At 64.0% G+C, this 56,649-nt stretch carries 54 protein-coding genes and 1 tRNA gene (1 of these 55 only partly in view); 24 read left to right on the forward strand and 31 right to left on the reverse strand.

Annotation, left to right across the window (positions count from 1 at the left end; genetic code table 11):
* On the forward strand, positions 1–273 hold a 273-nt coding region (locus tag VK792_RS07405; protein WP_326296789.1), incomplete at its 5' end, for a hypothetical protein.
* 406 nt (positions 274–679) lie between these two features.
* Here the strand turns inward: VK792_RS07405 and VK792_RS07410 are convergent.
* Positions 680–754 (reverse strand) — tRNA-Val (locus VK792_RS07410).
* 245 nt (positions 755–999) lie between these two features.
* Between VK792_RS07410 and VK792_RS07415 the strand changes: the two genes are divergently transcribed.
* Positions 1,000–1,206: a hypothetical protein gene (locus VK792_RS07415; RefSeq protein WP_326296791.1), complete on the forward strand. Its 207-nt coding sequence runs from the start codon at positions 1,000–1,002 to the stop codon at positions 1,204–1,206.
* 97 nt (positions 1,207–1,303) lie between these two features.
* Here the strand turns inward: VK792_RS07415 and lon are convergent, their stop codons facing one another.
* A complete protein-coding gene (lon, locus tag VK792_RS07420; protein WP_326296792.1) occupies positions 1,304–3,706 on the reverse strand; it encodes an endopeptidase La in 2,403 nt (800 codons plus the stop codon).
* Positions 3,707–4,041: 335 nt separating this feature from the next.
* Here lon and VK792_RS07425 point away from each other — a divergent pair, with 335 nt between their 5' ends.
* Positions 4,042–4,662, forward strand: a complete 621-nt coding sequence (locus VK792_RS07425) for a YitT family protein (RefSeq protein ID WP_326296794.1) — start codon at positions 4,042–4,044, stop codon at positions 4,660–4,662.
* Between the two features lie 57 nt (positions 4,663–4,719).
* On the opposite strand, the gene VK792_RS07430 is transcribed toward VK792_RS07425, so the two are convergent.
* From VK792_RS07430 to hmgA, 7 genes are all read right to left on the reverse strand, one after another.
* On the reverse strand, positions 4,720–4,914 hold the full coding sequence (locus VK792_RS07430; protein ID WP_326296795.1) for a DUF2783 domain-containing protein: 195 nt from the start codon (positions 4,912–4,914) through the stop codon (positions 4,720–4,722).
* Complete coding sequence (locus VK792_RS07435) at positions 4,911–6,467, reverse strand: FAD-dependent oxidoreductase (RefSeq protein ID WP_326296797.1); 1,557 nt, start codon at positions 6,465–6,467, stop codon at positions 4,911–4,913. The genes VK792_RS07430 and VK792_RS07435 overlap by 4 nt, the downstream gene beginning before the upstream one ends.
* A 4-nt stretch (positions 6,468–6,471) precedes the next feature.
* Complete coding sequence (locus VK792_RS07440; RefSeq protein ID WP_326296799.1) at positions 6,472–6,741, reverse strand: hypothetical protein; 270 nt, start codon at positions 6,739–6,741, stop codon at positions 6,472–6,474.
* Positions 6,738–7,688 (reverse strand): MBL fold metallo-hydrolase, encoded by a 951-nt coding sequence (locus tag VK792_RS07445; protein ID WP_326296800.1) that lies wholly within the window; start codon positions 7,686–7,688, stop codon positions 6,738–6,740. The genes VK792_RS07440 and VK792_RS07445 overlap by 4 nt, the downstream gene beginning before the upstream one ends.
* A gap of 44 nt (positions 7,689–7,732) precedes the next feature.
* Complete coding sequence (locus VK792_RS07450) at positions 7,733–8,200, reverse strand: DUF2059 domain-containing protein (protein WP_326296801.1); 468 nt, start codon at positions 8,198–8,200, stop codon at positions 7,733–7,735.
* A gap of 4 nt (positions 8,201–8,204) precedes the next feature.
* Positions 8,205–9,479 carry a fumarylacetoacetase gene (gene fahA / locus VK792_RS07455; protein ID WP_326296803.1) on the reverse strand — a complete coding sequence of 425 codons (1,275 nt, stop codon included), beginning with the start codon at positions 9,477–9,479 and terminating at the stop codon, positions 8,205–8,207.
* A gap of 148 nt (positions 9,480–9,627) precedes the next feature.
* Positions 9,628–10,983: a homogentisate 1,2-dioxygenase gene (gene hmgA / locus VK792_RS07460; RefSeq protein WP_435404835.1), complete on the reverse strand. Its 1,356-nt coding sequence runs from the start codon at positions 10,981–10,983 to the stop codon at positions 9,628–9,630.
* 89 nt (positions 10,984–11,072) lie between these two features.
* Between hmgA and VK792_RS07465 the strand changes: the two genes are divergently transcribed.
* On the forward strand, positions 11,073–11,528 hold the full coding sequence (locus VK792_RS07465) for a MarR family winged helix-turn-helix transcriptional regulator (protein WP_326296805.1): 456 nt from the start codon (positions 11,073–11,075) through the stop codon (positions 11,526–11,528).
* Positions 11,529–11,531: 3 nt separating this feature from the next.
* Here VK792_RS07465 and VK792_RS07470 read toward each other — a convergent pair whose 3' ends face one another.
* On the reverse strand, positions 11,532–12,518 hold the full coding sequence (locus VK792_RS07470; RefSeq protein WP_326296806.1) for a DUF808 domain-containing protein: 987 nt from the start codon (positions 12,516–12,518) through the stop codon (positions 11,532–11,534).
* Positions 12,519–12,758: 240 nt separating this feature from the next.
* Here VK792_RS07470 and gap point away from each other — a divergent pair, with 240 nt between their 5' ends.
* The 4 genes from gap to VK792_RS07490 all read left to right on the forward strand — a co-directional run bounded on the left by gap (position 12,759) and on the right by VK792_RS07490 (position 15,338).
* Entirely contained in the window at positions 12,759–13,763 is a 1,005-nt protein-coding gene (gap, locus tag VK792_RS07475; RefSeq protein WP_326296808.1) for a type I glyceraldehyde-3-phosphate dehydrogenase, read from the forward strand.
* Between the two features lie 230 nt (positions 13,764–13,993).
* Positions 13,994–14,236: a PepSY domain-containing protein gene (locus VK792_RS07480; RefSeq protein WP_326296810.1), complete on the forward strand. Its 243-nt coding sequence runs from the start codon at positions 13,994–13,996 to the stop codon at positions 14,234–14,236.
* Positions 14,237–14,292: 56 nt separating this feature from the next.
* The gene (locus tag VK792_RS07485) at positions 14,293–14,832 is read left to right on the forward strand and encodes a cytochrome b/b6 domain-containing protein (protein ID WP_326296811.1); all 540 of its coding nucleotides are present in this window, start codon (positions 14,293–14,295) and stop codon (positions 14,830–14,832) included.
* Positions 14,829–15,338, forward strand: a complete 510-nt coding sequence (locus VK792_RS07490) for a helix-turn-helix transcriptional regulator (RefSeq protein WP_326296812.1) — start codon at positions 14,829–14,831, stop codon at positions 15,336–15,338. The genes VK792_RS07485 and VK792_RS07490 overlap by 4 nt, the downstream gene beginning before the upstream one ends.
* Here VK792_RS07490 and ccmB read toward each other — a convergent pair.
* The 7 genes from ccmB to yajC form a co-directional block, all read right to left on the reverse strand.
* On the reverse strand, positions 15,325–15,981 hold the full coding sequence (gene ccmB, locus VK792_RS07495; RefSeq protein WP_326296813.1) for a heme exporter protein CcmB: 657 nt from the start codon (positions 15,979–15,981) through the stop codon (positions 15,325–15,327). The two genes, VK792_RS07490 and ccmB, sit on opposite strands and share 14 nt — an antisense overlap.
* Positions 15,978–16,592 carry a heme ABC exporter ATP-binding protein CcmA gene (gene ccmA, locus VK792_RS07500; RefSeq protein WP_326296815.1) on the reverse strand — a complete coding sequence of 205 codons (615 nt, stop codon included), beginning with the start codon at positions 16,590–16,592 and terminating at the stop codon, positions 15,978–15,980. Before ccmA ends, ccmB begins: the two co-directional genes overlap by 4 nt.
* 169 nt (positions 16,593–16,761) lie before the next feature.
* On the reverse strand, positions 16,762–17,115 hold the full coding sequence (locus VK792_RS07505) for an Mth938-like domain-containing protein (protein ID WP_326296817.1): 354 nt from the start codon (positions 17,113–17,115) through the stop codon (positions 16,762–16,764).
* 97 nt (positions 17,116–17,212) lie between these two features.
* Positions 17,213–17,971, reverse strand: a complete 759-nt coding sequence (locus tag VK792_RS07510) for a sulfite exporter TauE/SafE family protein (RefSeq protein WP_326296818.1) — start codon at positions 17,969–17,971, stop codon at positions 17,213–17,215.
* Complete coding sequence (gene secF / locus VK792_RS07515) at positions 17,958–19,139, reverse strand: protein translocase subunit SecF (protein WP_326296819.1); 1,182 nt, start codon at positions 19,137–19,139, stop codon at positions 17,958–17,960. The genes VK792_RS07510 and secF overlap by 14 nt, the downstream gene beginning before the upstream one ends.
* Positions 19,140–19,143: 4 nt before the next feature.
* A complete protein-coding gene (gene secD / locus VK792_RS07520) occupies positions 19,144–20,805 on the reverse strand; it encodes a protein translocase subunit SecD (RefSeq protein WP_326296820.1) in 1,662 nt (553 codons plus the stop codon).
* 21 nt (positions 20,806–20,826) lie between these two features.
* Positions 20,827–21,117, reverse strand: a complete 291-nt coding sequence (gene yajC / locus VK792_RS07525) for a preprotein translocase subunit YajC (protein ID WP_326296821.1) — start codon at positions 21,115–21,117, stop codon at positions 20,827–20,829.
* 229 nt (positions 21,118–21,346) lie between these two features.
* Between yajC and VK792_RS07530 the strand changes: the two genes are divergently transcribed.
* Entirely contained in the window at positions 21,347–22,600 is a 1,254-nt protein-coding gene (locus VK792_RS07530) for a pentapeptide repeat-containing protein (RefSeq protein WP_326296822.1), read from the forward strand.
* A 65-nt stretch (positions 22,601–22,665) separates the two neighbouring features.
* Positions 22,666–22,902, forward strand: coding sequence for a hypothetical protein (locus VK792_RS07535; RefSeq protein WP_326296823.1), 237 nt, complete (start codon positions 22,666–22,668; stop codon positions 22,900–22,902).
* A gap of 69 nt (positions 22,903–22,971) precedes the next feature.
* On the opposite strand, the gene VK792_RS07540 is transcribed toward VK792_RS07535, so the two are convergent.
* Positions 22,972–23,385, reverse strand: a complete 414-nt coding sequence (locus VK792_RS07540) for a c-type cytochrome (protein ID WP_326296825.1) — start codon at positions 23,383–23,385, stop codon at positions 22,972–22,974.
* Between the two features lie 149 nt (positions 23,386–23,534).
* Here VK792_RS07540 and VK792_RS07545 point away from each other — a divergent pair, with 149 nt between their 5' ends.
* Positions 23,535–23,936 carry a PaaI family thioesterase gene (locus VK792_RS07545; RefSeq protein ID WP_326296827.1) on the forward strand — a complete coding sequence of 134 codons (402 nt, stop codon included), beginning with the start codon at positions 23,535–23,537 and terminating at the stop codon, positions 23,934–23,936.
* Between the two features lie 13 nt (positions 23,937–23,949).
* Positions 23,950–24,384 carry a DMT family transporter gene (locus tag VK792_RS07550; protein ID WP_326296829.1) on the forward strand — a complete coding sequence of 145 codons (435 nt, stop codon included), beginning with the start codon at positions 23,950–23,952 and terminating at the stop codon, positions 24,382–24,384.
* 2 nt (positions 24,385–24,386) lie between these two features.
* Here VK792_RS07550 and VK792_RS07555 read toward each other — a convergent pair whose 3' ends face one another.
* The 3 genes from VK792_RS07555 to VK792_RS07565 all read right to left on the reverse strand — a co-directional run bounded on the left by VK792_RS07555 (position 24,387) and on the right by VK792_RS07565 (position 26,914).
* Positions 24,387–24,827 (reverse strand): hypothetical protein, encoded by a 441-nt coding sequence (locus tag VK792_RS07555; protein ID WP_326296830.1) that lies wholly within the window; start codon positions 24,825–24,827, stop codon positions 24,387–24,389.
* Between the two features lie 133 nt (positions 24,828–24,960).
* Entirely contained in the window at positions 24,961–25,635 is a 675-nt protein-coding gene (locus tag VK792_RS07560; protein WP_326296832.1) for an ABC transporter ATP-binding protein, read from the reverse strand.
* On the reverse strand, positions 25,628–26,914 hold the full coding sequence (locus VK792_RS07565; protein ID WP_326296834.1) for a lipoprotein-releasing ABC transporter permease subunit: 1,287 nt from the start codon (positions 26,912–26,914) through the stop codon (positions 25,628–25,630). The genes VK792_RS07560 and VK792_RS07565 overlap by 8 nt, the downstream gene beginning before the upstream one ends.
* A 198-nt stretch (positions 26,915–27,112) precedes the next feature.
* Between VK792_RS07565 and VK792_RS07570 the strand changes: the two genes are divergently transcribed.
* Positions 27,113–27,583, forward strand: a complete 471-nt coding sequence (locus VK792_RS07570) for a YbaK/EbsC family protein (RefSeq protein WP_326296836.1) — start codon at positions 27,113–27,115, stop codon at positions 27,581–27,583.
* Between the two features lie 133 nt (positions 27,584–27,716).
* Here VK792_RS07570 and uvrA read toward each other — a convergent pair whose 3' ends face one another.
* Entirely contained in the window at positions 27,717–30,578 is a 2,862-nt protein-coding gene (uvrA, locus tag VK792_RS07575; protein WP_326296838.1) for an excinuclease ABC subunit UvrA, read from the reverse strand.
* Positions 30,579–30,782: 204 nt separating this feature from the next.
* Between uvrA and VK792_RS07580 the strand changes: the two genes are divergently transcribed.
* The gene (locus VK792_RS07580) at positions 30,783–31,184 is read left to right on the forward strand and encodes a rhodanese-like domain-containing protein (protein ID WP_326296839.1); all 402 of its coding nucleotides are present in this window, start codon (positions 30,783–30,785) and stop codon (positions 31,182–31,184) included.
* Positions 31,185–31,287: 103 nt separating this feature from the next.
* Positions 31,288–32,970 carry a vWA domain-containing protein gene (locus VK792_RS07585; RefSeq protein WP_326296841.1) on the forward strand — a complete coding sequence of 561 codons (1,683 nt, stop codon included), beginning with the start codon at positions 31,288–31,290 and terminating at the stop codon, positions 32,968–32,970.
* A gap of 54 nt (positions 32,971–33,024) precedes the next feature.
* Here the strand turns inward: VK792_RS07585 and VK792_RS07590 are convergent, their stop codons facing one another.
* From VK792_RS07590 to VK792_RS07610, 5 genes are all read right to left on the reverse strand, one after another.
* The gene (locus VK792_RS07590) at positions 33,025–34,113 is read right to left on the reverse strand and encodes an ABC transporter ATP-binding protein (protein WP_326296842.1); all 1,089 of its coding nucleotides are present in this window, start codon (positions 34,111–34,113) and stop codon (positions 33,025–33,027) included.
* A 38-nt stretch (positions 34,114–34,151) separates the two neighbouring features.
* Entirely contained in the window at positions 34,152–35,807 is a 1,656-nt protein-coding gene (locus VK792_RS07595; RefSeq protein ID WP_326296844.1) for an alpha-amylase family glycosyl hydrolase, read from the reverse strand.
* A gap of 45 nt (positions 35,808–35,852) precedes the next feature.
* The gene (locus VK792_RS07600) at positions 35,853–37,007 is read right to left on the reverse strand and encodes a carbohydrate ABC transporter permease (protein WP_326296846.1); all 1,155 of its coding nucleotides are present in this window, start codon (positions 37,005–37,007) and stop codon (positions 35,853–35,855) included.
* Between the two features lie 11 nt (positions 37,008–37,018).
* Positions 37,019–38,020 carry a carbohydrate ABC transporter permease gene (locus VK792_RS07605; RefSeq protein ID WP_326296848.1) on the reverse strand — a complete coding sequence of 334 codons (1,002 nt, stop codon included), beginning with the start codon at positions 38,018–38,020 and terminating at the stop codon, positions 37,019–37,021.
* A 101-nt stretch (positions 38,021–38,121) separates the two neighbouring features.
* Positions 38,122–39,390 carry an ABC transporter substrate-binding protein gene (locus tag VK792_RS07610; RefSeq protein ID WP_326296849.1) on the reverse strand — a complete coding sequence of 423 codons (1,269 nt, stop codon included), beginning with the start codon at positions 39,388–39,390 and terminating at the stop codon, positions 38,122–38,124.
* Positions 39,391–39,636: 246 nt separating this feature from the next.
* Here VK792_RS07610 and VK792_RS07615 point away from each other — a divergent pair, with 246 nt between their 5' ends.
* From VK792_RS07615 to VK792_RS07630, 4 genes are all read left to right on the forward strand, one after another.
* Positions 39,637–40,665, forward strand: coding sequence for a LacI family DNA-binding transcriptional regulator (locus VK792_RS07615; protein ID WP_326296850.1), 1,029 nt, complete (start codon positions 39,637–39,639; stop codon positions 40,663–40,665).
* A 4-nt stretch (positions 40,666–40,669) separates the two neighbouring features.
* Positions 40,670–41,986 (forward strand): GH1 family beta-glucosidase, encoded by a 1,317-nt coding sequence (locus VK792_RS07620; RefSeq protein ID WP_326296852.1) that lies wholly within the window; start codon positions 40,670–40,672, stop codon positions 41,984–41,986.
* A 24-nt stretch (positions 41,987–42,010) separates the two neighbouring features.
* Positions 42,011–42,979, forward strand: a complete 969-nt coding sequence (locus VK792_RS07625; protein ID WP_326296853.1) for a glucokinase — start codon at positions 42,011–42,013, stop codon at positions 42,977–42,979.
* A 166-nt stretch (positions 42,980–43,145) separates the two neighbouring features.
* The gene (locus VK792_RS07630) at positions 43,146–43,826 is read left to right on the forward strand and encodes a hypothetical protein (RefSeq protein WP_326296855.1); all 681 of its coding nucleotides are present in this window, start codon (positions 43,146–43,148) and stop codon (positions 43,824–43,826) included.
* Here the strand turns inward: VK792_RS07630 and aroB are convergent.
* Both aroB and VK792_RS07640 read right to left on the reverse strand, forming a co-directional pair.
* Positions 43,823–44,935 carry a 3-dehydroquinate synthase gene (aroB, locus tag VK792_RS07635; protein WP_326296857.1) on the reverse strand — a complete coding sequence of 371 codons (1,113 nt, stop codon included), beginning with the start codon at positions 44,933–44,935 and terminating at the stop codon, positions 43,823–43,825. The two genes, VK792_RS07630 and aroB, sit on opposite strands and share 4 nt — an antisense overlap.
* Positions 44,932–45,501, reverse strand: a complete 570-nt coding sequence (locus VK792_RS07640; RefSeq protein ID WP_326296858.1) for a shikimate kinase — start codon at positions 45,499–45,501, stop codon at positions 44,932–44,934. The genes aroB and VK792_RS07640 overlap by 4 nt, the downstream gene beginning before the upstream one ends.
* A gap of 235 nt (positions 45,502–45,736) precedes the next feature.
* Here VK792_RS07640 and VK792_RS07645 point away from each other — a divergent pair, with 235 nt between their 5' ends.
* Both VK792_RS07645 and VK792_RS07650 read left to right on the forward strand, forming a co-directional pair.
* Positions 45,737–47,269, forward strand: a complete 1,533-nt coding sequence (locus tag VK792_RS07645) for a hypothetical protein (protein ID WP_326296859.1) — start codon at positions 45,737–45,739, stop codon at positions 47,267–47,269.
* Positions 47,266–48,195 (forward strand): site-specific tyrosine recombinase XerD, encoded by a 930-nt coding sequence (locus VK792_RS07650; protein ID WP_326296860.1) that lies wholly within the window; start codon positions 47,266–47,268, stop codon positions 48,193–48,195. The genes VK792_RS07645 and VK792_RS07650 overlap by 4 nt, the downstream gene beginning before the upstream one ends.
* Positions 48,196–48,323: 128 nt before the next feature.
* Here the strand turns inward: VK792_RS07650 and VK792_RS07655 are convergent, their stop codons facing one another.
* A complete protein-coding gene (locus VK792_RS07655; protein ID WP_326296861.1) occupies positions 48,324–49,145 on the reverse strand; it encodes a metallophosphoesterase family protein in 822 nt (273 codons plus the stop codon).
* A gap of 68 nt (positions 49,146–49,213) precedes the next feature.
* On the opposite strand from VK792_RS07655, the gene VK792_RS07660 reads away from it, so the two are divergent.
* The 3 genes from VK792_RS07660 to VK792_RS07670 all read left to right on the forward strand — a co-directional run bounded on the left by VK792_RS07660 (position 49,214) and on the right by VK792_RS07670 (position 53,998).
* Entirely contained in the window at positions 49,214–50,533 is a 1,320-nt protein-coding gene (locus tag VK792_RS07660; protein ID WP_326296969.1) for an HlyC/CorC family transporter, read from the forward strand.
* Between the two features lie 466 nt (positions 50,534–50,999).
* On the forward strand, positions 51,000–53,405 hold the full coding sequence (locus tag VK792_RS07665) for a GcvT family protein (RefSeq protein ID WP_326296863.1): 2,406 nt from the start codon (positions 51,000–51,002) through the stop codon (positions 53,403–53,405).
* On the forward strand, positions 53,402–53,998 hold the full coding sequence (locus tag VK792_RS07670) for a nucleotidyltransferase family protein (protein ID WP_326296865.1): 597 nt from the start codon (positions 53,402–53,404) through the stop codon (positions 53,996–53,998). The genes VK792_RS07665 and VK792_RS07670 overlap by 4 nt, the downstream gene beginning before the upstream one ends.
* 363 nt (positions 53,999–54,361) lie before the next feature.
* Here the strand turns inward: VK792_RS07670 and VK792_RS07675 are convergent, their stop codons facing one another.
* Positions 54,362–56,649, reverse strand: partial view of a Hint domain-containing protein gene (locus tag VK792_RS07675; RefSeq protein WP_326296867.1) — the 3' portion only. The gene runs 619 nt beyond the window's last position; 2,288 of the gene's 2,907 nt are visible here — the last part of the coding sequence; its start codon lies off the right edge, out of view; its stop codon occupies positions 54,362–54,364.

The following is a 56,649-nucleotide window of genomic DNA, read 5'->3' on the forward strand; positions in this document are numbered from 1 at the left end:
CGTCCCGTCGTGCGCCTCAGCGCCGCCGGTGAAGGGGCTTTTACGGTTACCCAACAAAACCCGCAACCCCTTTTTTTCGTTTTTCTGTCACAAACCTGCGGAAATCCTGTGCATATCAAACAAATCAAAGGCTTAGATAATACTTTTTCTTTGAACGCCGCTCCGCTCGTGCCCAAAATCGCGCCGTCAAACCGCCCTCGCGCGACTCATTTTTCCGCATCGCAGCGTTTGCGAGCGCAGCATCGCCGATTTTTTCGAAATTTTGCTACCTGACTCACCGTTTTCTTTCCCAATCCGGGCCGGTGACTCGGCCAGACCGGCATCGAAACCCGCGAAAGACCGGGAATCACGCATCAACGTGCAAGGTTTGAACGGGACACAACGGCGCTTCCCCGCGATTCCTGCGATCGCACCCGACGCAATCAGGCGGCCAGCCTTCCGCACGCGGGGCGTCCCGTCATGGGGCACAGGAAGCGATGTCTGGCTCAGGAAGGCCGTTGCAGGCTGCACCCCTCCTCCAAGTCAGTGCCGTGCTGACCCTGCGCCGTGCACGCGCATGTCGCTTGCAAGGGATCGGCAGTAACCGCAGTGGGCGCCGGTATCAGGCTCACACGGGGCAACGAACATGGGCAACGACCACGGAGCGTGGTGTGGATCAGCCGTTCGCCAGGAAAGGGAATGGTGGGTGATAAGAGATTTGAACTCCTGACATCTTCGATGTGAACGAAGCGCTCTACCACTGAGCTAATCACCCATTGGCGTGGGGTTTACCGCCCCCGTTCGGCGGGATCAAGAGGCCTGTTTGCCCGGTACTTCATAAAATTCTTGCGAAACCGTCCCCGCAAAGGGCGAAATGCGTGACCAATCCGCATCACACCGGGTTTCGATGAACATCTGGGGTGCTTGAAAGCGCGAATCGCGTGTTGCAAAATACGCCCAGCACATCAAGGGGCCAAAGCGGGACCAAAACCTGCCCCCCAGACCAAAGAGGTAACACCCATGAGCATCCGTCATATCCTTGCAGCTGCCGCGATCACCACGCTTGCCGCCCCCGCCTTTGCCGGCGGCCTGGCAGACCCGATTGTCGAGCCGATCATCGACATGGAAACCGTGATCGACGACGCCAGCCAGAACCCCTCCATCGGCGCAACCGCGCTGGTGCTGCTGTCGACCCTGATCGTCGTGGGCGCAGCAGTGTCGAACTGAGCGCGCTGGCCGAAGGCTGAAACGCAAAACGCCGTGTCCTGCGACACGGCGTTTTCATTTCTAAGGGTGGCCGGGCGGGATGCCCCACCCTGCCCGGTCAGTGCGCCACCGCGCTTTCGCCACCGGTGCCCTTTGCCAGCGCCTTGGCGGCGGCCTCTTCGGCCTCTTCATCCCATTCGACGGGTTCGGGCGTGCCGATCAGGGCCAGCTTCAGCACTTCGGACACGTGACGCACCGGGATGATTTCCAGCCCTTCCTTCACGTTGTCCGGCAGTTCCGCCAGGTCCTTTTCGTTTTCCTGCGGGATCAGCACGGTCTTCACGCCGCCGCGCAGCGCTGCGAGCAGTTTCTCCTTCAGCCCGCCAATCGCCGTTGCATTGCCGCGCAGCGTGACCTCGCCCGTCATGGCGATGTCCTTGCGCACCGGGATCCCGGTCAGAACCGACACGATTGCCGTCACCATGGCAAGACCGGCCGATGGGCCATCCTTGGGCGTTGCGCCATCGGGCACGTGCACGTGGATGTCCCACTTGTCGAACTTCGGCGGCTTCACCCCGATCTGAGGTGCAATCGACCGGACATAGCTGCTGGCCGCGTCGATCGATTCCTTCATCACGTCGCCCAGCTTGCCGGTGGTCTTCATCCGGCCCTTGCCCGGCAGGCGCAGCGCTTCGATCTGCAGAAGGTCTCCGCCGACGCTGGTATAGGCCAGCCCGGTCACGACCCCCACCTGGTGCTCTTCCTCGGCAAGGCCATAGCGGTGCTTGCGCACCCCGAGGAACTGATCGAGGTTGTCCGCGTCGACCACGACCTTGTCGGTTTCACCCTTGACGATCTTGGTCACCGCCTTGCGGGCCAGCTTTGCCAATTCGCGCTCCAGGTTCCGCACCCCGGCCTCGCGGGTATAGTAGCGGATCACGTCGGTCAGCGCGCCATCGGTCACCTCGAACTCGCCCTTGCGCAGGCCGTGGTTCTTGATCTGCTTGGCGATCAGGTGGCGTTTGGCGATCTCTTCCTTTTCTTCCTCGGTGTAACCGGCAAGGGGAATGATCTCCATCCGGTCCAGAAGCGGGCCGGGCATGTTATAGCTGTTCGAGGTGGTCACGAACATGACGTTCGACAGGTCGTATTCGACCTCCATGTAGTGATCGACGAAAGTCCCGTTCTGTTCCGGGTCCAGCACTTCGAGCATGGCCGAGGCCGGGTCGCCACGGAAATCCTGCCCCATCTTGTCGATCTCATCGAGAAGGATCAGCGGGTTCGTCGTCTTCGCCTTCTTCAGCGACTGGATGATCTTGCCCGGCATCGAGCCGATGTAGGTCCGGCGGTGTCCACGGATTTCCGATTCATCGCGCACGCCGCCAAGGCTGATGCGGATGAATTCACGCCCGGTGGCCTTTGCCATCGACTTGCCAAGGCTGGTCTTGCCCACGCCCGGCGGGCCGACAAGGCACAGAATCGGGCCCTTCAGCTTTTGCGACCGTTGCTGCACCGCCAGGTATTCGACGATCCGCTCCTTGACCTTCTCAAGGCCATAGTGATCGGCGTCCAGAACCGTCTGCGCATTGCCAAGGTTCTTCTTCACCCGGCTTTTCACGCCCCACGGGATCGACAGCATCCAGTCAAGGTAGTTGCGCACCACCGTCGCCTCGGCGCTCATCGGGGACATGTTGCGCAGCTTCTTCAGCTCCGCATCCGCCTTTTCACGGGCCTCCTTGGACAGCTTGGTTGCGCCGATCCGCTCTTCCAGCTCGGCGATCTCGTTGCTTTCCTCGCCGTCGCCCAGTTCCTTCTGAATGGCCTTCATCTGCTCATTCAGATAGTATTCGCGCTGGGTGCGCTCCATCTGGGATTTGACGCGGGTCTTGATCTTCTTTTCGACCTGCAGAACGCTCATCTCGCCCTGCATCAGGCCATAGACCATCTCCAGCCGTTCGCTGACCGAGAGCGTTTCCAGCAGTTCCTGCTTTTGTTGCAGTTCCACACCCAGGTGGCCAGCAACCAGATCGGCCAGCTTTGCCGGTTCCGTGGTATCGCTGACGGCGCTCAGCGCCTCTTCGGGGATGTTCTTCTTGACCTTGGCATAGCGTTCGAATTCTTCGCCGACGGTGCCGATCAGCGCCTGGATGGTCGAAGCATCGCCGGGGAACTCGGTCAGGTATTCGGCACGCGCTTCGAAGAACGTGTCGTTCGGCAGGTATTCGGTGATGCGCACACGCGCCTGACCTTCGACCAGCACCTTGACGGTTCCGTCGGGCAATTTCAGAAGCTGAAGCACATTCGCCAGCACACCGGTTTCAAAAATGCCGTCCGAATCCGGGTCGTCATCGGCCGGGTCGATCTGGCTGGCCAGCAGAATCTGCTTGTCGTCGGCCATCACCTCTTCCAGCGCGCGTACAGATTTGTCGCGGCCGACAAACAGCGGCACGATCATGTGCGGGAACACAACGATGTCGCGCAGCGGCAGCACGGGGTAAGAGGAGTTCAGAGGCTCTTGCATGCTCGTATCCTTGTTATTGGCAAGACAGCTCTGGCCCCGCGCGGCGGCAACCCCGGCTGTCTCCGATGATAAGAGATAAAGGTGGGGCACACCCCCATGTTTTTCAACCGCCCGTCTCTCTCCGCCCGACAGCATGGCGCTGTGCGCGGGTGGGTGCAAGCAGGCTTTTTGACCGGCGCCGGTACCGGCAACGAACGGCCACCGGCCCGGGAATTGTCCCCAAAGGCAGACCCGAGCGCCCGCGGGGGATCAAATTTCGGGCAGACGCGTGGCCGCAGGGCCGCCATGCAAAGGCGATCGTTGACTTTCCCAAATTAGGGCACAATTGCTGACCTATGCAGATCCTTCAGACCCCGCCCCCCGATCGGCACAGCCCTGCCGAAGACCTTCACGCCATCGTCATCGGTGCTGTCCTTGTGGCGCTGGGGATTCAGTTCCTGCGCGCCTCGGACCTGATCACCGGTCAGGTCGCCGGTCTGGCGTTGATCGCCAGCAAGCCCACCGGGCTCAGCTTTGGTGCGGTCTTTTTCGTGATGAACCTGCCGTTTTATGTGCTGGCGCTCAGTACTCTGGGCCTGCGCTTCACGATCAAGAGCCTGTCCGCCGCCGGGTTGATGGCGGTGCTGGCCGATTCCATTCCGCTGGTCGTGCATCTGGATCCGGTACATCCGGCCATCGGTGCGACGGTCTTTGGCATTCTCGCCGGGATGGGACTGCTGTCGCTGTTCCGGCACGGGGCAACGTTGGGCGGGTTCGGGATCGTGGCGTTGTGGTTGCAGGACACGCGCGGCTGGCGTGCGGGCCAGATCCAACTGGCGGTCGACGCCGCGATCTTTACCATGGCTCTGCTCTATTTCTCGATCGAACAGGTAATCTGGTCACTGATGGGGGCGGTCATCCTGAACATGATCCTGACGATCAACCACCGCCGCGACCGGTATATCGCACGCTCCTGAACCGGCGGGCATCGCGGGCCCCGGAGCTGATCCGGGGCACGCAGGATCTACCGGGTCCTAAGCGCCGGCGGATTCGGCCAGGGCAATCGCCTCTTCCAGAACGGACAGATCGCCCACATGATTCATCAGCACCAGGATCAGCCGCGCGTTCAGCGCGGCGCTTTGGGTCTCTGACAACCCCTTGTGCGCCGCAATCAGCCGCGCATAGGCGGCGTCGTGATCGGCCATGTTCGGCGTGGTGATCAGGCTCATGCCTTGCCCTCCCAGATATCCTTGACCAACATCGCGATCTTTTCGGCAGCAGGTGCCAGCCAGCGCCCGGCGACAATCTGATCGGGCCGGATCAGGTAAACCGCCTGTTCAGCATCGCCCAGATAGCGCGCGCGCAGGTCCGGCGTCAGGTCGAGGGCCAGCACGTCGACCCCGTCGATCTGTGGCGCATCACACCCCAGGGCCAGCAGCACCATCCGCCCGCCCAGTTGCGACAGCAACCATCCGTTGCCTGCCGGCGCATCGGGCGCCACCGATCCGGGCCGGGCCCCTTTCGGCAACTGCGCGTCGTCCGGTGCCGCGTCCAGCGGATAGACGCAGGGCACCGACAACCGGCCCGAATTGACCATCGGCCGGGCAAATTCCGCCTTGCCCGCCAGCGCCAGAGTCGCATCGCGGAACCAGCGTTCCGCGCCGCTTTCCGGCGACATGAACCGGGTCGAGCGGCTGGAATTCAGAATATTCTCATCCGCGCCATAGGTCCGTTCTGCATCGTAGCGATCCAGGATCGCCGCAGGCGCGCGCCCGTCGATCACCGCGGCCAGACGCCAGCCCAAGGCATCCACGTCCTGCAATCCGCCGTTGCCGCCGCGCGCACCGAAGGGCGACACCACATGCGCGCTGTCACCCACGAAGATCACGCGGTCATGCACGAATTTTCCCAGCCGGCGGCACTGGAAGGTATAGATCGACGTCCAGTCCAGCGTGAAATCGCTGTGGCCGACCACCTTTTCGATCCGGGGAATGATCTTTTCCGGTTTCCGCTCTTCCTCGGGGTCGGCGTCCCAGCCCAGTTGCAGGTCGATACGATAGATGTTGTCGGGTTGTTTGTGCAGCAGCGCCGATTGGCCGGGGTGGAACGTGGGTTCAAACCAGAACTTGCGTTCCGACGGATAATCCGCCTGCATCTCGATATCGGCGATCAGGAACCGCTCTTCGAACAGCACGCCGTCGAAATCCAGCCCCATCATGGTGCGCACCGGGCTTTTCGCCCCGTCGCACGCCAGAAGGTAATCGCAATCCAGCGAATAGACGCCGTCGGGCGTTTCGATCATCAGGTGCACGGCGTCCGAGGTCTGGGTCACCCCCACCACGCGATTCTTGAACCGAAGGTCGATCAGCGGATTGTCCAGCGCCTTCTGCACCAGGTATTCTTCGACGTAATACTGTTGCAGGTTCACAAAGGCAGGCATCTTGTGGCCTTCCTCCGGCAGCAGATCGAAGTTGAACACCTCTTCATCGCGGTGATGGGTCCGGCCCACCTTCCAGGTCACGCCTTTTTCGACGCAGGCTTCCCCCACGCCGACACGGTCCAGCACTTCGAGCGCGCGTTTTGACCAGCAGATCGCCCGGCTGCCCACCGACACCACGTTGTTGTCATCGACGATGACCGACGGGATCTGGTAATTCGCCAGTTCCAGCGCCGCGGCGACGCCGATCGGGCCGGCCCCCACGATGATGACCGGGTGGCGCGGCTCGTGACCGCTCAGCCCCGGCGGGGCGACATACGCAAAAGGTTTGTAGTCGTAGGGCATTCCATTACCTCCCGATACCAAATGTCCAGAACAGCGCCGACAGCGCCAAGACCACCACCGTCAGCCCGGCCCAGGCCCGGCGCGAGCCGCGGGCCGATCCGTCCCGCCACCACTGTGCCAGCGCCCCGATCTGCGCGGAAGGCCCCGGAAAGGCCTGCCCACTGGCAGATACCGCGCGGCGGCGCAGATCACGTAGGATGACAATGCTTGCCACCGTCCACGCGATGAACGCCACCGTGCCCAGCACGAGCGCAGGAATGGCGAGGTGGATCATCCCTGCAACGCCGCCCACATGTCCTTGTCCCGTTGCGCGGTCCAAACGCGCGGCGTGTCGATGCCGCGCGCTTCGTCATAGGCGCGGGCCACGTTGAACGGCAGACAATGTTCGTAGATCGCGTAGTCGCTGAATTTCGGGTCGCATTCGGCCCTGCAGGCATCCCACGCCTCTTTCAGACTGCCGCCCCGCGCCACGACCTTGGCGATGGGCTTGTAGGTCGAGTTGACGAAATCGGCGGTCGCGGCGATGGCCTTGGCCACCATCTCTTCTCCGACCAGCGCATCGCCCCGGCCCGGCGCGATCGCCTTGGGCTCGAAGGCGGCGATGTTCATCAACGTGTCTTCCCAATCGCCGAAATGGCCATCACCGCAATAGCAGGCCGAATGGTATTCAACGATATCGCCGGTAAACATGACCTCGGCATCGGGCACCCAGATGACCGCGTCGCCCGCGGTGTGGGCACGGCCAAGATGCATGATCTCGACCTTGCGGTTGCCAAGATAGACCGTGATCGAGTCTGAAAACGTTGTGGTCGGCCAGGTCAGCCCGGGGATTTCCTCGTGCCCCTGAAACAGGCGCGGGAAGCGGTCGAATTCGCTGTCCCAGTCCTCTTGCCCGCGCTCTGCCACCATCGCCCGCGCAGTGTCGGACATGATGATTTCCCGCGCGCCATAGGCGCTGGCCCCCAGCACACGCACGGCGTGATAGTGGGTCAGCACAAGATGACTGATCGGTTTGTCGGTCACCGCGCGCACGTGTTCGATCACCTTGCGGGCCAGCCGCGGGGTGGCCTGCGCCTCCACGATCATGACACTGTCATCGCCGATGATCACGCCGGTGTTGGGATCGCCCTCGGCGGTAAAGGCATATAGCCCCTCGCCCACCTGCGTGAAGCTGGTCTTCTTCTCTTCCATATCGCCCGCAGACGCGAAAGCCTTGCTCATCGTTGAGTCCCTTTTTCTATTCACTTGCCGCACGGTTGTGCAGATTACTCGCCACTCATGATCTCCTGGATCCGTGGCATCATTCGTGCCTGCATCGCCTGCAGTTCCGGGCCCAGGTCGGCCATTGCCAGTTGCATGAACGGCGCCATCTTGGCCATCACCGACGCGCCTTCAGGCGATTGGTAGAATGCGATCAGCGCCTTCAGTTCCGGCGCGCTGAACATCTCGGCGCTGCGGCGTTGCATGATGTCTTCCAGTCGCGGCCTCAGCTCCATCATCTCGTTTGACAGCACCTGACCGACCGAGGCCAATTGCGCATCCGTGATCGGAAACCCCGCAGGAAGGCCGGATTTGAACTGCGCTGCCATGCTGCCGGGCGAAAACATCTCGCTCATCATCTGCCGCACCTCGGGCATCTGAGCATAGCTGCGCGCCAGGTCTTCGACCGATTGCGCCATCGCGGACGAGACCGGGGCGGCGGCGATACACATGGCAAGAACGAAGGCCCTCATGGGCTTATTCCCCGTCACGCTTGTACGGGTCGGCCAAGGCCGGCAGCACCGTGCCGGAACACGCCCCGAAGCCGACGCGGTAGCCATCGCCGAAAGCCGCCCCGCGCAAGGTCAGCGTATCGCCGTCCTCCAGGAAACTGCGGCGCTCGCCGGTGTCCAGCGTCACCGGCTCCTTTCCGCCCCAGCTCAGTTCCAGCAACGCGCCGCGGCTGTCCCGGCCCGGGCCGGAAATCGTGCCCGATCCCAACAGATCACCCGCGCGCATCGGGCAGCCACTGGTGGTGTGATGCGCAAGTTGCTGGGCCGAGGAATAATACATCTCGCGATAGTTCGTGCGCGCGATCACGGTTTCGGCCGCGCCCGCCGGCGCCAGCCCGACCTCCAGCGCGATATCGTACAACATTGGCCCCGGTTCCGTCAGATACGCCAGCAACGGCCGTTCCCGTTCGGGTGTGGCCACCCGGAACGGCTCCAACGCCGCCCGCGGCACGATCCACGGGCTGATCGAGGTCGCCGTGGCCTTGGCCTGGAACGGCCCCAGCGGCTGGTATTCCCAGGCCTGGATATCGCGCGCCGACCAGTCGTTCAGAAGCACGTAGCCAAAGATCATCTCGTCCGCCTCGGCCACCGTGACAGGCCCCTCGGACGGCACGCCGACCACCGCGCCCATCTCCAGTTCCAGGTCGAAGCGCGCGCAAGGGGCAAACCGGGGCAACGCGTCATTAGGCCCCTTCAACTGCCCCCAGGGGCGCCGCACCGGCGTGCCCGAAACGACAACCGACGACGCCCGGCCGTTATACCCGATCGGGATCGACAGCCAGTTCGGCGGCAACGCGTTTTCAGGCCCGCGAAACATCGTTCCGACATTGGTGGCGTGGTTCTTGCTGGCGTAGAAATCGGTATATTCACTGACCCGGAACGGCAGGTGCAGCGTCGCGCGGCTTTGCGGCAGGGTATAGGTGATCAACCGGTCCTGAATTTCTTCGGACACGTCCGCGCCCAGAAGCGCCTGCAGACGGGCACGATAGCTGGCCCAGGCCTCGGGTCCCAGTTCCATGAAATCGTTCCAGAACGGCGCATCCAGCACGTCCGCCTCCGGATCGGCCCGCAGGATGCCCGCCTCCTCCAGCCCGGTGACGTCAACGATGCGGTTCCCGATGGCCACGCCACAGCGCAAATCGGCGTCGCCCACGGAAAACACGCCATAAGGCAGATTGTTCAACGGGAAATCGGTCTCCGGGGCATTGGCGCTTTCAATCCAGCTTCGCATCAATGGCATGTATGCATTCCTCTTTTCTGCCGCAGTCCCAGATGACCCAGGCCGGGGCCTGCGATCGACTGCACATCATCTTGCTAGAAATATCCTGGGGGGTCCGGGGGGCAACGCCCCCTGGCGGATCGGATCGGCACAGCCGATCTGACATCGCTCACTTCGTACCCGGGGTCCCGTCGAACTTCTTCTCAAGGTCTTCCCAGCAATCGATATAGTCGTCCTGCAACGGCGCTTCTCGGGCGGCGAACTCCGTCAGGTGCTGCGGAAAGCGGGTTTCGAACATGAAGGACATGGTGTTGTCCAGCTTCTCAGCCCCCAGATCGGCATTCGACGCGCCTTCAAAGGCGATCCTGTCCGGCCCGTGCGGCAGCATCATGTTGTGCAGGCTCATGCCGCCGGGCACGAAGCCCTGTGGCTTGGCATCGTATTGGCCATAGATGTTGCCCATCAGCTCCGACATGATGTTCTTGTGATACCACGGCGGGCGGAAGGTGTTTTCCGCCACCATCCAGCGTTCGCGGAACAGGACGAAGTCGATATTGGCCGTGCCCGGCACACCCGAGGGCGCGGTCAGCACCGTAAAGATCGACGGGTCCGGGTGGTCGAACAGGATTGCGCCAACCGGACAATAGGTCCGCAAATCATACTTGTAGGGGGCGTAGTTGCCATGCCACGCGACCACGTCCAGCGGGCTTTGCCCGATCCTGGTTTCGTGGAACTGGCCGCACCACTTGATCGTCAGGGTCGAGGGCACCTCGCGGTCCTCGTAGGCCGCCACCGGCGCCTTGAAGTCGCGCGGGTTGGCCATGGCGTTGGCGCCGATCGGGCCGCGGCCGGGCAGTTCGAACTTCTGACCGTAGTTCTCGCAGACGAAGCCCCGGCAGGGCCCGTCGAGCACCTCGACCCGGTAGACCAGCCCGCGCGGCAGGATCGCGATTTCCTTCGGCTCCAGGTCGATGATCCCGAGTTCGGTGCAGAACCGCAGCCGCCCTTCCTGGGGAACGACCAGCAACTCGCTGTCGGCACTGAAGAAATAGCTGTCGACCATGGATTCGGTCACCAGGTAGATATGGCTGGCCATGCCGACCTGCGTGTTCACATCCCCCGCCGTGGTCATGGTGCGCATGCCCGTCAGCCAGGTCAGTGCCGCGCCTTCGGCGGCGATCGGGTCCCAGCGGTATTGGCCCAGCGAAATCACGTCCGGGTCCACGTTCGGGGCCGATTTCCAATACGGCAGCTCGATCTTGGTATAGCGCGCGGAATGCTTGACCGACGGGCGGATGCGATAGGTCCAGGTGCGCTCTGGCGGGTTGGCGGTGAACGCCGTGCCCGACAGTTGTTCGCCGTAAAGGCCATAGTTGCACTTCTGCGGGCTGTTCATGCCCTGCGGCAGCGCGCCCGGCAGCGCCTCGGTTTCGAAATCGTTTGCAAACCCCGGCATGTAGCCTTCGTGCGGCCCCGGCAACGAGGGCGCCTGGATCATGCGAGTCGGCCTCGCTTGGGTGTTCATCGCGGTTCTCTCCCCTTCTGGCGGTGCGGGACCGCCGTCGCGCGAGAGTATTCGTTGCATATGCAACGGTGTCAAGATATTCATTGAAGATGCAACAAATCAGCCGGGACCCGCCGATGGACCAGCGTGACTTCGACCTGACGAGCTTTCTGCCCTACCGCATGGCGGTGGCCTCTGACCGGCTGTCGGCGGGATTGGCGGCGCTTTACCGGCGTGATTTCGGCATCTCGGTGCCCGAATGGCGCGTGCTGGTCCACCTGCACCACGCCGGCGATGTGTCGGTCCGCGATATCGAGGCGCGGGTGAACATGGAGAAATCCAAGGTCAGCCGCGCGGCGTCGCGGCTGGAGTCGGCAGGCTACCTGCGCAAGCAGGCCCACAGCACCGACCGCCGCTTGCTGAGCCTGTCGCTGACCTCCGAGGGTCAGGCGCTGGTGGCCCGGATCCTGCCCCTGGCGCAGAGCTATGAACGCCGCGTCGCGGAACGGTTGGGGGCCCATCTTGACGGTTTGAACGCGGCGCTGGACCGGTTGCTGGACGACTGAACGTCAGTGACCGGCGGCTTTCTTGCCACCAAAGACAGCCCGCCAGGCCGGCGCGATCAGTTTGGTGCCGACGGGGATCAGGATGACCCCCAACGCCAGCCCCAAAACGCCGTCCATCGTGGCGGTGGCGATCCATTCGGCAGCGCCGTGATAACGTTCGGACACCATGCCCGCCACGGCCACGGCGTTGTCGTGGATGAAATGCTCGGGCCCGTGCCAGCCCAGTTCGCCAAGCCCGTGAACGATGATCGACCCGCCGACCCAGATCATTGCCGCTGTGCCCACCACGGTCAGGAGCCACATCAGTTTCGGCATGCCCTTGACGATCCCGCGCCCCAGCGACCGGGTCAGGCCAAGCCGTCCGACCTGTGCCAGCCACAGACCGATATCGTCCATCTTCACGATCAGCGCGACCGAGCCATAGACCACAAACGTGATCAACAGCCCCGCCGCCGCCAGTGTCGCCGCTTCCATCCAGAATCCGCCGCCTTCGGGAATGCCGGACAGGATGATCGTCATGATTTCCGCGGACAGGATGAAATCGGTTTTCACCGCGCCCTGCACCTTCTGTTCCTCAAGATGCACCGGGTCACCGATGTCGTGGCTGCCATCCGGCCCGGCGTCATGCGGCCCCTGACCGGAAAACGCGTGCACAACCTTTTCCGCGCCTTCGAAACACAGGTACGCCCCGCCCAGCATCAGCAGCGGATATATCGCCTGCGGCAGGAAGGCCGACAGCGCCAGGGCCACCGGCAGCAGGATCACCAACTTGTTGAAGATCGATCCGCGCGCGATGCGCCAGATGATCGGCAGTTCGCGCCTTGCTTCGAACCCGTGCACGTATTTCGGCGTCACCGCCGCATCGTCGATCACCGCGCCGGCGGCCTTGGCACTGGCCTGCACCGCCCCGGTGGCCACGTCATCTACCGAGGCCGCCGCCACTTTGGCGATGCCCGCCACGTCATCCAGCAATGCCAGCAAACCGCTCATGCGCGAAACTCCTTACTGCGTTTGCTCCAGCCTACCCGCACGCGTGCGCAGCGCAACCGTGCATCCGGGTGATTCCCGCATTCCTGCAAGGCTTCGCATGTTATCGCAAACCCGCAACGCGCGTTAGCGCAACCGCCCGAATTTATCGCTAACATATTGTCAAATATCCATATTTTCCTTTTTCGTGTCACAAACCGTGCCTATACCCCGCGCAGGCATACACACGCAGGAGATTACAGGATGACCGTCACCGTCGGGATCAACGGATTTGGCCGCATTGGCCGCTGCACGCTGTCGCATATCGCCGAAAGCGCACGCAACGACATCCAGGTGGTCAAGGTCAACGCGACCGGCCCGATCGAAACGGCGGCGCACCTGCTGCGCTATGACAGCGTGCACGGCCGCTTCCCCGGCAACATCAAGGTTGACGGCACCACGATGGATCTGGGCCGTGGCCCGATGCAGGTGATGTCGACCTACGACATGAAGGAACTGGACTGGTCGGGCTGCGACGTGGTTCTGGAATGCACCGGCAACTTCAACGACGGTGAGAAAGCCAAGGCGCATATCGAACGCGGCGCAAAGTCGGTCCTGATCTCGGCCCCGGCCAAGAACGTGCAGAAAACCATCGTCTACGGCGTCAACCACCGCGACCTGGTCAAGGGCGACACGATGATTTCCAACGGGTCGTGCACCACCAACTGCCTGGCCCCGCTGGCCAAGGTGCTGGACGAAGCCATCGGCATCGAGTCGGGCATCATGACCACGATCCACAGCTATACCGGCGACCAGCCGACGTTGGACCGCCGCCACAAGGACCTGTACCGCGCCCGCGCCGCGGCGATGTCGATGATCCCGACCTCGACCGGGGCCGCCAAGGCCCTGGGCGAAGTGCTTCCGGGCCTCAAGGGCAAGCTTGACGGCTCGGCCATCCGCGTGCCGACACCGAATGTCTCTGCCGTGGACCTGACCTTTGTCGCCAAGAAAGACGTGACCGTCGCCGACGTGAACGAGGTCGTCGCCGAAGCGGCAGCCGGTCACATGGGCGCCGTGCTGGGCTACGATCCGGAACCCAAGGTGTCGGTCGACTTCAACCACACCACCCAGTCGTCGATCTTCGCCCCCGACCAGACCAAGGTCATGGGCACCCGCCTGGTGCGCGTGCTGGCATGGTACGACAACGAATGGGGCTTCTCGTCACGGATGGCCGATGTCGCCGCCGCGATGGGCCGCCTGCTGCACTAAGCCCCGTTCAGACCCGATTTCCGAAAGGCCCGCCAGGTTGGCGGGCCTTTTCTTTTGGCACGGGGGGAAACACGGAAACCCGCCCTAAACCCCTGAAATACAGTCCTGAACCAAAGTTGCAGGCGGCCAGAAACCAACCTTTGACCGATTTCAAACCCCGAAATCCTGCCCCAGATCGTCCTTACCGAAACGCGGCACTCCCGCCGCCCACCTTTGAAAGGACGACCCACATGATCCGCATTCTGACCGTAGCGCTTGCCCTGACCGCCACCTCTGCCCTGGCGTCGGGCCACGGGATGGACAAGGCCCGCGAAGACCAGATCCGCACCACCCTGACCACCCAGGGCTACGAAGTCCGCAAGATCGACATGGAAGACGGCATGATCGAAGTCTACGCCCTGAAGGACGGCGCGCGGATCGAGCTGTACCTGGACAACGACCTGAAGATCGTGCGCACCAAGACCGCCGACTGATCCCCGCCGGGCCGGGAAACCCCCGGCCCCGCCTTCCTTCTGACAAGGATTTCCCCATGACCGAACATCGTATCTGGGATCCGTTTGTACGGGTCTTTCACTGGGCCCTGGTCGGGTTGTTCGCCGCCAATGCCCTGTATACCAACCCGGAAAAGACCCCGCACGAATACATTGGCTACACCATCGCCGCGCTGGTCGGGCTGCGGATGATCTGGGGGCTGATCGGAAGCCGCCACGCCCGGTTTTCCGATTTCCTGCCGTCCATGTCGGGTGTCCTGCAACAGATCACCGACATTGCCACCGGTCGGCACCGCATCCACCTGGGCCACACGCCGCTTGGCGCGCTGATGATCTATAACCTGATCGCGACCATCGCGGGCATCTGCCTGACCGGCTGGATGATGACCACCAACACCTTCTGGGGCGTTGACTGGGTCGAGAAAACGCACGAAGTTCTGGTCACATGGGCGGAAATCTCGGTCGTGCTGCATGTCGTGGCAGTGATCTGGGAAAGCCGCCGCACCGGCATCAACCTGCCCCGCGCCATGGTCACCGGGGTGAAACGCATTCCCGAAGGCCACAGTACCGACGCATGACAGCAAAGAACCAACCCTGGCTGATCATCCTTCTGATCGCCGCGCAGATCCTTTGCGCGGCGTATTTCCTGCTGGACGCGCTCAGCGACGGGCAGGAACTGGGGATGCCCGCCGTCACCTCGATCCATTTCCATTTCGAACTGGTGGCGACGTTGTCGCTGATCCTGGCCATCGTGATCGAAGGCCGTCTGCTGATGGCGCTGTTGCGGCGCAAGGCCCACCTCGAACGGCAAGTCAGCCTGGCCGCCGGCGCCTTCCAGGACATCATCGAGGATCATTTTCAGCGCTGGGGCCTGACCCCCAGCGAACAGGACGTGGCCAATTTCACCATCAAGGGGTTCTCGATCCCCGAAATCGCCGAGTTGCGCGGCAGCGCCGAGGGCACGGTGAAATCGCACCTGAACGGGATTTACCGCAAGGCGGGTGTCTCGGGCCGGGGGGCGCTCTTGTCGCTCCTGATCGAGGACCTGATCGTATCGCCCGATCCGGCCCCTAGCGCAGGTTGATCCGCAAGACGGCGGCCGACGCAAACGGCAACAGCGCGATTGCGCCGAAACTGATCCCGGCCAGCATCAGAAGCGGGGTCTGCACGGCCAGCCCGTCGACCCCGCGCCGCGCCACCTCGGCCCCGAAGATCAGGGTCGGCACGTAAAGCGGCAGCACCAGCAGCGACAACAGCAATCCGCCGCGCTTCAGCCCGACGGTCAGCGCCGCACCAAAGGTGCCGATCACCGACAGCGCCGGCGTCCCCAGCGCAAGCGAGATCAGAACCCATTGATACCCCGGCAGCGGCAGGTTCAGCAGCACCCCCAGCGCGGGGGCGGCCAGCACCAGCGGCAGGCCCGTCGTCAGCCAATGCGCCAGCGCCTTGATCGTCACGATGCCTTCCATCGGCAGCGGCGCGGTTGCCAGGAGGTCAAGCGAGCCGTCCTCCCAGTCCAGGGCAAAGATCCGGTCCAGCGACAGCAGACAGGCCAGCAGCGCCCCGATCCAAAGAACGCCCGACGCGACGCGCGCCAGCAGCGCACTGTCGGGTCCAATGCCAAACGGCACCATGACCGTCACGATCAGGAAAAACGCCAGCCCAAGGCCGAACCCGCCGCCCGCGCGCACCGCAAGGCGCAAGTCTCTCATCAGCAATGCAATCACAAAAAGGCCTCGTCCTGCAGCGTCGCCCGGGGCACGGCCTTGAAGGGGGTCACGTCCAGCACATCGGCATCGTCCAGCCCAAGATCAATATGGGTCGCCATCAGCGCCGACCCGCCCGCCGCCAGATGCGTCCGCACCGCCTCGGCAAACATCCGGACCGAGTCGACATCCAGCGACACGGTGGGTTCATCCAGCACCCAGATCGGGCGCCCGGTCACCATCAACCGCGCCAGCCCCAGCCGCCGCTTCTGCCCGGCGGACAGGTTGCCCGCCAGACGGTCGCGCAGCATCTCCAGGTTGAAGGCCGCAATCGCAGGGTCGATCTGGTCCCGGTCGAACACCCGCGCCCAGAAGCTCAGGTTCTCGGCAACGCTCAGCATCGATTTCAGCCCGTCGGAATGGCCGGCATAGGCAATCGCCTCGCCGCCGCCGGTGATGGTGCCCGCCAGCGCCGGCTGCAACCCAGCAACAGTGCGCAGCAAGGTTGTCTTGCCCACGCCATTGGGCCCGCGCAGCACCAGCGCCCGGCCCGGTGCCAGCGTGAAACCCACGCCTTCCAGAACCGGAACGCCACCACGGGCCACGGAAAGATCGGAAACCATCATCGTCATGAACATGGGCTTACCCCAAGGGTGCCCGACAAAAAAGCCGCAAAACGCCGCGACCCTGCGCGCCCTGCCCTGTCTTTGGTTTCACAAGTACCTTGGGGGCTTGGGGGTGAAACCCCCAAGGCGCGCGGCACGCGCGCCCGGTTCGGATCGGCCCGGCCGATCCGAAATCTCAGACCGGCAGAACCGCCAGCGCCACGCGGCGGCCTTCGGACAGCAAGACGTTATAGGTGCGGCACGCGGCGGGGGAATTCATCACCTCGACACCCAGACCCGCGCCTTCCAGAGTGGCGCGCAAGGCAGGAGGAATATGGGCGGTTTCGCCGCCGGTGCCGACGAACAGCACATCGACCGATCCGGCCAGCCCCAGCAACGTGTCGACATCATCATAGCCGCCCCATCCGCGGCTGCGACCGCCGCTGATACACATCGGCCCGGAGACGGCCTTGCCGCCGACACGGAAGAAACCGGGCCCGTAGCCATCCACGGGCAAGGCCTTGTCGAAACTCATTTCGTTCATTTGCATCGGCACGTCCTTCCGCCGCGGAAGATAAGATGTAAATCAGATGGTGCAAATGCGTCCCTTTGCGTCAGGCCCCTGGCCTGTTGCCGATAGGGCACAATCATCCCAGCACCCCCAGCCCGGACAAGGCCGATGCCGCGATCACCACCAGGGCAATCCAGCGATAAAGTCTGTCATGCCCCAGGCGAAACAGCCGCGCCCCAAGCGCGTTGCCCAGCACCGCCGGCATCGCCAGCCCCAGCCCTAGATACAGCGCGCCGGTTTCGAACCGGCCCATCGCCACAAGGTAGACCCAGATCAGCAGGTCATAGCCCAGCAGGAACAGCAGCGTGTTCGCGCGGATCACGGCGGCCGGCAGCGGCCGGGCGATGTAGAACAAGATCACCGGCGGCCCCGGCAACCCGGCCACCCCGCCCAGAAACCCCGACGCGGCCCCGATGCCGAACACAGCCGGTTTGCGCACCCGCCCGCGGTATTTCAGCCCCAGCGCCAGCACCACCAACATCGCGAGCGCCAGCGCGCTGGTCGCAATCCGGAACTGCGCGCCCGAGACATGGTCAAGCGCCCAAAGCCCGACCGGCAGCATCACCGCCAGCCCCGCCAGCATCCGCAACAGGTCGCCACGATGCGCCGCCTTCAGCGCCCCACGCACCAACGGCGCCGGGCCCAGTACATCCAGAACGGAAATCGCGGCAATTGCCCAGATCGGCGGCAGCACCTGCGCCGCCAGCGGCATGAAGATCAGCCCGGTGCCAAAGCCGGCAAACCCCCGCACCAGCGAAGCCAGAAACGCCACGCCCGCCAGCCAGATCAGCCCGTCGGGGCCGACCTGGGCCGACAGGGCGTCAGGCATCCACATCGGCGTATTGGTTGCCGGTCGGCTTTTGGGTCTTGGACCAGTCGCGCTTGACCCCCAGCCACAGCAGGATCGCCGAAGCCACGAAGATCGACGAATAGGTGCCCACGATCACGCCCCAGGTCATGGCAAAGACGAACCCCCGGATCACGTCGCCGCCCAGCACCAGCAGCGCGATCAGCGCCAGCAGCGTTGTACCGGATGTCATCAGGGTCCGGCTCATGGTCTCGTTGATCGACAGGTTCAGCACCTCGTCCAGCGGCATCTGCTTGTACTTGCGCAGGTTTTCTCGGACCCGGTCGAACACGACCACGGTATCGTTCAGCGAATAACCAACGATGGTCAGCAAGGCCGCGATGATCGCCAGGTCGAATTTCAGTTGCAGCTCCGAGAAGATGCCGATCGTCAGCAGCACGTCATGCACAAGGGCCAGAACTGCCCCCAGAGCGAACTGCCATTCGAACCGCAGCCAGATGTAGATCAGCACGGCACCGATGGCCGCAACCACGGAATAGATCGCGGTCATGATCAGCTCGCCCGACACTTTCGGGCCCACCGATTCCACCGACACGATCTTGAACCCGTCATAGGTGACCTGGATGGTTTCAAGGCTCAGCCCTTGTTTCAGGGCATCGACCAGCGCCAGGTTGGCATCGGCCGACAGCGGCTGGCTGAATTCCAGCACCACCGCATCCCCGACTTCTGTCACCTGCGGGGCAACGCCGGCCGCGGACAGGATCGGCTGAATCCGTGCATCCGACGCATCACGCCCGGCCAGCACCATCGTCACGCCCTGCCCGACCGTGGCACCCAGCGTTGCCTCGACCCGGGCAAGGTCTTCGTTCTCGATGCTTTCCTGCCCGTCCTGCGCCCCGATCCGGATCATCACCACGTTCTGATCGGCGCGGAAATTCGGATCGAACACTTCCGAAATCACGACATCGCCCAGCCCCAGCGGTTGCAACACCTCGCGATAGGTGCCCACGTCCACCGGTTGTGTGCTTTCGGTCCGGATCGTGGTGCCGCCGCGAAAGTCGATGCCATAGTTCAGGCCCTGTACCAGGAACGATACGAAAGCCAGCACCATCATCGCACCAGACAGCCCAAGCCACAGTTTCCAGCGCTTGAAATAGTCGAGGTTCAGGTTGTCTTTGACAAGTTTCAGCCGCATGGGATCAGACCTCGATCGTCTTGGGACGGCGGCGCTCGAACCAGATGACAATCAAGAGCCGGGTCAGGTAAATCGCTGTGAAAACCGAGGTGATGATGCCCAGCCCAAGGGTGATGGCAAAGCCACGCACCGGGCCGGACCCCATCACGAACAGGATCACGGCGGTGATGAAAGTGGTGATATTGGCATCGATGATCGCCGACAGCGCGCGTTCATAGCCAAGCTCGATCGCCCGGGCCGGGCCGCGGGCCGATTTCAGTTCCTCGCGGATGCGTTCGAACACCAGCACGTTGGCGTCGACCGCCATGCCGACGGTCAGCACGATGCCGGCTATGCCCGGCAGGGTCAGCGTGCCGCCGATGGCCGAAAGCACCCCGATCAGCAGCGCGATGTTCAAGATCAGCGCGATGTTGGCGAAGATGCCGAACAACCCGTAGCTGGCCACCATGAAGACCAGCACACCGACGAAGGCCACCATTGTCGCGATCTTGCCCGCGTCGATGCTGTCTTGCCCAAGTTCCGGGCCGATGGTGCGTTCTTCCAGGAAATCCAGCCCTGCAGGAAGCGCGCCCGCGCGCAGCAGCACGGCCAAGTTGGTCGATTCCTCGATGGTGAAGTTGCCGGTGATGATGCCTGATCCGCCGGCGATATGCGACTGGATCACCGGCGCGCTGATCACCTCGTTGTCCAGCACGATGGCAAACGGGCTGCCGATGTTTTCCGCAGTATAGTCGCCAAAGCGGCGCGCACCGGCGGGATTGAACCGGAAGGTCACCGCCGGGCGGCCGTTCTGGTCAAAGCTGGGCTGCGCGTCGATCAGGTCTTCGCCGGTCACAACCGGCACGCTTTCCAGGACATAGAAGGTGCCGGACTCATCCAGCGACGGCAGCACCTCTTCGCCCGCGCCGTGTTCGGCATTGGCGTTGGTGGTGCGGCTGACAACCGGCTGGAAGGTCAGTTGCGCGGTGGTGCCGATGATGTCCTTCAGTTCCTGCGCAGAGCCAAGCCCCGGCACCTGGATCAGGATCCGGTCGGCGCCCTGCTGCTGGATCGTCGGTTCACGCGTGCCGACCTCGTCGATGCGGCGGCGGATGATTTCCAGCGACTGCTGCACCGTGCGGTCGTCCAGCGCCTGTTTCTCGGCGTCTGACAGGGTCACGCTGAGGATCTCGCCTTGCCCGGACACGACAAGATCGGTGGTCCCGGCGGCGGTCAGCGACACCACAGGCTGCGCCAGTCCGCGCACCAGTTGCATGGCGCGATCCATGCCGTCGGGGTTGCCGATGCGCACCCGCAGGGTTTCGCCGTCAAAGGGTTGCAGGCGGATCGTGCCGACCGTTTCCCGTTCCGGCCGCAGCACGTCGCGGATATCGGGCCACAGCGCTTCGAGCCGCGAGGCATAGACCTCCTGCACCCGCACCTCTGCCAGCAGGTGGGCGCCGCCGCGCAGGTCGAGGCCGAGGTTCACCAGCGTTGCGGGCAAATAGGATGGCCACAGCGCGGCTTGCGCTTCGCGGTCGGGGGTACTGCCCGATTTCTTGATGGCGGCGACCGCATCATTGTGCTGCTCCACCCGGTTATAGAACACGTTCGGCAGGGCAAAGGTCAGCCCCGCCACCACAAGCGCCCAGATCAGGACGCGTTTCCAGGTGTCGATCTGCAGCATGGTGCGGCCTTTCGTGCGGGATCAGGCGTCGGCGGCCGGCTCGGTCTTGGACAGAACCTGAGAGATCGTGGACTGCACCACGCGGACCTTCACGCCCTCGGCAATCTCGACCTCTACCTCGTTGTTTTCACGGACTTTCACGACCTTCCCGATCATTCCGCCCTGGGTCACCACCTGGTCGCCGCGGCGCAGGGCCGAGACCATTTTCTGGTGCTCTTTCATCTTCTTCTGCTGGGGACGGATCAGCAGCAGGTACATGATCGCGAAGATCAGGATCAGCGGAATGAACTGGCCGAGGGCATTGGCGTCCATGGGGGGCTCCTTTGGGCGTGAGTGGGCCGGGACCGGCCTGCAAATTTGGGCGGAACCTATGCGCTGTGCCGGTCGGGTGCAAGGCGCGGCAGTGCTGAAAAGCGCGACAATTCGCGATGCACAACCGATGCACAACCCATGCACATCCCATGCGCATCGTCATGCACCGCTTGCCCTGACGCCAAGCCGCGCCTAGCATGGGGGGCAGAGAGGCTGAAAGGATCGTCCGATGGACGCCACCACGGTGCTGCACCTGACCCTGCCGGTATCGCCCGCGGTGGTGACCTTCGCCGCCAAGGCGGTGGGACTGCTGCTGGCACTGGCATTGGTGTTCGGGGCGATCAACGCCGTCGCCATGCCGGCCCCGAAGGCTGCACGCCGATCCTGGATCGAACGCCTGCGCGCGCAGGTGCGGCTGGACGATCTGCCGCTGTTTGTCTTTTTCCTGATCTTCGTGCTATGGGCCGGGATCGCGCTGGTGCTGCTGGCCGGGCTGTACGTTCTGGTGTGGGACGTGACCCTGGATACCGTGCCCGGACGTGACGATAGCGGCGCCCTGTGGGAGTTCCGCTTCAAGCTGGCGCAACTGGCGGCGCTGACCACGGTCATGGGCGCGGTGGTGGCGCTGCCGATCACGCTGAACCGTGTGCGCCTGACACGGGAGGCCAACGACACCGCCCGCGAGTCGCTGCTGAACGACAAGATCAACGTCGCGGCGGCCGATCTGCACGCGATGCGACAGGTGTCGGAAAAGGTCCGGCGCGCGGGCAAGGTCGAATGGATCACCCGGTGGCAAGACGACGTGATCCGCCGCACCGCCGCCATCGACCGGCTGGAACGGCTGGCCAACGAAGAACCCAAAGAGGCCCCGGCGGTTGCCCGGATGCTGAGCGTTTATGTCCGCGAACTGTCGCGGGAGTTTCCGGCGAAGGCGGTGCCGGAGGGGGCCGATGTTGACGCACCAAGAGCGTGGGCCGCGGCCCTCGAACCTGCGCGGTCCGACATGGAAAAGGCGGCGCAGACGCTGGGACGGTTGCGCGACATCCCGGATGTGGATGTGACCCGGATCGAAATCGACCTGCGCAGCGCCAACCTGCAAGGGTTTGACCTGCAGCATTTGAATTTCGAAAAAGCGCGGTTTGAAAAAGCGGAGTTGCAGGGGGCAAACCTCGGGGGCGCGGAGTTGCAGGGGGCAGACCTCGGGGGCGCGGAGTTCGATCCCGCAACAAACCTGAGGGCAGCCTTGCTGCGCGGCGCTGCCCTCAGGTTTGTTGACTTTACCGCCATACCACAAATCGAGGCGCATGTTCCGGACCTATTCGGCGATGCCTCTGTCACCCTGCCCGGCAGGGCCACGCCCGATCACCCCGACTGGCCCGCGCATTGGCCAAGAAAGGAACTCGGCTGGAAAGACTTCGATCCTCAATGGCGCGCCTGGCAGCGCTCCATCGGGATGACCCCGGACGGGTCCAAAATCGACTGACCCCTGCCCTCAAGACCCCCGGATTTTGTCAAACCCTTGCCCAAATGCCCAGGTAGACCGCGCCCATGATACAGGATTTTCTTTCCCTCCACGCCCAGCTGTCCGCCGTTCTGACCGAGGCCGGACTGGGGGCCTATACCAACTATCTGCTTGCGCTGGCTGCGGTGCTGGTGCTGGCGGTGCTGCGCGGGCTGTACGTCGCCGTCGCCTATCGCGATTTCACCGAGGCGGAGCGCGCCGAACTGATGCACGACCCGCATGATTTCCACCTGCTGGAGCATGGCAAGAAACGGCGCTGGTAAGCGCCCCCGCCCCGCGCGAGACCCGAAAGCCCCGGCCGATGCGCCGGGGCGTTGCGTTTCGGGGCAGCGTCAGCGCGTTTTCTGGATCGATTCCAGGTATTCGACCAGCGCGACCAGCTTCCACGGGGTCGGCGTCTGCACCCCGTCACCGCTGTCGAAGGGCACAAGCTCTCCTTCCAGCAGGGTGCCGAATTCGGGCATCCCGGGGCGGTCATCGTCCAGCCGGGTATAGCCATCGACGATCGACATGACCTTGGCGCGGGGGAAGGTGTTGCCGTGCCGGACCTGGATCAGCGTCAGGTTCTTCGGCGGCTTGGCCATGTTGCGGGCGTAAGGCCCGTCACCGGTGCCGCTGTCGCCGTGGCACGAGGCGCAATATTGCGCGTAAAGCGCGTGGCCGTCGCTGTGGTCCGGCATCGTGGTTTCCATGCAGGCCGCCACCAGCGTCAGCCCGGCGAGTGCCCCGATCCATATGCGCGTCATGATATGCTCCTTCCCTGCCGTTTGTCGGCCTGCCCGTTTGCGCCGCAGTCTGACACCGCGCGCGGGCCTGTGCAACGGGCGCCGCATTGGTGGTGGACAGGGCGGCGCAACGGGGCCACTCTCGGCCGGGAAAACGGGAGGGATCGGCGATGCGCGAGGCGGCAGAGGGCTGGCTGCGGGACTATTTCGCGGACTGGGTGCGGGCGCTGGACCTGACGATCGAGGAGATCGGGCCAGAGGGCGTGGTGATGTCGATGCCGATCAGCGATGCGATCCGGCGGTCGGGCGGAATCGCGTCGGGCCAGGCGCTGGCGGCGCTGGCGGACACCGCGATGGTCTTTGCCTGCGCCGGGCATTTCGGCGCGTTCGTGCCCGTGGCGACAACCACGCTGGACACCCGGTTCCTGCGGCCCGCAAGCGGCGCACGGCTGCGCTGCGAGGCCACGGTGATCCGCGCCGGCAAGGCGATTGTCTTTGCCGAGGCGCGGCTGCTGGATCTGCCTTCGGGCAAGGCGGTGGCGCAGGCCAGCGCCACGTTTTTCAAACCCTGAGAGGGAGGCAGGCATGCCGGTTTACGCGTTTACCATGTTGTTGGCAGGTCTGGGCATCCCGATCCTGGCCGCGCTGAATGCCGCCCTGGGCGTGCGCCTTGGGGCGCCGGTCGCGGCGGCATCGGTGCTGTTTCTTGTGGCGTTCACTGTGACGGTGGCGATCTTGCTGGTGACCGGACCACAAGCGCTGGCCAAGCTGCCGGCGACCCCGAAACACCTGTGGCTGGGCGGGCTGTTCGTGGCGTTCTACGTGCTGTCGGTGACCATCGTCGCGCCGAAATTCGGGGTCGGGAACGCGGTGTTCTTTGTTCTGATCGGGCAGTTGATCTCGGCCGCCGCCATTGACCACTACGGGTTGTTCGGGGCGCGGGTGTCGCCGCTGACGCTGGCCCGCGCGGCGGGGATCGCGATCATGGCCTTCGGGGTCTGGGTGACACAGCGCGCGTAAGCTCAGGCCGCTTCGCCGAAAGACACCCAGTCCTGCGGAAGGTCGTGGCGGGTCGAGTCCAGCAGCGCGGTCTTGCTGCGTGTGACCACCAGCAGCGCGTCAAAGTCGGTCGGGCCGAAGTCGGTGGCGTATTTCGCCAGATCGTACCATTCCCAGCCGGTCACCGCGTCGGGCGCGGGCAGCGGATAGGTTTTCAGGGTCAGGGTCGGACCGATGGGACGCCGCAGGCGCGGGGCGGCATCGGGGGCCTTGCCCGACAACCGGCAGCCGAGGGCGTGGCCCGCGGTGTCAACGGCACGACGCTGAATGCCGGGGGTGGTCCCGGTCGCCGGACGGGCTGCGGCCTGCGCGCGCGGGTCGTCCTTGGGATCGTCCCAGACATCCATGAACGCCACGGACAGCGGCACAAGCGCCATAAGAATTGCGATGACTTCGATCGGCATGGTCCAGCCCCTGACATCTCCGAATTCTGAAGGAATAGACGGGGATTCGGGTGGCTTTACGGCGCGATTGTGAAGCTTTGGGGGAAAGTTGCACGGGCTTCGCCCGTTCTGCGTGCGGGCAGAACCGGCCCGCTCAGGCGATCCGCCCCTGATCGAGCCGCACCTGGCGATCCATCCGGGCGGCAAGGTCAAGGTTGTGGGTCGCCACCAGAGCCGCCAGCCCGGTGTCCCGCGCCAGTCGCACCAGCGCGGCGAACACCTGATCGGATGTGCCCGGATCGAGGTTGCCGGTGGGTTCATCCGCCAACAGCAGCTTTGGCGCATTGGCCATCGCCCGGCAAAACGCGACGCGCTGCTGTTCGCCGCCCGACAGCGCCGAGGGGCGGTGCGTGGCGCGATCCGTCAGGCCGACGCTGTCCAGCAGGGATTGCGCGCGGGCGTCTGCCTGCGGCCTTGGGGTGCCGTTGGCCAGTTGCGGCAGGGCGATGTTTTCCAGCGCGGTGAATTCCGGCAGCAGGTGGTGGAACTGGTAGACAAAGCCCACGTCCTGCCGTCGCACCGTGGTGCGCCTGCGGTCGCTGGCACCCTGCATCGGCGTGCCGCCGATTTCGACCGCGCCAGCGTCGGGCGTGTCCAGCAGCCCGGCGATTTGCAGCAGAGTCGACTTGCCCGCACCGGACGGCGCGACAAGCGCCACGATTTCCCCCGCGCGCAATTCCAGATCGACCCCGCGCAGGACCGGCACGGCCCCTGCCCCCTTGCCATAGGTTTTCCGGATCCCCGACAGGTGCAGCACGGTGTCATTCATAGCGCAGCGCCTCGACCGGGTTCATCCGTGCGGCGCGGCGCGCGGGAAAGAGAGTGACGACAAAGGACAGCCCCAGCGACAAGAGCACCGCCGACAGAACATCCCCGGCCTGCAGCTTGGCCGGCAGGTAATAGATGCCGCGAATGGACGGATCCCAGACGCCACCGCCGGACACGAAATTCACCGCGGCAAAGATCTGGTCGATGTAGATGGCAAAAAGGCAGCCAAGGATCACGCCAAACGCCGTGCCGATCAGCCCGGTGACCGAACCGCAGATGAAGAACACCCGCAGCACCGATCCTTCGGACAGGCCCATGGTGCGCAGGATGCCGATATCGCGGCCCTTGTTCTTGACCAGCATGATCAGGCCCGAAACGATGTTCATCGTCGCGATCATCACCAGCACCGACAGGATCACGAACATCACGTTGTCTTCGACATCCAGCGCGCGCAGGAACCCGCCAGAGGCATCTTTCCATGTCCAGATCAGGGCGCGGTCGCCGGCTGCGGTCATGATCGGCCCGGCCAGCGCGTCGACGCGGTCGGGATCTGCGACCATCACCTCGATCTCGTCCGCGACGCCGTCGCGGTTGAAGAACAACTGCGCCTCGGCGAAGGGCATGTAGACGCGGGTGCGGTCGATGTCATAGCGCCCGGCGCTGAAGATATAGGTGACCTCGTAGGCCTTGATCCGGGGGCTGGTGCCAAAGGCGGTCTTGACCCCGTTGGGCGAGATGATCTTGACCTTGTCGCCAATACCCACGCCCAGTTCCCGCGCCACGCCAGAGCCGATGGCGATGCCGTCACCGAAGCGGGCCAGGTCGCCATAGGCGGTGTCGGGATCGACGATGCGGCGCAGGCCGCGCAGGTCGGTTTCGGTGATGCCAAAGACTTCGACCCCAGCGTTGTAATCGCCGGAATTGGCCATCACCTGCCCCTTGACCAGCGGTGCGGCGCGGGTGACGCCCGGCACCGCGGCGATGCGTTCGGCCATCGCGGTGTAATCGGCAATGGTGCGCGCGGGGCGGCCGCTGTCGTCGATCGCGGTGGTCTGGTACACGGTGACATGGGCGTTGGCCCCCAGGATCGTGTCGACGAATTCGGACCGGAAGCCGGCCCGCACCGACAAGGTGGCGATCAGCGCCATCACCGCAAGCGTGATGCCGATCAGGCTGATCCAGGTCATCACGCTGACGCCGCCCTCGGCCCGCTTGGCCCGCAGGTAGCGCCAGGCGATCATCCATTCGAAAGGCGCAAAAGGCGGTGGGGTCTGGGCCATGTTCGGGTCCGTGTCTGCTCGACCCGTTAAGTGGCGGTTTCAAGGCGGGGGGTCAAGCAGAGGCGGGACAAATCGGCGCGAAGGTGCTAGGCCAAGGCCAAGGCGACCGGCGCGAACCGACGATTTGCCGCCCCGCCCTGACCGCGCCCGCGATGCGCAGCAGGTGCCTGAATTGAAACGACACGCCGGAGACACGGCATGAGCAAGAGCCTGAAACGTGTGCGCGCAGCGCTGGACTCCGCCGGGATCGACACCGATATCCGCGAGGTCGGACAGGCGCGCACCGCAGCAGAAGCCGCAGCGGCGGTCGGCTGCGAGATCGACCAGATCGCCAAATCGATCATCTTTCGCGCACAAACCAGCGGTGAAGCGGTTTTGTTCCTGACTGCCGGCGGCAACAAGGTTTGCGCCGACAAGGCCAGCGCGCTGGCGGGGGAACCGCTGGGCAAGGCCGATGCCGACCTGATCCGGGCGCAAACGGGCTTTGCCATCGGCGGTGTCGCGCCGGTGGGGCATCTGACCCCGATCCGGGCCTGGGTCGATCCGCGCCTGCTGGAATTTTCCGAGATCTGGGCCGCCGCGGGCACCCCGCGCCACGTTTTCGCGATGGATGCGCATGTGTTGCCGGGGTTGACCGGCGCAGTGGTGGCAGCGTTCACCGAAGACTGAACCGCAACGAAGCGATGACAATCGCCCCGGGTGCGGCGGCAAGAGGTCACGACAGTTCAGGCCCCGCTTGCAGCGTTTGCCGGGCAGGACCATGCGCCACGCGGTTCTTGCAGAGGCCAGACAAGGCCACCGGTCATTCCGCTGCGACGGTCTTGCGCGGCTGCAACATCGGCTTCAGGTACCGGCCGGTGTGGCTGCGCTCGACCTCTGCCACCTGTTCCGGGATGCCGACAGCCACGATTTCCCCGCCGCCGTCGCCGCCTTCGGGGCCGATGTCGATGATCCAGTCGGCGGTCTTGATGACGTCGAGGTTGTGTTCGATCACCACGACCGTGTTGCCGCCGTCCACCAGTTCGTGCAGCACCTCGAGCAGTTTGCGCACGTCTTCGAAGTGCAGGCCCGTGGTCGGTTCATCCAGGATATACAGCGTCCGGCCGGTGGACCGTTTCGCCAGTTCCTTGGACAGTTTCACCCGCTGGGCTTCGCCGCCGGACAGGGTCGTCGCCTGCTGACCCACCTTGATATAGCTGAGACCGACGCGCATCAGCGCATCCATCTTGTCCCGGATCGACGGCACCGCCTTGAAGAACTCTTGCGCGTCTTCGACCGTCATATCAAGAACGTCGGCTATGCTCTTGCCCTTGAACTTGATTTCCAGCGTTTCTCGGTTGTAGCGCGCGCCCTTGCAGGTTTCACAGGTGACGTAGACATCGGGCAGGAAGTGCATCTCGATCTTGATGACACCGTCGCCCTGGCACGCCTCGCAGCGGCCACCCTTGACGTTGAAACTGAAACGACCGGGCTTGTAGCCGCGGGCCTTTGCCTCTGGCAGGCCGGCGAACCAGTCGCGGATCGGGGTGAACGCGCCGGTATAGGTGGCCGGGTTCGACCGAGGCGTGCGCCCGATGGGCCGCTGGTCGATGTCGATCACCTTGTCGAGATGTTCGAAGCCCTTGATCGTTTCGCAGGGCGCGGGGGTTTCGCGCGCGCCGTTCAGCCGCATCGCGGCGTTCTTGTAGAGTGTTTCGATTGTCAGGGTGGACTTACCCCCCCCGGACACACCGGTGACGCAGACGAATTTGCCAAGCGGGAATTCCGCCGTCATGTCCTTGAGGTTGTTGCCGGTGGCCTTGACCACGGTCAGCTTTTTCTTGTTGCCCTTGCGGCGGTCGGTGGGCACGGCGATTTCGCGGCTGCCGGACAGGTATTGCCCGGTCAGGCTGGCGGGGTCGCTGGCCACCGCTTCGGGCGTGCCATGGGCGACCACCTGACCGCCGTGCACCCCGGCCCCCGGACCGATGTCAAAGACATAGTCCGCCTCGCGGATCGCCTCTTCGTCATGTTCGACCACCAACACGGTGTTGCCCTGATCGCGCAGGTTCTTCAACGTGTCCAGCAGGCGGGTGTTGTCACGCTGGTGCAGGCCGATGCTGGGTTCGTCCAGAACGTAGAGAACGCCGGTCAGGCCGGACCCGATCTGGCTGGCCAGCCGGATCCGCTGGCTTTCGCCGCCCGACAGCGTGCCGGCATTGCGCGACAGCGTCAGGTATTCCAGCCCGACGTTGTTCAGGAACCCCAACCGTTCGCGGATTTCCTTGAGGATGGCGCGGGCGATTTCGTTCTTCTGACCGGTCAGGCTGTCCGGTACGGTGCCGATCCAGGCATAGGCTTCCTTGATCGACATCTGCACCACCTGCCCGATGTGCAGGCCCGCGATCTTGACCGCCAGCGCCTCATCCCGAAGGCGATAGCCGCCACATGCGCCGCAACTGCGGTTGTTCTGGAAGCGTTCGAATTCCTCGCGGATCCAGGCGCTGTCGGTTTCGCGATAGCGGCGCTCCATGTTGGGAATCACGCCTTCGAAGGTGCGCGTCACCTGGTAGATACGGCCCCCCTCGTCATAGCGGAACGGGATTTCCTCGTCACCCGAGCCATACAGGAACACTTGCTGCACATGCGGCGGCAGGTCCTTCCAGCGGGCGTTCTTGTCAAACTCGTAATGCTTGGCGATGGCGTCGATGGTTTGCAGGAAATAGGGGGACTTGCCCTTGCGCCAGGGCGCCAGCGCACCATCGCTGATCTTGAGTGTGACGTCGGGAACAACCAGCCGTTCGTCAAAGAACAGTTCGACCCCCAGACCGTCACACTCCGGGCAGGCACCGAAGGGGGCGTTGAACGAAAACAGCCGCGGTTCGATTTCCGGGATGGTGAAGCCGCTGACCGGGCAGGCAAAATTTTCGCTGAAGGTGATGCGCTCTGGCTCACCCTCGCGCGGGGCGGTTTCCAGAATGGCGATGCCGTTGGCCAGGTCCAGCGCGGTGCGAAAACTGTCGGCCAGCCGGGTTTCCATGCCTTCGCGCACCACGATCCGGTCGACCACCACGTCGATATCGTGGCGGAATTTCTTGTCCAGGGTCGGCGGTTCGTCCAGTTCATAGAACTGCCCGTCGACCTTGACGCGCTGGAAGCCCTGCTTGCGCAGTTCCAGGAATTCCTTGCGGTATTCGCCCTTCCGGTCACGGATGATCGGGGCCAGCAGGTATCCGCGCGTCCCGTCCTCCATTCCCATGACCCGGTCGACCATGTCCTGCACCTGCTGCGCCTCGATCGGCAGGCCGGTGGCAGGGCTGTAGGGGGTCCCGACCCGGGCAAACAGAAGGCGCATGTAGTCATAGATCTCGGTCACCGTGCCAACGGTGGAACGCGGGTTCTTCGACGTGGTTTTCTGTTCGATGGAAATCGCCGGGCTCAGGCCCGCGATGTGATCGACGTCGGGCTTTTCCATCATGTTGAGGAACTGCCGGGCATAGGCCGACAGCGATTCAACATAGCGGCGCTGCCCTTCGGCATAGATGGTGTCGAAGGCCAGCGACGACTTGCCCGACCCCGACAGGCCGGTGATCACCACCAGTTGGTCGCGCGGAATGTCGACGTCGATGTTCTTGAGGTTGTGTTCACGCGCGCCGCGCACCTCGATTTGCTTGAGATCTGGCATCAGACACCCCGGACTGCATCAGGTGTTAACACATAGTGGAAGGCGCGGCGCTGGCCAACAGGAATTTGAGAACAAGGCAGGAACAAACGGCAGTCTGCGGCCAAAGCCCGCCGAAGGATGCTGCACTGCTTGCGTGTTTTTTCAGCCCTTGAGAGCGGATTTTTCCGCGGTGCAGCAGAAATCTCTTTACATTCCAATTTACGAATGTATATTAAGCTGACCGCGATACGAGAGAGGCGTGATCCAATGTTTGCCATGTTCAACCGCAATACCGCCCCCCAGATGAGCCCCGCAGAGGCCGTTCAGAAATCCGCCGCTGGCGAAATCGTTCTGGTCGACATCCGCGACGGCATGGAACTGCAATACGGCGGCAAGGCCAAGGGCGCGATCCATGTGCCGATGGCGGCACTGGCAATGAAGGCCGATCCGCGCAGCCCCGAATGCCTTGAGGTGTTCAAGTCGGGCAAGCCGATCGCGGTCTATTGCGCCAGCGGCGCCCGCTCCAGCATGGCCAAGCGGATGCTGGCCAACATGGGCTATGACGATGTGCACAACATCGGCGGGCTGGGCCACTGGCAGATGGCCGGCGGCGAAATCGAACGCTGACCCTGCCCGGGTCGGGTTTTCCCGACCTTGCCGCCAAACACGCTGGTCAAGCGCAGAAGCCTGTGGAATCCTTGCGGTCATTGGTGACTGCAAGGATTTTTTCATGCTCAGATCGACGCTTTTCGCCACCGCCTGTGCCACCGCGCTTCTGCCGCTGCCGGCCGATGCGCAATCGGCGGGGAACAGCATTCTGGTTCTCGATGGGTCGGGTTCCATGTGGGGGCAGATCGACGGCAACGCCAAGATCACCATCGCGCAAGAGGTGGTGACCGGCCTGCTGGATACGCTGCCCGCGGACCAGGCGCTGGGGCTGGTGGCCTATGGCCACCGTACCAAGGGCGATTGCAGCGACATCGAAACGCTGATCGCACCCGCCACCGGGAACCGCGCGCAGATCGCCGCCGCCGTTCAGGGGATCACCCCAAAGGGCAAGACGCCGATGACCGACGCGGTGATCGCCGCCGCCCGCGCTCTGCGCAGCAGCGAGGAAAAGGCCACGGTGATTCTGGTCTCGGACGGGATCGAGACCTGCAACCCCGACCCCTGCGCCGCCGCCACCGCACTGGAACAGGCCGGGGTTGATTTCACCGCCCATGCGATCGGCTTCGACGTGGACGACCCGGCCGCGCAGGCGCAACTGGCCTGCCTCGCGCAGAACACCGGCGGCAAATACCTGAGCGCGCGCAACGCCGACGAACTGGGCGCGGCGCTGACCGAGGTGACGGCGGCCCCGCCCCCCGCCACGCTGCAGTTCCGCGCAGTGGAAACCTATGGCGCTGTCACGCGCCCCGCGCAGGTGGTCTGGACGGTGACCGGCCCGGACGGCGCAACCTTGATCGAGGGGCTGGCCAACGACGGCGGCAGCGTCACGCTGGCACCGGGCCGCTATACCGTCAACGCGCTGCGCCTGTCCGACGAGGGGCTGCAAACGCGCGAGGTGCAGATCACCGGCACCGATACGCAGGTCGAGATCTCCTTTGCCGCCGCCCTGCCCCCGGCGACGCTGTCCGCCCCCGCCGAAGGCGCAAGCGGGGCCATGATCGCGGTGGACTGGACCGGGCCCGAGGGCGACGGCGACTATCTTGAGACCGCGCAACCCGGGGCCAAGCCGGGGGCATCCCTGACCTTCGTGCGGGTGGCCGATGGCAGCCCGGCATCGTTGCGCTTGCCGGCGCAGCCGGGCGATTACGAGATCCGCTATGTCGAGGCGCGCACCTTGCAGGTGCTGGCAACCCTGCCCGTCAGCGTGACCGAGATCGCCGAATTGCTGACCGCGCCGGCAACCGCGCCGATCGGGGCGACAATCGACGTGGGCTGGAACGGTGCGGGCTATGACGAAGATTACATCGACATCACCGTGCCATCGGCCGCGCCGCTGGACTACCTGACCTATGCCTACCCGCGCGATGCCAACCCGGTCACAATCCAGGTGCCGGTGACGCCCGGCGCCTACCTGATCCGCTATATCACCGCGCAGGATGGCAGCGTGGCCGCACAGGTGCCGCTGACGGTGACCGACGTGGCCGCGACGCTGAGCGCCCCGACAGAGGCCGCGGCGGGCAGCGGGATGCAGGTGACCTGGACCGGACCGGGCAACCCGGGCGATTACCTGACCATCGCCACGCCGGGGGACGGCGCGCTGGGCTATGTCACCTATGCCTATACCGAAGGCGGCAGCCCGGTGACGATCGCCGCGCCGGGCACACCGGGGGCCTATGTCCTGCGATACGTGGCCGACGGGCCGGGCAGCCGGGTTCTGGTGGAACAGCCGCTGACCGTGCGCTGACACGCAAACAGCCCCGGCGTTGCGCCGGGGCTGTGTTTCTAACGGACCACGGGCTTAACGGTACAAAAGCGACTGGCCGTTGGCGAACAGGTGCACCTTGGACGGATCTGCCGTCAGCGCCACCGCCTGGCCGCGCAATTCGGAATGGATGCCGGGCAACTTGGCGATGACCGGATCGGCACCCTGGTCCTTGGCGAAATACAGCAGCGTGACTTCGCCCAGGGCTTCGATGATATCGACGGTGCCGTGGAATATTGCGTCGCCATCGGTCCGCAGGAAATCCTCTGGCCGGATGCCGACATTGACCTTGCGGCCCATGTCCGCTTCGGTCGTGGGATAGTGCGACATCGCCAGGCCACCCCCCGCCATGCGGACCGTGGTCTGTTCTCCGGTGGCGACGATTTCGCCGGGCAGAAGGTTCATTGCCGGACTGCCGATGAACTGCGCCACGAATTCGCTGTTGGGCCGTTCATACAGGTCCAGCGGCGTGCCGACCTGGGCGATGCCCTTGTTGGCAAGAACGACGATGCGCGTGGCCAATGTCATCGCCTCGACCTGGTCGTGGGTGACATAGATCATCGTGCTGTCGGGCATCGATTCCTTGAGCTGCGCGATCTCGATCCGGGTGGCGACGCGCAGCGCCGCGTCCAGGTTCGACAGCGGTTCGTCGAACAGATACACCTTGGGGTCGCGCACGATGCTGCGCCCGATGGCGACGCGCTGGCGCTGACCGCCCGACAGCGCCTTGGGCAGACGGTCGAGATAGGGCTCCAACTGCAGGATCTTGGCCGCCTTGGCGACCGCCGCGTCGATCTCTGCCTGCGGTTTCTTGGCGATCTTCAGCGCGAAGGACATGTTTTCCCGCACCGTCATGTGCGGATAGAGCGCATAGGACTGGAACACCATGGCGATGCCACGCTGCGCGGGGGGCACGTCGTTGACCACCTGCCCGTCGATTTCCAGCGTGCCGCCGGTGATCTTTTCCAGCCCGGCGATCATCCGCAAAAGCGTGGACTTGCCGCAGCCGGACGGGCCGACAAACACGATCAGTTCACCTTGCTGGATGTCGAGGTTGATGTTCTTCAGCACATCGACGGTCCCGCCATAGGTCTTGGCGACATCTGTCAGCTTGAGATTGGCCATTGGGTCCCCTCCCCGTTATCGTTATCAGTCCTGACGGATCAGGCGTTCATTTTCAATGCCAGGCACGGCTGCCACGGCCCGAGGTGCAGTTTGCCATCGGCCTGCACGGCGGTGCTTCCCAGTTCCAGCCCGATCTGGGCCCAGTCGCCCGCAGGCATATCCAGCACCGCCGGTTCGGCGGAGAGGTTGAAGGCACAGAAGATCTGCGCATCGCCCAGAATGCGGGTGAAGTGCACCACCGTGCCGGTCGCCGTGACGCCGTCATGATCGCCCCGGATCAGCGCGGGATGCGCGTGGCGGAAGGCGATCGCCCGGCGATAATGGTGCAACAACGCGCCCGGATCGTGTTCCTGCGACGCGACAGAGCGGTTCAGGTGGTCATGGCTGACCGGCAGCCAAGGCTGGCCGGTGGTAAAGCCGCCGTTCTGGTTCGAAGGTTCCCAGACCATCGGCGTGCGACAGCCATCGCGGCCCTTGAATTCCGGCCAGAACTCGATGCCGTAGGGGTCTTGCAGATCCTCGAACGCCACATCCGCCTCTGGCAGGCCGAGTTCTTCGCCCTGGTAGATGCAGACCGAGCCCTTGAGGCACATGATCATCGTGGTGAACAGTCGCGCGGCGGCGGGCGTCAGGTTCCAGCGGGTGACATGGCGCACCACGTCGTGGTTGGAAAACGCCCAACAGGCCCAGCCTTCGCCGGCGACTTCATCGACCTTGGTCATGACATCGGCCACCATCTGCGCGGTCAGTTGCGACCCGGACAGAAATTCAAAGGCATAGCACATGTGCACCTTGTCCCCGCCCGAGGTGTATTCGCCCATGATCTCCAGCCCGCGCTGGGCATCGCCGACCTCGCCCACGCTGGTGGCGGCAGGGTATGAGTCCAGCACCTTGCGGAACCGGCGCAGGAATTCAAGGTTCTCGGGTTGGTTCTTGGAGTGGGTGTGCAACTGGTGGTTATACGGGTTCACCGCCGGCGCGATGGCGCTGTTGCGCTGGTCGGCGGGCAAGGCCGGATTGTCGCGCAGTTCCTTGTCGGCAAAGTAAAAGTTGATCGTGTCCAGCCGGAACCCGTCGACCCCGCGATCCAGCCAGAACCGCACCACATCCAGCAGCGCGTCTTGCACGTCGAGGTTCCAGAAATTCAGATCGGGCTGAGACGTCAGGAAGTTGTGCAGGTAATACTGGCAGCGCCGCGCATCCCACTGCCAGGCCGACCCGCCGAAGATCGACAGCCAGTTGTTGGGCGGGGTGCCATCGTCCTTGGGATCGGACCAGACGTACCAATCGGCCTTGGGGTTGTCGCGGTCCGACCGGCTTTCGATGAACCAGGGGTGCTGGTCGCTGGTGTGGCTGAGCACAAGGTCAATCAACACCTTGATGCCCAGCTGATGCGCGGTCTGCACCAGCACGTCGAAATCCGCCAGGCTTCCGAACATCGGATCGACGTCGCAATAGTCGCTGACGTCATAGCCGAAATCCTTCATCGGACTGGTGAAGAACGGGCTGATCCAGATTGCATCGACCCCAAGCGACGCGATATGCGGCATCCGCGCGGCGATGCCCAGAAGGTCGCCCACTCCGTCGCCATTGCTGTCCTGGTAGCTGCGCGGATAGATCTGATAGACCACCGCGCCGCGCCACCAATCCTTGTCCACCGCCTGCGCGCCCTGCGTTTTCGTTTCTGCGTTCATGTGACTTTTCCTACGTGGCCCCGGGACGCGCCCGGGACAGGGATTTTATTTGACCGAGCCAGCCAGCAGGCCGCGCACCAGGTATTTCTGCATGGCAAAGAACACCATCAGCGGCACCGCGATCGACACGAAGGCCGCCGTGGCCAGGATCTCCCAGTTGCCCCCCCGGGTGCCCAGCAGTTCGATGATCTGCTTGGTCATCACCGTGGTTTCGCCGGTTGCGTCGATCAGGAACACCAGCGCCACCAGCAGATCGTTCCATGTCCACAGGAACTGGAAGATCGCAAAGCTTGCCAGCGCCGGGAACGACAGCGGCAGGATGATCTTGGTGAAGATCTGGAATTCCGTCGCGCCGTCGACGCGGGCGTTTTCGATGATGTCGCGCGGCAGGCCGACCATGTAGTTGCGCAGCAGGTAAATCGCCAGGGGCAACCCGAACCCCGTATGCGCCAGCCAGACCCCAAGGTAGCCCTTGCCGATCCCCACCGCCAGGTGCAGTTTCAACAGCGGGATCAGCGCCAGTTGCAGCGGCACCACCAACAGACCCACCACGGCGGCGATCAACAGCGCGCGGCCCGGGAAATCCATCCACGCCAACGCATAGGCGGCAAAGGCCGCGACGAGGATCGGGATGATCGTCGCCGGAATCGTCACCGTCAGCGTGTTGAAGAATGCCTTGGCCATGCTGTCGGTGGCATCGCCGGAAAACAGCACGCGCTGATAGTTCGCCAGGGTGAATTCCGGCGGGATCTCGGCCTTGGCAAAGACGCGCTGGCCCCGGCTGCCGCTGAACGGTTCGGCGCTTTCCATGCGGTAATCGCCATTGGCCTGCACCGTGATCGTGCCGCCCCCGCGCAGTTCCGCCGTGTCGCCCGCGCCAAATGCCCCCACGTCGCGGGACGAAATCCCCCAGGCACTGATGTCGGCCGGGGGCACGTCATTGAGGGTGAACAGATTGCCCTCGATCACATAGACGCCGCCGGTTTCGGTCTGCGCCTCGGGATCGGCCGACCGCAGGGTCAGCGTCTGTTCGGTCGGGAACATGGATTTCCACCAACCGCTGCTGGAAATCTGGTCTGCCGTGCGGAACGACGACACGAACAGCCCCAGCGTCGGGAAGACCCACAGCGCCACCAGCACGGCAACCGACAGGTGCACGGCCCATTTGAGCGAGGATTTGGTTCCGGCGATATTGTCCATCTGTGTTCCCCTCAGCGCATTTCTTTGCGCGCGTTGTAGACGTTCCAGACCAGGATCGGCGTCACCAGCAGCATGATCACCATGGCCGCGGCAGAGCCCACGCCCCAGTCGTTGGCGCGGAACAGCTTGTCGTACATGTAATTGGCCAGAACCTGCGTTTCCCATTGCCCGTTGGTCATGGCAAAGACGATGTCGAAGATCTTGAGCACGACGATGGTGATCGTGGTCCAGACCACGACGATCGTGCCCATGATCTGCGGCACCTTGATCTTGAAGAAGATCTGGAACGGGTTGGCGCCGTCGACGATGGCCGCCTCGACCGTTTCCTCGGGGATGCCGCGCAGGGCGGCGGACAGGATCACCATGGCAAAGCCGGTCTGGATCCAGATCAGCACGACCATCAGGAAGAAGTTGTTCCAGAACGGAATGGTCAGCCATTGCTGCGGGTCGTTGCCCGTCATCCCGACATAGATCGCGTTCAGAACGCCGATCTGTTCGGTGCCAGGTGGGCGGGCGTCATAGACCAGCTTCCAGATCACGGCGGCGCCGACAAAAGAGATGGCCATCGGCATGAAGACCAGCGATTTCGCGATGTTGCCCCACCTGATCCGGTCGGTCAGCTGCGCGGCCAGCAGGCCAAACGCGGTCGAGGCCGCGGGCACGATGACCAGCCACAGCATGTTGTTCTTCATCGCTTCCCAGAACTTCGGTTCCGACACCATCTGGCTGTAGTTCGCAAGGCCGACGAATGCGCCGTCCTGGTCGCGGTCGGTCAGCGACAGGCGGATGGTTTCGACCACCGGGTAGGCCAGGTACAGCCCCAGCGCGAGCAGCGCGGGAAACAGGAACAGCCAGGGCCGGATCATGTTGGCCCGGTTGATGTTGCGCCCGGCATTCGGCCCGCGCGGCGGATACAGCACCTTGTCGAGGAACTGGTTCGAGAAATAGAAATACCCGACACAGGCGCCGACCCCGATAACGATGGTCAGCAGCCCCTGAAACGCTGGATGCATGATCCCCTCCCTGATCGGCCGCCGGTTTAGCCCCGCTGGCGGCAAGTGGGGTTCCCCACGCCCCGGACAAACCGGGGCGCAAGGCGTCTTTCAGGGTCAGCTTATTTCAGTGCGTCCCAGCTGTCCTGGATTTCCTTGGCGACCTCTGCAGCGGGCTTGCCACCGGCATAGTCGACCATCCCGGTCCAGAAGCTGCCCGCGCCCACGCCGCCCGGCATCAGGTCAGAGCCGTCGAAGCGGAAGGTCGTTGCGCCCAGCAGGATGTCGTTCATCTTGGCGGTCGGCGCGTCCGAGAACTTGGAGGTGTCGACACCCTTGTGCGGGGTCAGGAAACCGCCACGCGCCATCCAGATTTCGTTGGCCTCGGGCGTTTGCAGGTACTTGATCAGCGCATGCGCGCCGGGGCTGTCGTTGGTGATCGCCCAGACGGTGCCCGCGCCCAGAACCGGATTGCCCAGGTCCTTGCCCGCATAGGCCGGGAAGTAGAAGAAGTCCGCGTCTGCGCCAACTTCGGTCCCTTCCGGGAAGAAGGCGGGGATGAACGATGCCTGGCGGTGCATGTAGCACTGCGGCGGGGCCGAGAACAGGCCCTTGGGGCTGTCGCGGAAATCGGTCGAGGCGACCGCGCCCGCGCCACCGGCAACGTAGGCGTCGTTGCGGGCGAACCAGCCGAAGTCTTCGATCGCGGCGATGACGCGCGGATCATCGAACGGCATCGCGTTCGACACCCAGTCGTCATAGACTTCGGGCGGCTGGGTGCGCAGCATCAGGTCTTCGACCCAGTCGGTCGCGGGCCAGCCGGTCGCACCGCCCGATCCCAGACCGATACACCACGGGGTTTCGCCGTCGGCCGCGATCTGTTCGGTCAGCGCCTTCAGCTCTTCCATCGTGGTCGGGATGTCATAGCCCGCATCCTCGAAGTTTTCCGGCACGTACCAGACCAGCGATTTCACATCGACCTTGTAGAAAAAGCCGTACAGGTGGTCGGCGCCGTCCTTGCCGGCGTAGGTGCCCAGATCGATCCAGGACTGACCGGCGGCATAATTGTCGCGGATCCAGTCGGCGGTGCCATCTTCCAGCGGCGTCAGGAACCCCCGGCTGGCCATGTCAGAGGCCAGGCCCGGCTGCGGGAACACGGCGACGTTCGGCGCCGAGCCAGCTTCGGCGTCGACAACGATCTGCTGTTCAAAGCTGTCGGAACCGACATAACGCACATCAAGGCCGGATTTCGCGGCGAATGCCGACAGCACGGCCTCGACATTGGCCTGGTCCGGGCCAAGCCACGGGCCGAACACGGTCAGTTGTTCCGCATGAGCCAGTCCGGCGGTCAGCGCCGTCAGGGTCACGCCGAGCGTGAGCGATTTCTTCATGATTTTCCTCCCGGTTTGCGCCTTCCGGCGCGGACTCGTTATCCCTTGCCGCGGGAATCATCCCAAAGCGCTTTGGATTGCAGGACGTTCGCCCAAACAGCGCGGCCTGTCAACGCAGAGTGGACTGGATTTCTCAATAATTCAACGCTGCACCGCAGCTTAACATGGCAATCAAAAAGAGGCTTCCCCGAAGCCGTTTTTAACGCTACCACTTTTCCCGTCCATAGCGCTTTGGAAAATTGCCCCGTGAACCTCAAACAGCTTTCAGAACATCTGAACCTGTCTCAGACCACCGTCAGCCGCGCGCTGAACGGTTACCCCGAGGTGAACGAAGACACCCGCAAACGCGTGCTGAAAGCCGCACAAGAGCTGAATTACAGCCCCAACACGCGGGCCAAGGGGCTGGCCACCGGCCGATCGATGGCCATCGGGCACGTCATCCCGGTGACGTCGAAACATGAAATGGTGAACCCGGTGTTCGGGGATTTCATCGCCGGTGCCGGAGAAACCTATTCCGCCGAAGGCTATGACATGGTGCTGACGCTGGTCGATGACCGCGACGAGGAAAGCGTTTACCGCAAGATCCGTACCCGTGGCAGCGTCGATGGCGTGATCGTGCACGGCCCCAAGATGACGGACCCGCGCATTCCCTTGCTGCGCCAGCTTGGCCTGCCCTTTGTCGTACACGGGCGCGCCACCGACGAAGGCGGCGACTATGCCTGGCTGGATGTGAACAACAAAAGCGCCTTTCGCCGGGCCACGAATTACCTGCTGGACCTTGGCCATCGCCGCATCGCGCTGCTGAACGGGCTGGAAACGATGGATTTCGCCTTTCGCCGCCGACAGGGTTATGCCGAGGCGCTGGCCGCGCGTGGCGTGGCGGTGAACCCGGCCCTGCTCCGCAGCGAGGAAATGACGGAAGTGCTGGGCTATCGCAGCGCGCGCGACATGCTGGACCGGGACGACGCGCCGACGGCGTTCCTGGTGTCGTCGATGATCACCGCCATCGGTGTGCGCCGGGCCATCCATGACAAGGGTCTGGAAATGGGCCGCGACGTGTCGGTGATCACCCATGACGACGATCTCAGTTATCTGAAGAACGGTCCGGGAGAGGCGATCTTCACCGCCACCCGGTCCTCGGTTCGCGAGGCCGGCAGCTTGTCCGCCAGAATGCTGATCGACCTCATCCGACAACGCCCGACCGGACGCCACCAGTTGCTGGAGGCGGATTTGATCATCGGCGGGTCAACTGGCCCTGCCCCATCGACAAGGTAAAGACATGCGCCACAAGCGATCCGACTTTCCCGACGGCTTCCTGTTCGGAACCGCGACCTCGTCTTACCAGATCGAAGGACACAGTTTTGGCGGCGCGGGCCGCACCCATTGGGACGATTTCGCCGACACGCCGGGCAATGTGGTCCGGGCCGAAAACGGCGCGCTGGCCTGCGATCACTATCACCGGTACGAGGCCGATCTGGACCTTGTCGCCGGCGCGGGCTTTGACTGCTATCGCTTTTCCACCAGCTGGGCGCGGGTGATGCCCGACGGGCGCACGCCCAACCCCGAGGGGCTGGATTTCTATGACCGGCTGACCGACGCGATGCTGGAACGCGGGATCAAGCCCTGCGCCACGCTGTACCATTGGGAACTGCCGTCGCCTCTGGCGGATCTGGGCGGCTGGCGCAACCGCGATATCGCGGGCTGGTTCGGGGATTTCACCGAAACCATCATGGGGCGGATCGGCGACCGGATGTATTCCGTCGCGCCGATCAACGAACCTTGGTGTGTCGGCTGGCTGTCGCATTTCCTGGGGCATCACGCGCCCGGCCTGCGCGACATCCGCGCCACAGCGCGGGCGATGCATCATGTTCTGCTGGCCCATGGCACCGCGATCCAACGGATGCGCGGGCTGGGCATGACCAACCTTGGGGCGGTGTTCAACCTGGAATGGGCCGATCCCGCCGACGACAGCGATGAAGCCCGTGCTGCCGCTGACCTGTATGACGGCTATTATAACCGGTTCTTCCTGGGCGGCGTCTTTCAGGGGGCCTACCCCGAAGACGTGATGGCGGGGCTTGCGCCGCATATGCCCGAGGGCTGGCAAGATGATTTCACCACCATCTCGGAACCGGTCGACTGGTGCGGGCTGAACTATTACACCCGCAAGCTGATCGCCCCCGACACCGGCCCTTGGCCCAGCCACAAAGAGGTCGAAGGTCCGCTGCCCAAGACCTTGATGGGATGGGAAATCTTTCCCGATGGTCTGTATAATTTCCTGACCCGCACCGCGCGCGAATACACCGGCAGCCTGCCCTTGCTGGTCACGGAAAACGGGATGGCGAGCCCGGATGTGGTGACGAATGGCGCGGTTTCGGATCAACCGCGCATCGACTATCTGAACGCGCATCTTGATGCGGTGAAGCGCGCGATTGCTGATGGCGTGCCGTTGCAGGGCTATTTCATCTGGTCGCTCCTGGACAATTACGAATGGGCGCTGGGCTATGAGAAACGCTTTGGCCTGGTCCATGTCGATTTTGAAACGCTGGAACGCACGCCCAAAGCGTCGTATCACGCGCTGGCTCAAGCACTGAAGTGAAGCACAGGCACTGAAGGACGGACCATGGCCGCAATGACCGCAGTCGTCGCCGATATCGGCGGCACCAACACCCGCGTCGCCCTGACCCACGGCACCACCGTGCGGACCGACACGATCGCGCGGTTTCGCAATGCCGATCATGCCGACCTGAGTTCGGTGCTGAAAACCTATCTGTCGGACCGGTCTGAAACCGTCGATGCCGCCTGCGTCGCGATGGCCGGGCCGGTGCATGACGGGGTGGGCACGTTGACCAACCTGGACTGGACCATCGACCGCAGCGTGATCGCGGCGGCGACCGGTGCCGGCACGGTGGCGGTGCTGAACGACCTGCAGGCACAAGGCCATGCCATTGCCCACTTGCCAGACGACAAGCTGGACGTGGTGTTCGGCGGGCCAACGTCGGGCGATCACGCGGCGCGGCTGGTTCTGGGGGTCGGGACCGGGCTGAACGCGGCACTTGTCTATCGCACCGAACGCGGCACGCTGGTGCCGCCATCGGAATCCGGCCATATCTCTCTGCCTGTCCAGAACGAGGAAGAGCTGCGGCTGATGACGTTTCTTGGCCGCAAGCACGGCACCCCGGGGTTCGAAGAGGCCCTGTCGGGCCGCGGGGTTGAAAACCTGTACGCCTGGGCCTGTCACGAGGCCGGCACCCTGCCCCCGGGATTTTCCGCGCATCAGGTCATGCTGGCCGTGGCCGAGGGCAGCGACGAGGCCGCGCAGCGCGCGGCGCATGTCTTTGTGCGGCTGCTGGGGCGCCTTGCGGGCAATCTGGCGCTGATCCAGTTGCCTTATGGAGGCATTTATCTGTGCGGCGGCGTCGCCCGCGCCTTCGGCCCCTATTACGAGGCGATGGGCTTTGCGCAATCGTTTCTCGACAAGGGGCGGTTTGCCGACTTCATGCGGCAGTTCGCGGTGTACGTGGTCAATGACGACTATGCCGCGCTGACCGGGTCGGCCTGGCATTTGCAGGAGCTGATCGAAACCGCCTGACCCGCTGGGGTTGCCCCGACGCAGTCGCGCACATTCCTTCCTGACTCCTTAGATTCGCCAATATCGCGCGGCAGGTCTTTTGCGATCAACCCCTTGCCCAGCCATGGGCATCCACGAAGCCGGGGCGGCCCCCCGGGGCGTGGCACACTGTCGTGAAAGAGTCCGCATGTTCGCCAGAACGTTCCCCCTTTTCGCCCTTTCTGCAACGCTGTTGTCCGGCTGTGGCGGCATCACTGCCACGGTTGCCCAGAGCCCGCAACCTGCGAACAGCGCCCCCACAGTGGTTGCCGCCGCGGCCCTGTCGGCATCGGCGTTCGTCGTGCCCGCGGCGGATGGCAGCATTGGCAGCGACCTGATCCAGACCAGCGCCGATGCCGTGATCGACACCGATGGCGACGGCTACGGCTATCTCGCGGGCAAGGACGCCAGCGACAGCAGCCTGCATACGGTCGCCGGATTGGTGGGGGGGGACGCGCTGACCGCGCTGCCCGGCAGCGGAACCGCCAGCTACGACGGCTATTTCGAACTGTATCACCTGAACCGCCCGACCACCGGCAGCAGCCGCGCCGACCTGCGCAGCTTGACCGGGGCGATGACGATCACGCTGGACATGACAAATGACAGCTTTTCCGGCGCAAGTGCGGGCACGGTCAATGGCCGACCGGCCCTGATGCTGAGCGGTCAGATCACCGGCGACACCCTGACCGGAATCGCGAGCTACACCAACGGAACCGTGGCCATGACCGGCGACATGATCGGCCGCGCCGGGACCGAAAAGGTCATCGGCGCCTATCACGGCAACAATGGCAGCGACAGTTTCGCAGGTGGGTTCCTGGCCACGCCCTAACGGCTGGCCAGCGCATCCCAAAGCACCGAGAGCACCGCATCGCGCGGCACGTCCGAGGTGAAGAAGGCATCGCCGATTCCGCGCACCAGGATAAAGCGCAGTTTGCCGTCGATCACCTTCTTGTCCTGACCCATCAGATCCAAAAGCGACTCTGCCGCTGGCAGATCACCGGGAATGTCGGCCAGGTCGGTCTTCATGCCCATGGTTTTCAGATGCGCGCGAACGCGGCTGGGGTCTTCCTGCGAACACACGCCAAGGCGCGACGACAGCTCGAACGCCAGCGCGCATCCGATGGCCACGCCTTCGCCATGCAACAGACGGTCGGAATAGCCGGTGGCCTTTTCCAACGCATGACAGAAGGTGTGCCCAAGGTTCAAAAGCGCCCGGTCGCCCTGCTCGGTCTCGTCCCGCACGACGATTTCCGCCTTCATCTCGACCGAGCGGCGCACGGCATAGGCGCGCTTTTCAGCGTCGCCCGCGGCCATGGCCGGGCCATTCCGTTCCAGCCAGTCGAAGAACCCGGCATCCCCCAGCAGCCCGTATTTCACCACCTCGCCATTGCCGGCCAGGAAATCGCGGGGGGTCAGCGTGTCCAGCACGCCGATATCGGCCAGCACAAGGCTGGGCTGGTGAAAGGCGCCGATCAGGTTCTTGCCCTGCGGCGCGTTGATCCCGGTCTTGCCGCCGACCGAACTGTCGACCTGCGCCAGAAGCGACGTCGGCACCTGCACAAAGCGCACACCCCGGCGCAGCACGGCCGCGGCAAAGCCCACAAGATCCCCGATCACGCCGCCGCCAAGCGCCACAACCACGTCGCGGCGTTCGACCTTCTGTTCCAGCAGCCATTCGACGGTGCGGGTGAATTCGGGCCAAGCCTTGGTGGATTCGCCGGCCGGCAGGGTCAGGGCCACGCTTTCGATGCCCTCGGCACTCAGCGCGGCGCGGAACCGGTCCAGATGCAGCGCCGCGACGTTTTCATCGCTGACAATCGCCACGCGCTTGCGGTGCAGCAGCGGAGCGATCTGCGCACCGCCGGTGTCGATCAGGCCCGGCCCGATCCGAACATCATAGGCGCGCTCCCCCAACGGGACATGTACCGTCTGAATCATTCTTTTTTCTCCAGCACATCGGGCCGCTGCAACAGCGCCTCGATCACTTTCTTCGCCATCATGTCGACGCTATAGGTTTTGTCGGACCGGACGTTCAGATCGGCGCGGGCATAGAGCGGCACCCGTGTTTCGTACAGGCGTTTCAGCGTTCCGTACGGATCGGCGCCACGCAGCAAGGGGCGGGTGTCCTTGTGCTTGACACGGTTCCACAGCAAGTCAAGGTCGGCGTTCAGCCAGACCGACACCCCCCGCTCCGAGATCATCTCACGGTTCTCGGCGGACATGAAGGCGCCGCCGCCGGTCGACAGGATGCCGCGCTCCTCGTCCAGCAGACGGCCGATCACCTGGCTTTCCTTCTGGCGAAAGAACGGCTCTCCGTCGCGCTCGAAGATTTCGGCAATGGTCATGTTCGCGGCGCGCTCGATCTCGGCATCCGAATCGAGGAACGGCACCCCCAGCTGCGCCGCCAGCGCCTTGCCGACGGCGGTCTTGCCCGCCCCCATCATGCCCACCAGCACCACGGTCTTCTTCAGGATCAACGAATTTTTCAGGTCGCCTTCGGCCATCGTCCGCCATTTTCCAGATTTCCCGCGTGAATGACGTGATCTTGGTGAAATTGCCAGTTATAACTTCGAAAAAAAGATGGCAGGGATGATCGGCAGATGCGGCACGTAGTCAGATGGCTTCTATACCTTATAGTGCTCGCCTTGGTGGGGCTGGTGATCTATGCCTATGCCGGTCCGTACTTCGGCGCCGACTTCTCGCCGCCCCAGACCGAGATCAGAGAGCCCGTCACGCTGGATGTGGACTAAGCCGCTTGCCCTGTCGCTGATCCTGCTGGCGCCGCCCGTTCTGGCGCAGGCGCCGCTGTCGGCCATCGACTGGCTGGAAAACCATCATCCCGAAGCCGCGACGGCCACGCTGCGCCCGCTGCTGCTTGAGCCACCGGTCAGCGCCTCTGCCCTGCCGCCCCAGGTCGAGGTGACGGCGCTGGACGCGCCATCGGTGTCGTCCACCGGGCTTTTGCCGATGCAGGTCACCGGCTTGCCCGAAACGTTGTGGCAGGCCAGCCGGTCCGCCGACCTGATCACACAACTCGCCGCGCTGGATGTCACCGCGCATCCGGCGCTGAACGACCTGCTGATCACCCTGCTTCTGGCCGAGGCCGCGGCCCCCGCCGACGCGCGTCAGGACAGCGCGTTTCTTCAGGCCCGGGTGCGCAAGCTGTTGGACCTGGGCGCCGTCGATCCGGCGTCGGCGCTGCTGGGACGGGCCGGACCGATGGACCCGGCCCTGTTCCCGCTGTGGTTCGACATCGCGCTGTTGACCGACCAGACCACCGCTGCCTGCCGGCAGTTGCGCGCCCGCCCGCATCTTCTGCGCGACGTGGCATCGCGGGTGTTCTGTACCGCACGGCTGGGCGATTGGGCGACTGCCGTCACCGTCCTGCAAAGCTCCGAGGCGCTGGGCGATATTTCGGAAACCGACGCGACGCTTCTGGCGCATTTCCTTGATCCCGAACTGGCCGAAGCGGGCGGCCTGCCACCACCGCCACGCCTGCCGACGCCATTGGAATACCGCCTTTACGAGGCGATCGGTGAACGCCTTCCGTCGGGTCCGCTTCCGCGCGCTTTCGCGGTCACGGACCTGTCGGGCGACGCCGGCTGGAAGGCGCAGCTGGACGCCGCCGAGCGGCTGGCCCGGGTCGGCACGATTTCCCCCAACCGCCTTCTGGGCATCTATACCGACCGCAGGCGCGCCGCATCGGGTGGGATCTGGGACCGGGTCGAGGCTTTGCAGCACTTCGATACCGCGTTGACCGCGGGCGAGCCGGGCGCGGTTGCCGCCACGCTGCAACGGGTCTGGGCGCAAATGTCGTCGGCCGGGTTGCTGGTCCCGTTTTCGCAGATCTACGGACCCCGGCTGGTGGACATTCCGCTGACGGGCAATGCCGCATTGCTGGCGGCCCGGGCAGCACTGCTGTCACCCGACTATGAGCTTGCGGCGGCGAAACTGCCCCGTGACCTGCCCGACCGCAGCCTGCTGGCCGCCATCGCCACCGGCCAGCCGCCCGAGATCCCGCCGACCGGCGCAATGCGCGCTGCGGTGATCGCGGCGTTTCGCGACCCCGGCCTGCCTGACACCTATGCCCCGCTGATGCAGGGCGACCGGCTGGGCGAAACCATCCTCAAGGCCCTGTCTGAAACCGCCGAAGGGGCACAGGGCAACCCGGCCATCCTGACCCGCGGTCTGCGCGCGCTGCGCGCTGTCGGGCTCGAGGACACCGCCCGTCGCACCGCCCTGCACCTGCTGCTGACCGGGGGGCTGCAATGAGCGCGCGCTGGCTGCCCGCTTTCCTCGATGCGCTCGCCGCGGAACGCGGCGCGGCACAGAACACGCTGCAGTCCTACGCCCGCGATCTTCAGGACTTTGCCGGCTGGCTGGCCGCGCGGAATGGCGATTTCGCCAGCGCCAGCCGCGACGATGTCGAAGCCTATCTTGTGCATTGCGATGCCCAGGGCCTGGCCAAGGCAACCCGCGCCAGGCGCCTGTCCTCGATCAAGCAGCTCTACCGCTTCACCTTCGAGGAAGGCCTGCGCGGTGACAATCCGGCGGTGCAGGTCACCGGACCGGGCCGCGAAAAACGCCTGCCGAAAACCCTGTCTGTGGACGAGGTCGACCGCCTGCTGGACGCCGCCGAAACCCATGGTCGCACCCCGGCCGACCGGCTGCGCAACACCTGCCTGATGCAGTTGCTCTACGCCACGGGCATGCGGGTGTCGGAACTCGTCGGCCTGCCGGTCTCGTCGGCGCGCGGCGACCCGCGGATGCTGCTGATCCGTGGCAAGGGCGGCAAGGAACGCATGGTGCCGCTGTCCCCCCCCGCCCGCGCGGCCCTGGCGCTCTGGCTCACCCAACGCGACGAAACCGAGGACACCGCCCGCAGCGCGGGGGCCGCCGCCTCGCCCTTCCTGTTCCCGTCGCGCAGCAAGGATGGCCACCTGACCCGACATGCGTTCTACATGCTGATCAAGGACATCGCCGTGGCCGGCGGCGTGTCGCCGGCCAAGGTAACACCGCACACCCTGCGCCACGCCTTTGCCACCCACCTGCTGGAACGCGGCGCCGACCTGCGCGCGATCCAGACCTTCCTCGGCCATGCCGACGTCTCCACCACCGAGATCTATACCCATGTGCTGGAAGACCGCCTGCGCGAACTGGTTCTGGATCACCACCCGCTGGCCAAGGACGCCTCGTAACCCCTTCTTCTGGCTAAAAATATCCCGGGGGTGAATTGGCCAACGGCCAAGAGGGGGCAGCGCCCCCTCAGCCTTCCCCCCTGGCCTCCGAAGCCCGCCAGACGGCCGCCAGGCCAAGACCGGTCCCCTCACGCACCTGTGGCCGTCCCGCGCCGCATCCCGACCGGCAACGCCTCTTCCGACGGCCACCAGCCGCTCAGCAAGGCCCGGTCATAGCCTTGCACCAATCCCGCCGCCCGCATCGCCAGCGCCGCCGCCTCGGCGTCATAGTCCAGCCGCGCGACCGCCACCGCCCCGTCCGCAGCCACCGTGCAGTACCGCGTCGCCCGCGCGCCGTCGTGCGGCGGCATGCCGATCACGCCGGCATTGACCCAGTCGACTCCACGCACCCGGCGCTGGAACGCAATGCCACTGTGCCCGACAAAGACCCGGTCGACCGGGCCGGCCACGGCTTGCACCGCGGCGATTTCTTCGGCGAAATCCGCGTCATCGGACACCGGCCAGAGGAACCGCGCCACATCCGTCACGCCCCCATGAAACATTGCGCAGCGCCGCCCGGCGTGCTCGAACACGGCCAGGTCGGGACAGGTGCCCATCCACGCCCGGACCTCAGGCTCACAGGCAGCCAACGCCGCGGCGTACCAGTTCGCCGACAGGCGGTCGCAGACCGTGCCCTCGCCGAAGCCGCAGCCACAGGTATCGGCGCCCTCCGCCAACTGGATCTCGCAATTCCCAGCCACCACAGGCACCGCCCAATCGCGTATTTCCGCGACAGTCGCGGCGGCATCGGCGCAATAGGCCACGACATCCCCGGTGCACAGACACTGCGACGGGGGCAACCCAAGTTGCAGGGCCACGTCGCGCAGCGCCTGCAACGCCTGCAGGTTGGCATATTGCCCACCAAACACGATCAGCGGCCCATCCAGCCGCCCCAGATCGGCAATCTTCATCGCCTGCCCCTTGAACGGGACGCCTCGCGCCCCCATAACCCGTTCCAGCATAAGGATGAATGACAACGATGGAAGCCTCTGCCACCCTCTACGACAGCGCGTTCTGGATCACCACGGGGGCGATCCTGCTGCTTTTGGTGCTTTCGGGGTTCTTTTCGGGGTCCGAAACCGCGCTGACGGCGGCGTCGCGCGGCAAACTCCGGGCGCAGGCGGACAAGGGCAACCGCGGTGCACAGCGCGCGCTGTCGATCACCGAAGACAACGAGCGTCTGATCGGCTCTGTCCTGCTGGGCAACAACCTTGTGAATATCCTCGCCACATCGCTGGCCACTGCGCTTTTCACACGGCTTTTCGGCGAAAGCGGCGTGGCGCTGGCCACGTTGGTGATGACCCTGCTGGTCCTGATCTTCGCCGAGGTGCTGCCAAAGACCTATGCCATCACCAATGCCGAAACCGCCGCGTCGCTGGTGGCAGGCGTGATCCGCGTGGTGATTCTGGTGTTTTCGCCGATGGTGAACGCGGTCCGCATGCTGGTGCGGGGCGTCTTGCGCATTTTTGGCGTGCGCGCCGATCCCGACAGCCGGATCCTTGCCGTGCGCGAAGAGATCGCCGGCGCCCTGAACCTGGGTCATTCCGAAGGCGTGGTCGAAAAGGAAGACCGCGACCGGATCCTGGGCGCGCTGGACCTTGGCGACCGCACGGTCGAGGAAATCATGCTGCACCGTTCCAAGATCGAGATGATCAACGCGGCGACGCCGCCGCAGGAAATCCTGGCCCAATGTCTTGAATCGAATCACACCCGGTTGCCGATCTACAAGGACGAACCTGAAAACATCATTGGCGTGATCCACGCCAAGGACCTGCTGCGCGCGATGTACAAGCTGATGCAGGACGCGGGGACCAGCGACATGTCGGCGCTGGAGACGTTCCAGATCGTCGAGGTCGCGATGAAACCCTATTTCATCCCCGATACCACGTCGCTGGATGACCAGATGCGCCAGTTCCTGCGCCGCCGCACGCATTTTGCACTGGTGGTCGACGAATATGGCGCGTTGCAAGGCCTGATCACGCTGGAAGATATCCTGGAAGAAATCGTGGGCGAAATCACCGACGAATTCGACCCCGATGCCGAGCATCCGATCCGCAAGGCAGAGGACGGCCACTATCTGATCGATGGCGCCATGACAATCCGAGACCTGAACCGCGCCACCGACTGGAACCTGCCCGACGAAGAGGCCAACACCGTCGCAGGCTTGGTCATTCACGAGGCGCAAATGATTCCCTCGGTCGGCCAGGTCTTCAGCTTTCACGGTTTCCGGTTCGAGGTCACAGGCCGGGAAAACAACCGCCTCACCAAGCTGAAGATCCGGCCGCTGGACGCCGCCTGACCAAATCATATCATTGCGCACGATGACCGGTTTCGGATTGCCGCTGGCAATCCGATCGGTGCGAGGGGTTTCACCCCTCGCGCTCCCCAGGATACTTTCGGCCAGAAGAAGATCAGTGACGCGCACTTGGTCAAGCCCATGTAAGACAGCCATGCAAGCCAATCTCCGTACCTTGAAGAGCGGCCGTCCGCACCGGTCACGTCCCGAAGGACATGACCTTCGGGACGCTTCTCCTGGCGCGGTCATCGGCGTCCCCGCCTGTTCCGCCCTATCGGGATAAACCCGGAACGGTAAACAGACCCTTAATCTTCTTCTGGCCGAAAATATCCCGGGGAGTTTGAGGGGCTGGCCCCTCAAATTGTCGAGGCCTGGGAATTGCCTTTTCGCGGCAGCTTTTGTCGGTTTTCGCCTTGCCGCCGTGCCAATGCCCGCACAGGATCAGGGCAAGACTGCTAGGGAGCCTATCATGAAAACCACCACCCGAGTCGCCGTGATCGGAGGCGGCGTTGTCGGCTGTTCGGTTCTGTATCACCTGACCAAGCTGGGCTGGTCCGACGTGATGCTGATCGAACGGTCGGAACTGACGTCCGGATCGACCTGGCACGCGGCAGGCGGATTTCACACGCTGAACGGCGACACCAACATGGCGGCGCTGCAGGGCTACACCATCCGGCTGTATCGAGAACTGGAGGAGATCACCGGCATGTCCTGTGGTCTGCACCATGTTGGCGGCATCACACTGGCCGACAACCGTGACCGGTTCGATATGCTGCTGGCAGAACGCGCCAAGCACCGCTACATGGGCCTGGAAACCGAAATCGTCGGACCAGACGACATCGCCAAACTGGCCCCGATCGTCAATCTCGACGGGATCATCGGTGCGCTTTACGATCCGCTAGATGGCCACTTGGACCCATCGGGCACCACCCACGCCTATGCGCGCGCGGCCCGGATGGGCGGGGCAACGATCGAAACCCATTGTATGGTGCAGGAGACCAACCAGCGCCCGGATGGCACTTGGGACGTGGTGACCGACAAGGGCACGGTGCACGCCGAACACGTGGTCAATGCCGGCGGGCTGTGGGCGCGTGAGGTCGGCGCGATGGCAGGCGTCTACCTGCCGCTTCACCCGATGGAGCACCAGTATCTCGTCACTGACGAGACGCCGGAGATCTATGAGCGCGACACCGAACATCCGCATGTCATGGACCCGGCCGGCGAAAGCTATCTGCGGCAAGAAGGCCGGGGGCTGTGCATCGGGTTCTATGAACAACCGTGTCGGCCCTGGGCGGTCACCGGCACACCATGGACTTTCGGCCACGAACTGCTGCCCGATGACTTTGAAAAGATCGAACAAAGTATTGAGTTCACATACAAACGCTTTCCGGTGCTCGAACGTGCCGGGGTAAAATCCGTGATCCACGGGCCATTCACCTTTGCCCCCGACGGCAACCCGCTGGTGGGGCCCATTCCCGGGTTGCGCAACTATTGGTCGGCCTGCGGGGTCATGGCCGGATTCAGCCAGGGCGGCGGTGTCGGGTTGATGCTGGCGCAATGGATGATCGAGGGCGAATGCGAACGTGACGTGTCGGCGCTGGACGTGGCGCGCTTTGGGGACTGGATCAGCCCGGGCTACACCCTGCCCAAGGTGATCGAGAATTATCAAAAGCGGTTTTCCGTCAGCTACCCGAACGAAGAGTTGCCCGCTGCCCGACCCAACCGTACGACTCCGATGTATGACATTTTCGACGGTATCGGCGCGGTCTGGGGTGCGCAATACGGGCTGGAGGTGGCGAACTATTTCGCACAAGGCGATGAACCGCGGTATGAAACCCCCAGTTTCCGCCGATCGAACGCCTGGGACGCCACCGCACGAGAGGTGAAGTCTGTTCGAGAAGACGTTGGAATCAATGAGGTTCACAACTTTGGAAAATATCGCGTGACGGGCCCCCGAGCGCGCGATTGGCTGGACCGGATCATGGCCGGGCGCCTGCCGAAACCGGGGCGGCTGTCGCTGACCCCGATGCTGTCGCCCGCGGGCCGGCTGATCGGCGATTTCACCGTGTCCTGCCTTGACGCGGAAACCTTCCAGTTGACCGCCAGCTACGGGTCGCAGGCCTATCATATGAGGTGGTTCCTGCAACATCAGGAAGATGGCGTAACCATAGAAAATATCAGCGATAAACTGAATGGATTCCAGATTGCAGGGCCATTGTCGGCCGAGGTTCTGCAAGCCTGTACGCTGGCCCCCGTGGACCTGAAGTTCCTAGACGTTCGGCACATGACCATCGGGATGACAGACTGCCTTGTGCAACGGGTCAGCTATACCGGCGATCTGGGTTACGAGATCTACTGCGATCCCATGGCGCAACGGCAACTGTGGGCGACGCTCTGGGCTGCGGGGCAACCGCACGGGATGAAGCCCTTCGGGATGCGCGCGATGATGAGCCTGCGGCTCGATCGGTTCTTTGGCTCTTGGATGCGGGAGTTTTCGCCAGACTACACGGCCGCCGAGACCGGGCTTGACAGGTTTATCTCTTTCTCGAAACCAGTTGATTTCATTGGTCGTTCCGCCGCAGAGACAGAGCGCGACACGCCGCCTGCACGGCAATTGGCGGTGTTCGAGGTTGATGCGGACGATGCCGATGTGAATGCCTATGAGCCGGTCTGGATCGACGGACGAGTGCAGGGGTTTTGCACTTCGGGCGGCTATTCGCACCACGCGGGCAAATCCATCGCCATGGCGCTGATCCCACGCGAAAAGGTGGCAGAGGGGCTTGAGGCGCAGATCGAAATCCTGGGGCAGATGCGGTCGGCCCGGTTGATCACCCAGCCCTTGTTCGACCCGGACGGCGCCCGGCTGCGGGAATGAACACGGCCACCATCCTGATCCCCGCTGCGGGAAATTCCAGCCGAATGCGGGGGGCGGATAAACTGCTGCAAACGGTCGACGGGATACCGTTGTTGCGGCGGCAGGTGGTACGGGCGCTGTCGGTCGCGCCGGTGGTGGTGACGGTGCCCGCCGGGCGCCATCCGCGCTACGCGGCGCTTGATGGCTTGGCCCTGACCCTGCTGCCGGTGCCTGACGCGGCGGAGGGCATGGCCGCCTCGTTGCGCCGCGGCATCCAAAGCCTGCCGCCTCAGGCCACGGGCGCAATGATCGTTCCAGGCGACATGCCGGACCTGTCAGAGCAGGATTTATCTCGGATTATCAATGCTCACTACGACAAACCTGATGCGATCATCCAGGCGACGGCAGCGGATGGGACACCCGGCCATCCGGTGCTGTTCCCACGCGCCTTGTTTTCACATTTCGGGCGGCTTTCCGGCGATGAAGGCGCGCGCGCGATCCTGCGCGACAACCGCGATCTGGTGCAACGGGTGGCCCTGCCCGGAAAGCACGCGCTGACCGACCTCGACACGCCGGAAGACTGGGACAACTGGCGCGCACGGTCCGAAAATTGACGAAAAGCGGCAGCACCGATTGCCACCATGAGTTTCCGTCAACAATCCATGCAAAGCGGCTGATTTTCCACGACAAAGGAAACGTCTCTGTGAACCGCGGAAACACGCGCTTCCCCGAAATGGTCCAAGGCTTGCCCCATTTCCGCCCCATACCAACGGTAGTTTCATAAGTGTCGGAAGGGAAGCCCACCAACGGACCCAGGACACAACGAAACGACAAAAGGATCGCAGACACGCAAGACCCGAAACACCGCATATCGCCAAGGCCCGCGATACACGAAAATGGGACAGGTTTCCCCATCCCATTTCCGGTATTGCCGCTTCAGCCCCCTGCAGCGGCAGGCTGCATTCAGGGTAGAGCGCTTACTTGATGACAAGCATGGCTTCATGCTTGCGCAGGGCGCGACGGGCAGAAGAATACGCCGTCAGGCCTTCTTCTTCGGCCAGCTCAGGGAAGAGTTCGAAAAGCTCGGTCCGCTGCGCGTTGCCAATGCCCTTGAGGCTGTGATCGCCCGGCTGGAAGCTTTCGGTCCAGGCACCGTTCGAGAGCACGACTTCGTGACGGTCGAACATGATGTGGATATAGGAAACGCCGAGGCTGTCCACTTCGTCCACGCCCGGCAAGCCGGTCAGGTGTTTGGCCGCGACAAGGACTTCCCGCTCTTCGAAGTACAGCGCGGTCTTGTCGTTGCTCACCAGAACACGGTGGTTCGGCGATACCAGCAGGTCATGCTCTGGCAGGCCGTTGCCCAGGGCCCCCTTGCGGATCAGGATCGGACGCAGATGGGCATTGCGGTCCAGGTCCGAGGCGGCCAGGTCTTTGCGACCAACCCACTTGATTTCCTGAATGCCGTTGTCACGGGTGATGACACGGTCACCGGGCTGCAGGTCTTCCACCAGGCATTCGCCCTGCGGCGTTGCGATCCGGGTGCCCGGGGTAAAGCACGGGATCACGTTTTCGATTTCCTCGAAGGTCATCGTCGACAGCGGGGTCGAGTCGTCGGTCCGGTCCGGGCCGTAGAATTCGACATAGCCGTCTTCACGGTCATCCGAGGTATAGATCACCTGAAGGCTGCCACCGGTCGGCGCCGACCCGGTCAGGTCCAGCGTATCCCAATCAAGCGGCACACCATCGGAGCCAAGGCCGCCCGGGCCATCGCCGCCGTCGACCACGTCACCGCCGGTTGCCCCGACGATCACGTCACGGCCATCTTCGGCATCGATCGTGTCGGCCCCCTGACCGCCATAGATCGTGTCATCGCCCGCACCGCCAAGGATCGAGTCCTCGTCGATACCGCCGTCGATCACGTCGTCGCCCTGGCCACCATCCAGGGTGTCGTCGTCATCGCCGCCGATCAGCGTGTCGTTGCCGTTGCCGCCAAAGATGAAGTCACGGTCGTTTTCCGGGACAGCGTCGATATCGTCGGTGATTTCCAGAACAGTGAAGTTCGAGCCGTCCAGGTAGTCGTTGCCGCTGCCACCATCCAGCGTGTCCGACCCATGCGACCCGATGATCGAGTCGTCGCCGATACCACCGTTGACAAGGTCATCGTCGATGCCGGCGTTGATCGTATCGTTGCCTTCACCACCATCGATCGTGTCGCGGTCGTCACCAGTTTCGATGCTGTCGTTGCCGTTGTTCCCCTCGACATAGTCGCGGCCGTCTTCCTTGTTCGGGTCGCTGGTAAAGCCCAGGATCGGCAGGTTCGGATCGTCACCGACATAGTCCGAGAAGGTGTCGATGCCAGCAAGGATGGTATCATTGCCCTGCCCGCCCAGGATGCTGTCCGAACCTTGCACATCATAGATGTAGTCGTCGCCGGTGTGGCCATCCACGGTGTCGTCGTCGATGCCGCCCAGCAGCGTATCGTTGCCGGCGCCGCCGAAGATCGAGTCGGCGTCGTCGCCGGTCGAAATGTAGTCGGCGCTATCGGTGCCGGTCACGGTGTCCAGATCGTCAGCCGGATCGGGGTCTTCGTCCAGCCCGTTGAACGGATCCAGCGACTGCAGATCGGCGCTGACGGGGAAGATATCCACATCGATGCGGCCTTGTCCGCCGGTGGGATCATCGTTCACGTTCACGGTGATCACACCATCGTCGGTGCCGCCGTTGCCATCGCCCACGACGTAGGGAATGGTCACCGGGCCGACGTAGCCTGCGACGGGCGTGTAGGTCACGGTGCCATCGGGGTTCAGCGTGGCGCTGCCGACGGTCGGCGTGCCGATGCTGGACACGGTCAGCGGGTCGTTGTCAGGATCGGTGTCGTTGTCCGCCGGGTTGAAAGTCACCGGGGTTGAATTGTCCGTCGACACGGTGTCATCCACCGCCACCGGATTGTTGTTGGGGGTGCCGACGTTGATGGTGATCACACCATCGTCGGTGCCGCCGTTGCCGTCACCCACGACATAGGGAATGGTCACCGGGCCGGTATAGCCGGTCACCGGGGTATAGGTCACGGTGCCATCGGGGTTCAGCGTGGCGCTGCCGACGGTCGGCGTGCCGATGCTGGACACGGTCAGCGGATCGTTGTCCGGATCGGTGTCGTTGTCTGCCGGGTTGAAGGTCACCGGGGTGTCGACCGGGGTGGCCACGGTATCATCCACCGCCACCGGATCGTTGTTCATGTCGGAGTCAGTGGTCGAGAATGCCA

This window comes from Mesobacterium hydrothermale (genome assembly GCF_035818635.1).
Classification (GTDB): Bacteria; Pseudomonadota; Alphaproteobacteria; order Rhodobacterales; family Rhodobacteraceae; genus Mesobacterium_A; species Mesobacterium_A hydrothermale.

Bases quoted from the DNA above. Each gene is read 5' to 3' on its own strand.
- fahA (WP_326296803.1), bottom strand. From the start codon at position 9,479: ATGCCATTGATGCGAAGCTGGATTGAAAGCGCCAATGCCCCGGAGACC.
- VK792_RS07565 (WP_326296834.1), bottom strand. From the start codon at position 26,914: ATGGCCCAGACCCCACCGCCTTTTGCGCCTTTCGAATGGATGATCGCC.
- gap (WP_326296808.1), top strand. From the start codon at position 12,759: ATGACCGTCACCGTCGGGATCAACGGATTTGGCCGCATTGGCCGCTGC.
- VK792_RS07555 (WP_326296830.1), bottom strand. From the start codon at position 24,827: ATGCCGATCGAAGTCATCGCAATTCTTATGGCGCTTGTGCCGCTGTCC.
- VK792_RS07625 (WP_326296853.1), top strand. From the start codon at position 42,011: ATGGCCGCAATGACCGCAGTCGTCGCCGATATCGGCGGCACCAACACC.
- VK792_RS07540 (WP_326296825.1), bottom strand. From the start codon at position 23,385: ATGACGCGCATATGGATCGGGGCACTCGCCGGGCTGACGCTGGTGGCG.
- VK792_RS07445 (WP_326296800.1), bottom strand. From the start codon at position 7,688: ATGAGCAAGGCTTTCGCGTCTGCGGGCGATATGGAAGAGAAGAAGACC.
- VK792_RS07570 (WP_326296836.1), top strand. From the start codon at position 27,113: ATGAGCAAGAGCCTGAAACGTGTGCGCGCAGCGCTGGACTCCGCCGGG.
- VK792_RS07485 (WP_326296811.1), top strand. From the start codon at position 14,293: ATGACCGAACATCGTATCTGGGATCCGTTTGTACGGGTCTTTCACTGG.
- VK792_RS07630 (WP_326296855.1), top strand. From the start codon at position 43,146: ATGTTCGCCAGAACGTTCCCCCTTTTCGCCCTTTCTGCAACGCTGTTG.
- yajC (WP_326296821.1), bottom strand. From the start codon at position 21,117: ATGGACGCCAATGCCCTCGGCCAGTTCATTCCGCTGATCCTGATCTTC.
- VK792_RS07650 (WP_326296860.1), top strand. From the start codon at position 47,266: ATGAGCGCGCGCTGGCTGCCCGCTTTCCTCGATGCGCTCGCCGCGGAA.
- secF (WP_326296819.1), bottom strand. From the start codon at position 19,139: ATGCGGCTGAAACTTGTCAAAGACAACCTGAACCTCGACTATTTCAAG.
- VK792_RS07595 (WP_326296844.1), bottom strand. From the start codon at position 35,807: ATGAACGCAGAAACGAAAACGCAGGGCGCGCAGGCGGTGGACAAGGAT.
- lon (WP_326296792.1), bottom strand. From the start codon at position 3,706: ATGCAAGAGCCTCTGAACTCCTCTTACCCCGTGCTGCCGCTGCGCGAC.
- VK792_RS07490 (WP_326296812.1), top strand. From the start codon at position 14,829: ATGACAGCAAAGAACCAACCCTGGCTGATCATCCTTCTGATCGCCGCG.
- VK792_RS07620 (WP_326296852.1), top strand. From the start codon at position 40,670: ATGCGCCACAAGCGATCCGACTTTCCCGACGGCTTCCTGTTCGGAACC.
- VK792_RS07510 (WP_326296818.1), bottom strand. From the start codon at position 17,971: ATGTGGATGCCTGACGCCCTGTCGGCCCAGGTCGGCCCCGACGGGCTG.
- ccmA (WP_326296815.1), bottom strand. From the start codon at position 16,592: ATGACGATGATGGTTTCCGATCTTTCCGTGGCCCGTGGTGGCGTTCCG.
- VK792_RS07610 (WP_326296849.1), bottom strand. From the start codon at position 39,390: ATGAAGAAATCGCTCACGCTCGGCGTGACCCTGACGGCGCTGACCGCC.
- VK792_RS07605 (WP_326296848.1), bottom strand. From the start codon at position 38,020: ATGCATCCAGCGTTTCAGGGGCTGCTGACCATCGTTATCGGGGTCGGC.
- VK792_RS07665 (WP_326296863.1), top strand. From the start codon at position 51,000: ATGAAAACCACCACCCGAGTCGCCGTGATCGGAGGCGGCGTTGTCGGC.
- VK792_RS07585 (WP_326296841.1), top strand. From the start codon at position 31,288: ATGCTCAGATCGACGCTTTTCGCCACCGCCTGTGCCACCGCGCTTCTG.
- VK792_RS07545 (WP_326296827.1), top strand. From the start codon at position 23,535: ATGCGCGAGGCGGCAGAGGGCTGGCTGCGGGACTATTTCGCGGACTGG.
- uvrA (WP_326296838.1), bottom strand. From the start codon at position 30,578: ATGCCAGATCTCAAGCAAATCGAGGTGCGCGGCGCGCGTGAACACAAC.
- VK792_RS07640 (WP_326296858.1), bottom strand. From the start codon at position 45,501: ATGGCCGAAGGCGACCTGAAAAATTCGTTGATCCTGAAGAAGACCGTG.
- aroB (WP_326296857.1), bottom strand. From the start codon at position 44,935: ATGATTCAGACGGTACATGTCCCGTTGGGGGAGCGCGCCTATGATGTT.
- VK792_RS07645 (WP_326296859.1), top strand. From the start codon at position 45,737: ATGTGGACTAAGCCGCTTGCCCTGTCGCTGATCCTGCTGGCGCCGCCC.
- VK792_RS07660 (WP_326296969.1), top strand. From the start codon at position 49,214: ATGGAAGCCTCTGCCACCCTCTACGACAGCGCGTTCTGGATCACCACG.
- VK792_RS07550 (WP_326296829.1), top strand. From the start codon at position 23,950: ATGCCGGTTTACGCGTTTACCATGTTGTTGGCAGGTCTGGGCATCCCG.
- VK792_RS07450 (WP_326296801.1), bottom strand. From the start codon at position 8,200: ATGAGGGCCTTCGTTCTTGCCATGTGTATCGCCGCCGCCCCGGTCTCG.
- VK792_RS07435 (WP_326296797.1), bottom strand. From the start codon at position 6,467: ATGCCCTACGACTACAAACCTTTTGCGTATGTCGCCCCGCCGGGGCTG.
- hmgA (WP_435404835.1), bottom strand. From the start codon at position 10,983: ATGAACACCCAAGCGAGGCCGACTCGCATGATCCAGGCGCCCTCGTTG.
- VK792_RS07470 (WP_326296806.1), bottom strand. From the start codon at position 12,518: ATGAGCGGTTTGCTGGCATTGCTGGATGACGTGGCGGGCATCGCCAAA.
- VK792_RS07415 (WP_326296791.1), top strand. From the start codon at position 1,000: ATGAGCATCCGTCATATCCTTGCAGCTGCCGCGATCACCACGCTTGCC.
- VK792_RS07440 (WP_326296799.1), bottom strand. From the start codon at position 6,741: ATGATCCACCTCGCCATTCCTGCGCTCGTGCTGGGCACGGTGGCGTTC.
- VK792_RS07430 (WP_326296795.1), bottom strand. From the start codon at position 4,914: ATGAGCCTGATCACCACGCCGAACATGGCCGATCACGACGCCGCCTAT.
- VK792_RS07505 (WP_326296817.1), bottom strand. From the start codon at position 17,115: ATGCAAATGAACGAAATGAGTTTCGACAAGGCCTTGCCCGTGGATGGC.
- VK792_RS07580 (WP_326296839.1), top strand. From the start codon at position 30,783: ATGTATATTAAGCTGACCGCGATACGAGAGAGGCGTGATCCAATGTTT.
- VK792_RS07655 (WP_326296861.1), bottom strand. From the start codon at position 49,145: ATGAAGATTGCCGATCTGGGGCGGCTGGATGGGCCGCTGATCGTGTTT.
- VK792_RS07560 (WP_326296832.1), bottom strand. From the start codon at position 25,635: ATGAATGACACCGTGCTGCACCTGTCGGGGATCCGGAAAACCTATGGC.
- VK792_RS07670 (WP_326296865.1), top strand. From the start codon at position 53,402: ATGAACACGGCCACCATCCTGATCCCCGCTGCGGGAAATTCCAGCCGA.
- VK792_RS07530 (WP_326296822.1), top strand. From the start codon at position 21,347: ATGGACGCCACCACGGTGCTGCACCTGACCCTGCCGGTATCGCCCGCG.
- VK792_RS07465 (WP_326296805.1), top strand. From the start codon at position 11,073: ATGCAACAAATCAGCCGGGACCCGCCGATGGACCAGCGTGACTTCGAC.
- VK792_RS07535 (WP_326296823.1), top strand. From the start codon at position 22,666: ATGATACAGGATTTTCTTTCCCTCCACGCCCAGCTGTCCGCCGTTCTG.
- VK792_RS07600 (WP_326296846.1), bottom strand. From the start codon at position 37,007: ATGGACAATATCGCCGGAACCAAATCCTCGCTCAAATGGGCCGTGCAC.
- VK792_RS07590 (WP_326296842.1), bottom strand. From the start codon at position 34,113: ATGGCCAATCTCAAGCTGACAGATGTCGCCAAGACCTATGGCGGGACC.
- secD (WP_326296820.1), bottom strand. From the start codon at position 20,805: ATGCTGCAGATCGACACCTGGAAACGCGTCCTGATCTGGGCGCTTGTG.
- VK792_RS07425 (WP_326296794.1), top strand. From the start codon at position 4,042: ATGCAGATCCTTCAGACCCCGCCCCCCGATCGGCACAGCCCTGCCGAA.
- VK792_RS07480 (WP_326296810.1), top strand. From the start codon at position 13,994: ATGATCCGCATTCTGACCGTAGCGCTTGCCCTGACCGCCACCTCTGCC.